Origin of the sequence: Streptomyces caelestis (assembly GCF_001279005.1) — a bacterium.
In the GTDB taxonomy this organism is placed as follows: domain Bacteria; phylum Actinomycetota; class Actinomycetes; order Streptomycetales; family Streptomycetaceae; genus Streptomyces; species Streptomyces heliomycini.
The window spans coordinates 173,015-213,468 of sequence record NZ_LGCN01000132.1 but is presented as its reverse complement, the minus strand read 5'-3'; the positions used below and the strand labels follow the sequence as shown (position 1 = coordinate 213,468).

Annotated in this window: 37 protein-coding genes, 1 tRNA gene and 4 pseudogenes (1 of these 42 cut by a window edge); 26 read left to right on the top strand and 16 right to left on the bottom strand. The window is 73.2% G+C overall.

Features of this window, described 5'->3' with window-relative positions; genetic code table 11:
- The first annotated feature begins 47 nt into the window (after window positions 1-47).
- The 7 genes from ADK41_RS13735 (at window position 48) to ADK41_RS13705 (ending at window position 7,082) form a co-directional block, all read left to right on the top strand.
- Window positions 48-788: an EboA domain-containing protein gene (locus ADK41_RS13735; protein WP_030819022.1), complete on the top strand. Its 741-nt coding sequence runs from the start codon at window positions 48-50 to the stop codon at window positions 786-788.
- Window positions 788-1,678 carry a TatD family hydrolase gene (locus tag ADK41_RS13730; RefSeq protein WP_030819021.1) on the top strand — a complete coding sequence of 297 codons (891 nt, stop codon included), beginning with the start codon at window positions 788-790 and terminating at the stop codon, window positions 1,676-1,678. The genes ADK41_RS13735 and ADK41_RS13730 overlap by 1 nt, the downstream gene beginning before the upstream one ends.
- A 3-nt stretch (window positions 1,679-1,681) precedes the next feature.
- The gene (gene eboE / locus ADK41_RS13725; RefSeq protein ID WP_030819019.1) at window positions 1,682-2,851 is read left to right on the top strand and encodes a metabolite traffic protein EboE; all 1,170 of its coding nucleotides are present in this window, start codon (window positions 1,682-1,684) and stop codon (window positions 2,849-2,851) included.
- Window positions 2,848-4,227, top strand: coding sequence for a nucleotide pyrophosphatase/phosphodiesterase family protein (locus ADK41_RS13720; RefSeq protein WP_030819017.1), 1,380 nt, complete (start codon window positions 2,848-2,850; stop codon window positions 4,225-4,227). The genes eboE and ADK41_RS13720 overlap by 4 nt, the downstream gene beginning before the upstream one ends.
- A gap of 115 nt (window positions 4,228-4,342) precedes the next feature.
- Window positions 4,343-5,557, top strand: a complete 1,215-nt coding sequence (locus tag ADK41_RS13715; protein ID WP_030819015.1) for a sugar phosphate isomerase/epimerase family protein — start codon at window positions 4,343-4,345, stop codon at window positions 5,555-5,557.
- A 388-nt stretch (window positions 5,558-5,945) separates the two neighbouring features.
- Window positions 5,946-6,030 (top strand) — tRNA-Leu (locus ADK41_RS13710).
- Between the two features lie 104 nt (window positions 6,031-6,134).
- On the top strand, window positions 6,135-7,082 hold the full coding sequence (locus ADK41_RS13705; RefSeq protein ID WP_078661750.1) for a serine/threonine-protein kinase: 948 nt from the start codon (window positions 6,135-6,137) through the stop codon (window positions 7,080-7,082).
- Window positions 7,083-7,123: 41 nt separating this feature from the next.
- Here the strand turns inward: ADK41_RS13705 and ADK41_RS13700 are convergent.
- The 7 genes and pseudogenes from ADK41_RS13700 to ADK41_RS13675 all read right to left on the bottom strand — a co-directional run.
- Window positions 7,124-7,473 (bottom strand): annotated as a pseudogene (locus tag ADK41_RS13700) (transposase); the annotation flags it as partial.
- Between the two features lie 264 nt (window positions 7,474-7,737).
- Window positions 7,738-8,634, bottom strand: coding sequence for an SDR family NAD(P)-dependent oxidoreductase (locus tag ADK41_RS13695; protein ID WP_030819009.1), 897 nt, complete (start codon window positions 8,632-8,634; stop codon window positions 7,738-7,740).
- A gap of 155 nt (window positions 8,635-8,789) precedes the next feature.
- The gene (locus tag ADK41_RS13690) at window positions 8,790-9,362 is read right to left on the bottom strand and encodes a TetR/AcrR family transcriptional regulator (RefSeq protein ID WP_037803278.1); all 573 of its coding nucleotides are present in this window, start codon (window positions 9,360-9,362) and stop codon (window positions 8,790-8,792) included.
- Between the two features lie 44 nt (window positions 9,363-9,406).
- A pseudogene (locus ADK41_RS44230) lies at window positions 9,407-9,834 on the bottom strand (helix-turn-helix domain-containing protein); the annotation flags it as partial.
- 492 nt (window positions 9,835-10,326) lie between these two features.
- Window positions 10,327-11,199: a class I SAM-dependent methyltransferase gene (locus tag ADK41_RS13685; RefSeq protein ID WP_030818998.1), complete on the bottom strand. Its 873-nt coding sequence runs from the start codon at window positions 11,197-11,199 to the stop codon at window positions 10,327-10,329.
- Between the two features lie 128 nt (window positions 11,200-11,327).
- Window positions 11,328-11,918 (bottom strand): helix-turn-helix domain-containing protein, encoded by a 591-nt coding sequence (locus ADK41_RS13680; protein ID WP_199821801.1) that lies wholly within the window; start codon window positions 11,916-11,918, stop codon window positions 11,328-11,330.
- 498 nt (window positions 11,919-12,416) lie between these two features.
- Entirely contained in the window at window positions 12,417-13,097 is a 681-nt protein-coding gene (locus ADK41_RS13675) for a TetR/AcrR family transcriptional regulator (RefSeq protein WP_030818994.1), read from the bottom strand.
- A 101-nt stretch (window positions 13,098-13,198) separates the two neighbouring features.
- Between ADK41_RS13675 and ADK41_RS13670 the strand changes: the two genes are divergently transcribed.
- On the top strand, window positions 13,199-14,164 hold the full coding sequence (locus ADK41_RS13670; RefSeq protein WP_030818992.1) for an NAD(P)-dependent alcohol dehydrogenase: 966 nt from the start codon (window positions 13,199-13,201) through the stop codon (window positions 14,162-14,164).
- A gap of 368 nt (window positions 14,165-14,532) precedes the next feature.
- Here ADK41_RS13670 and ADK41_RS13665 read toward each other — a convergent pair whose 3' ends face one another.
- Window positions 14,533-15,294, bottom strand: a complete 762-nt coding sequence (locus ADK41_RS13665) for a hypothetical protein (protein WP_030818990.1) — start codon at window positions 15,292-15,294, stop codon at window positions 14,533-14,535.
- 293 nt (window positions 15,295-15,587) lie between these two features.
- Between ADK41_RS13665 and ADK41_RS13660 the strand changes: the two genes are divergently transcribed.
- A complete protein-coding gene (locus ADK41_RS13660) occupies window positions 15,588-17,114 on the top strand; it encodes a hypothetical protein (protein WP_030818989.1) in 1,527 nt (508 codons plus the stop codon).
- Window positions 17,115-17,256: 142 nt separating this feature from the next.
- Here ADK41_RS13660 and ADK41_RS13655 read toward each other — a convergent pair whose 3' ends face one another.
- From ADK41_RS13655 to ADK41_RS13645, 3 genes are all read right to left on the bottom strand, one after another.
- Window positions 17,257-18,819: a hypothetical protein gene (locus ADK41_RS13655; protein ID WP_030818988.1), complete on the bottom strand. Its 1,563-nt coding sequence runs from the start codon at window positions 18,817-18,819 to the stop codon at window positions 17,257-17,259.
- Between the two features lie 254 nt (window positions 18,820-19,073).
- A complete protein-coding gene (locus ADK41_RS39220; RefSeq protein WP_158717616.1) occupies window positions 19,074-19,850 on the bottom strand; it encodes a hypothetical protein in 777 nt (258 codons plus the stop codon).
- A 273-nt stretch (window positions 19,851-20,123) separates the two neighbouring features.
- The gene (locus ADK41_RS13645; RefSeq protein ID WP_030818983.1) at window positions 20,124-20,492 is read right to left on the bottom strand and encodes a VOC family protein; all 369 of its coding nucleotides are present in this window, start codon (window positions 20,490-20,492) and stop codon (window positions 20,124-20,126) included.
- 63 nt (window positions 20,493-20,555) lie between these two features.
- On the opposite strand from ADK41_RS13645, the gene ADK41_RS13640 reads away from it, so the two are divergent.
- Entirely contained in the window at window positions 20,556-21,014 is a 459-nt protein-coding gene (locus ADK41_RS13640; protein ID WP_030818981.1) for a MarR family winged helix-turn-helix transcriptional regulator, read from the top strand.
- A gap of 720 nt (window positions 21,015-21,734) precedes the next feature.
- Here the strand turns inward: ADK41_RS13640 and ADK41_RS13635 are convergent.
- Complete coding sequence (locus ADK41_RS13635) at window positions 21,735-22,370, bottom strand: TetR/AcrR family transcriptional regulator (RefSeq protein ID WP_030818979.1); 636 nt, start codon at window positions 22,368-22,370, stop codon at window positions 21,735-21,737.
- 107 nt (window positions 22,371-22,477) lie between these two features.
- Between ADK41_RS13635 and ADK41_RS13630 the strand changes: the two genes are divergently transcribed.
- Together ADK41_RS13630 and ADK41_RS43110 are read left to right on the top strand one after the other, a co-directional pair.
- The gene (locus tag ADK41_RS13630) at window positions 22,478-23,416 is read left to right on the top strand and encodes an alpha/beta hydrolase (protein ID WP_030818975.1); all 939 of its coding nucleotides are present in this window, start codon (window positions 22,478-22,480) and stop codon (window positions 23,414-23,416) included.
- A 290-nt stretch (window positions 23,417-23,706) separates the two neighbouring features.
- Window positions 23,707-23,955, top strand: a pseudogene (locus ADK41_RS43110) (adenylyl cyclase); the annotation flags it as partial.
- A gap of 36 nt (window positions 23,956-23,991) precedes the next feature.
- Here ADK41_RS43110 and ADK41_RS43905 read toward each other — a convergent pair.
- Window positions 23,992-24,327: pseudogene (locus tag ADK41_RS43905) on the bottom strand (protein kinase domain-containing protein); the annotation flags it as partial.
- 854 nt (window positions 24,328-25,181) lie between these two features.
- On the opposite strand from ADK41_RS43905, the gene ADK41_RS13620 reads away from it, so the two are divergent.
- The 14 genes from ADK41_RS13620 to ADK41_RS13555 all read left to right on the top strand — a co-directional run bounded on the left by ADK41_RS13620 (window position 25,182) and on the right by ADK41_RS13555 (window position 36,841).
- A complete protein-coding gene (locus ADK41_RS13620; RefSeq protein WP_030818971.1) occupies window positions 25,182-25,613 on the top strand; it encodes a cupin domain-containing protein in 432 nt (143 codons plus the stop codon).
- A complete protein-coding gene (locus ADK41_RS13615) occupies window positions 25,610-26,641 on the top strand; it encodes a methyltransferase (protein ID WP_030818966.1) in 1,032 nt (343 codons plus the stop codon). The genes ADK41_RS13620 and ADK41_RS13615 overlap by 4 nt, the downstream gene beginning before the upstream one ends.
- Entirely contained in the window at window positions 26,638-27,681 is a 1,044-nt protein-coding gene (locus tag ADK41_RS13610; protein ID WP_030818964.1) for a class I SAM-dependent methyltransferase, read from the top strand. The genes ADK41_RS13615 and ADK41_RS13610 overlap by 4 nt, the downstream gene beginning before the upstream one ends.
- A 2-nt stretch (window positions 27,682-27,683) precedes the next feature.
- Window positions 27,684-28,970: a beta-ketoacyl-[acyl-carrier-protein] synthase family protein gene (locus tag ADK41_RS13605; RefSeq protein ID WP_030818962.1), complete on the top strand. Its 1,287-nt coding sequence runs from the start codon at window positions 27,684-27,686 to the stop codon at window positions 28,968-28,970.
- Window positions 28,967-30,205: a beta-ketoacyl-[acyl-carrier-protein] synthase family protein gene (locus ADK41_RS13600; RefSeq protein ID WP_030818960.1), complete on the top strand. Its 1,239-nt coding sequence runs from the start codon at window positions 28,967-28,969 to the stop codon at window positions 30,203-30,205. The genes ADK41_RS13605 and ADK41_RS13600 overlap by 4 nt, the downstream gene beginning before the upstream one ends.
- Window positions 30,202-30,627, top strand: a complete 426-nt coding sequence (gene acpS, locus ADK41_RS13595) for a holo-ACP synthase (protein ID WP_234318514.1) — start codon at window positions 30,202-30,204, stop codon at window positions 30,625-30,627. Before ADK41_RS13600 ends, acpS begins: the two co-directional genes overlap by 4 nt.
- A gap of 37 nt (window positions 30,628-30,664) precedes the next feature.
- Window positions 30,665-30,913, top strand: coding sequence for an acyl carrier protein (locus ADK41_RS13590; protein WP_030818955.1), 249 nt, complete (start codon window positions 30,665-30,667; stop codon window positions 30,911-30,913).
- A gap of 4 nt (window positions 30,914-30,917) precedes the next feature.
- Window positions 30,918-31,370, top strand: a complete 453-nt coding sequence (locus tag ADK41_RS13585) for an SRPBCC family protein (protein ID WP_030818954.1) — start codon at window positions 30,918-30,920, stop codon at window positions 31,368-31,370.
- Window positions 31,367-32,566 (top strand): methionine adenosyltransferase, encoded by a 1,200-nt coding sequence (gene metK, locus ADK41_RS13580; protein WP_030818953.1) that lies wholly within the window; start codon window positions 31,367-31,369, stop codon window positions 32,564-32,566. The genes ADK41_RS13585 and metK overlap by 4 nt, the downstream gene beginning before the upstream one ends.
- Before the next feature lie 34 nt (window positions 32,567-32,600).
- A complete protein-coding gene (locus ADK41_RS13575; protein WP_030818952.1) occupies window positions 32,601-33,584 on the top strand; it encodes a carbohydrate kinase family protein in 984 nt (327 codons plus the stop codon).
- Complete coding sequence (locus ADK41_RS13570; protein ID WP_051842771.1) at window positions 33,581-34,099, top strand: methyltransferase family protein; 519 nt, start codon at window positions 33,581-33,583, stop codon at window positions 34,097-34,099. The genes ADK41_RS13575 and ADK41_RS13570 overlap by 4 nt, the downstream gene beginning before the upstream one ends.
- Window positions 34,100-34,126: 27 nt before the next feature.
- A complete protein-coding gene (locus ADK41_RS13565) occupies window positions 34,127-34,966 on the top strand; it encodes a cyclase family protein (RefSeq protein ID WP_030818950.1) in 840 nt (279 codons plus the stop codon).
- Window positions 34,963-36,234 (top strand): acyltransferase domain-containing protein, encoded by a 1,272-nt coding sequence (locus tag ADK41_RS13560; RefSeq protein WP_051842769.1) that lies wholly within the window; start codon window positions 34,963-34,965, stop codon window positions 36,232-36,234. Before ADK41_RS13565 ends, ADK41_RS13560 begins: the two co-directional genes overlap by 4 nt.
- A 73-nt stretch (window positions 36,235-36,307) precedes the next feature.
- The gene (locus ADK41_RS13555; RefSeq protein WP_030818946.1) at window positions 36,308-36,841 is read left to right on the top strand and encodes a TetR/AcrR family transcriptional regulator; all 534 of its coding nucleotides are present in this window, start codon (window positions 36,308-36,310) and stop codon (window positions 36,839-36,841) included.
- Between the two features lie 217 nt (window positions 36,842-37,058).
- Here ADK41_RS13555 and ADK41_RS13550 read toward each other — a convergent pair whose 3' ends face one another.
- The 3 genes from ADK41_RS13550 to ADK41_RS13540 form a co-directional block, all read right to left on the bottom strand.
- Complete coding sequence (locus ADK41_RS13550; protein WP_030818944.1) at window positions 37,059-38,258, bottom strand: FAD-dependent oxidoreductase; 1,200 nt, start codon at window positions 38,256-38,258, stop codon at window positions 37,059-37,061.
- A 33-nt stretch (window positions 38,259-38,291) separates the two neighbouring features.
- Entirely contained in the window at window positions 38,292-39,836 is a 1,545-nt protein-coding gene (locus ADK41_RS13545; RefSeq protein ID WP_037803246.1) for an MFS transporter, read from the bottom strand.
- Window positions 39,837-39,925: 89 nt separating this feature from the next.
- Window positions 39,926-40,454: the 3' portion of a response regulator transcription factor gene (locus tag ADK41_RS13540; protein WP_234318513.1), read on the bottom strand. Its footprint extends 113 nt past the window's final position; the window shows 529 of its 642 coding nt (coding positions 114-642); its start codon lies beyond the right edge, outside the window — the gene reads right to left on this strand; the stop codon is at window positions 39,926-39,928.

The window sequence follows — 40,454 nt, the reverse complement described above, 5'->3', positions numbered from 1 at the left end:
CCACCGCACGGCGATCCCTCCGCCACCCCCGAAGGGAGCAGAACCCCATGACCCGCCCGCATGCCGCACCGGCCACCCCGGAGGCGGACACCACCGGCGGACCGGCGACCCCCGGTGACGGCGCCACCCCCGCCCTCACCCCGCCCGCCGCACTGCGCCGCCGCCTCGACGACCGGCTGGGCGGAGCCGCCCGCGCCTGGCTCGACCAGGCCCTGGACGAGGCCGCCGCCCACCCCGGCGCCCACGGGCCCGTCTCCGTGTGGGAGCTGCGCCTGGCCGAGGCCGGCCGCCGCTGCGGCCCCGCCCACGCCGACACCGCCCGCGTCCTCATCCTGCACGCGGCCCACGCCGACGCCGACGCACTGAGCCGGGTCTACTTCCAGGGCACCGCCGACGAACGCCGCGCCGTCCTGCACGCCCTGCCGCACCTCGTGCCCGACGACCCCGCCGCCCTCCCGCTCGTCGAGGACGCCCTGCGCGCCAACGACACCCGGCTCGTGGCCGCCGCCCTCGGCCCCTACGCCGCCCGGCACCTCGACGCCCACGCCTGGCGGCACGCGGTCCTGAAGTGCCTGTTCACCGGCGTCGGCCTCGACCACGTGGCGGACCTGGACCGGCGCGCCCGGGGCGACGGCGAACTCGCCCGCATGCTCGGCGACTACGCCGCGGAGCGCACCGCCGCCGGCCGCCCCGTCCCCGAGGACCTGCACCGCGTCCTGGCCCTGACCGGGTCCGCCCCCGCCACCTCGCCGCACGGCACGGACGACCCCCACGGCAAGGAGTCCTGATGCGCATCTTCGACCCCCACATCCACATGACGTCGCGCACCACCGACGACTACGAGGCCATGTACGCCGCGGGCGTCCGCGCCGTCGTCGAGCCCTCCTTCTGGCTCGGCCAGCCCCGCACCTCCCCGGCCTCCTTCCTCGACTACTTCGACGCCCTCCTCGGCTGGGAACCCTTCCGCGCCGCCCAGCACGGCATCGCCCACCACTGCACGCTCGCCCTCAACCCCAAGGAGGCCAACGACCCGCGCTGCACGCCCGTCCTCGACGCGCTGCCCCGGTATCTCGTCAAGGACAACGTGGTGGCCGTCGGCGAGATCGGCTACGACTCCATGACCCCCGCCGAGGACACCGCCCTCGCCGCCCAGCTCCAGCTCGCCGCCGACCACGGCCTGCCCGCGCTGGTGCACACCCCGCACCGCGACAAGCTCGCGGGACTGCGCCGCACCCTGGACGTCGTCAAGGAGTCCGCGCTGCCCGTCGACCGGGTCCTGGTCGACCACCTCAACGAGACCACCGTCAAGGAGGCCAAGGACAGCGGCGCCTGGCTCGGCTTCTCCGTCTACCCGGACACCAAGATGGACGAGGAACGGATGGTCGCGATCCTGCGCGCCCACGGCCCCGAGCGGGTCCTGGTGAACTCCGCCGCCGACTGGGGCAGGAGCGACCCCCTCAAGACCCGCAAGGTCGCCGACCTGATGCTCGCCGAGGGCTTCACCGAGGACGACGTCGACCGGGTGCTGTGGCGCAACCCCGTCGCCTTCTACGGGCTCAGCGGCCGCCTGGACCTCGACGTCGACGCCACCGGCGCCACCCACGAGGGCAACTCCATCCTGCGCGGCGCACCGAAGGACGGGCCCCGGCCGGCCGGCGCCCCCGCCACGGAGGCATGAGCCATGCGCTTCCGCCACCCCGACGGCTCCACCGTCCACCTCGCCTACTGCACCAACGTGCACCCCGCCGAAACCCTGGACGGCGTCCTCGCCCAGCTCCGCGACCACTGCGAGCCGGTCCGCCGCCGCCTCGGCCGGGACAGGCTCGGCATCGGCCTGTGGCTCGCCAAGGACGCCGCGCACGCCCTCGTCACCGACCCCGCCGCCCTGCGCGGACTGCGCTGCGAACTCGACCGGCGCGGCCTGGAGGTCGTCACCCTCAACGGCTTCCCCTACGAGGGCTTCGGCGCCGAAGAGGTCAAGTACCGCGTCTACACACCGGACTGGGCCGACCCCGAGCGCCTGGAACACACCACCTCCCTGGCCCGCCTCCTCGCCGGACTCCTCCCCGACGACGTCACCGACGGCAGCATCTCCACCCTGCCCCTGGCCTGGCGCACCGCCCACGACGAGCAGCGGGCACAGACGGCCCGCACCGCCCTGCGCACCCTCGCCGAACGCCTCGACGCCCTCCAGGAGCTGACCGGACGCTCCGTCCGCGTCGCCCTGGAACCGGAACCCGGCTGCGTCGTCGAGACCACCCGCGACGCCATCGCCCCGCTCACCGCGATCGCCCACGACCGCGTCGGAGTCTGCGTCGACACCTGCCACCTCGCCACCTCCTTCGAGGACCCGCACACCGCCCTGGACGACCTCGCCCGCGCCGGCGTGCCCGTGGTCAAGTCCCAGCTCTCCGCCGCCCTGCACGCCGAACAGCCCCACCTCCCCGAGGTCCGCGAGGCCCTGGCCGCCTTCGCCGAACCCCGCTTCCTGCACCAGACCCGCACTTCCACCCCCGCCGGCCTGCGCGGCACCGACGACCTCGACGAGGCCCTGGCCGGCGACGCCCTGCCCGACGCGGCCCCCTGGCGCTCCCACTTCCACGTCCCGCTGCACGCGGCCCCCGCCGCGCCCCTCACCTCCACGCTGCCCGTCCTGAAAACCGTCCTGACCCGGCTCGTCGGCGGCCCGCACCCCCTCACCCGCCACCTCGAGGTCGAGACCTACACCTGGCAGGCACTCCCGCCCGAGCTGCGCCCCCGCGGCCGCACCCAGCTCGCCGACGGCATCGCCGCCGAACTCGCCCTGGCCCGCGACCTCCTGACGGACCTCGGCCTGAAGGAGCTCCCATGACCGACCCCACCCCCCTCCTCGTCCTCGACGTCGTGGGCCTCACCCCCCGTCTCCTCGACCACATGCCCCACCTCAAGTCGCTCGGACAGTCCGGCTCCCGCGCCCCGCTCGGCACCGTCCTGCCCGCCGTCACCTGCGCCGCCCAGTCCACCTTCCTCACCGGCACCACGCCCTCGGAACACGGCATCGTCGGCAACGGCTGGTACTTCCGCGAGCTCGGCGACGTCCTGCTGTGGCGGCAGCACAACGGCCTCGTCGCCGGCGACAAGCTCTGGGACGCCGCCCGCCGCGCCCACCCCGGCTACACCGTCGCCAACATCTGCTGGTGGTACGCCATGGGCGCCGACACCGACATCACCGTCACCCCCCGCCCCGTCTACTACGCCGACGGCCGCAAGGAACCCGACTGCTACACCCGGCCGCCCGCCCTGCACGACGAACTGACCGAGAAGCTCGGCACGTTCCCCCTGTTCCACTTCTGGGGCCCCGGCGCCGACCTGGTCTCCAGCCGGTGGATCATCGACGCCACCCGCCACGTCATGCGCACCCGCCACCCCGACCTGACCCTGTGTTACCTCCCTCACCTCGACTACGACCTGCAGCGCTTCGGCCCCGACGACCCGCGCTCCCTGAAGGCGGCCGCCGACCTCGACGCCGCCGTGGCCCCGCTCCTCGACGACGCCCGCGCCGAAGGCCGTACCGTCGTCGCCCTGTCCGAGTACGGCATCACCCGCGTGAACCGGCCCGTGGACATCAACCGCGCCCTGCGCCGCGCCGGCCTCCTCGAGGTCCACACCCAGGACGGCATGGAGTACCTCGACCCGATGGCCTCCCGCGCCTTCGCGGTCGCCGACCACCAGCTCGCCCACGTCTACGTGCGCCGCCCCGAGGACCTCGACGCCACCCGCGCCGCCCTCGACGGACTGCCCGGCATCGAGCAGCTCCTCGACGACGAGGGCAAGAAGACCCACCACCTCGACCACCCGCGCGCCGGCGAACTGGTCGCCGTCGCCGAACCCGACGCCTGGTTCACGTACTACTACTGGCTCGACGACGACCGCGCGCCCGACTTCGCGCAGCTCGTCGAGATCCACCGCAAACCCGGCTACGACCCGGTCGAGCTCTTCATGGACCCCCTCGACCCCTACGTCAAGGTCAAGGCGGCCACCGCACTGGCGCGCAAGAAGCTCGGCATGCGCTACCGCATGGCGGTGGTGCCCCTGGACCCCTCAGCTATTCGCGGCAGCCACGGCCGCCTCCCTGCGAGCGACGACGACGGTCCGCTCCTCATCTGCTCCACCCCCCGCGCCCTCGGAGACCGCGTCGCGGCCACCGATGTCAAACAACTCCTGCTCGAGCTGGCCGGACTCGGCTGACGCACCATCCGGTGCGGCCCCCGACATCCGACTACCGAGAGTGAAACACACGGCACTGACAACGGCCGGCCCCGGCGGGGCCGGAGCCGGCCACGACCGAGAAGGCAGGCCACTCGTGACCCCGTACTCCGACCCCTCCCGCACTGAGGCCGCCACCGCCTCCGCCGCCGACGCCCCGGACGAGGGACTGCGCCGCACCCTCGGTGTGGACCGGCGCCGTTTCCTCGGCACCTGCACCGCCGTGGCGGCCGGAGCCGTCGCCGCCCCCGTCTTCGGCGCCGCCCCCGCCCTGGCCCACGACCGGGGCGGAGACCACGACCACGACCACGGACACGACCACGGACACGGGCAGGTGCTCGTCCCGCCGCACAAGCGCGGCATCATCCTCTACACCGTCCGTGACGCCACCGCCCGCGACCCCCTCGCGAGCGACCTGCCCTCCGGCTTCCGCGAGGTGTTCAAGCAACTGGCCCGCCACGGCTACCGCCAGGTGGAGTTCGCCGGCTACAACCAGCACGCCAACGCCCCCGGCGGCGCCGGTCTGGAATCCGTGGCGGGCGCCGGACTGCTGCGCCGCTGGCTCGACGACTACGGGCTGCGCGCCCAGGGCAACCACGGCTTCATCCCGCCGTCCTGGCCGCTCACCACGGCGGACAAGGACACCTTCAAGAAGCACCTGGAGATCGCCAACATCCTCGGCATGGACCACATGGGCACCGGCGGCGACCCCACCGGCAGCTCCTACCGCGCCGACTGGGACGTGGCCGCCGACAAGTGGAACGCCCTCGGAGCGATCGCCCGCCGCGAGGGCATCAAGCTCTACACCCACAACCACGACAGCGCCTACGGCTTCCTGCTCGACGGCGGCCCGCTGGACGACCAGGGCCGGCCGACCCGCAGCTCCGGCATCCGCAAGCTGGAGTACTTCCTCAAGGTCACGGACCCGAAGCTCGTCTGGCTGGAGATGGACGTCTTCTGGGCGCACGTCGCCCAGTACAAGTTCCACACGTACACCGCCCACGACGGCTCCACCCGCCGGAACGTCTTCGACCCGGCGGGCCTGGTCGCCCGCCACAACAAGCGCTACCCGCTGTTCCACGCCAAGGACGGCGTCGTCAGCACCACCAACGGCATGGGCTACGACATGGTGCCCTTCGGCACCGGCGTCATCGACTACACGACGTTCTTCTCCCGCGTCGGGCAGCGGAACTACCACAACCCGATGGTCGAGGACGACAACTCCCCGAGCGCCACCGACCCCGCCCAGTCGCTGCGCGAGGCCAAGATCAGCTACGACAACCTGGCGGCCCTGCGCAAGCGACGCCACTGACCGCCCACCCGGCCGGACGGCGGCGGTCCTTCCCGCACCACCCGCGGGAAGGACCGCCGCCGCACTGCCGCCTTTCCGGAACCGGTCACGGCGTCCCGCTCTCCCGCAGCGACCGCGACGCATCGTCCGCAGGCCCCGGCGCGTCCCGACGCGGCACGTTCACGGGCGGCGGCCTCCTGGTCCGCGCGGTGACCCGGGGACCGACGGGGAGCGACTCCCGAAGTGCCGGCCCGGGCCCCGACGCACGTGACCGCCCGGACACACACCGTGCACCCCGCCCACCACCGCCCGGAGACACGGAAAACGCAGGTGAAAGGCGCTGCGAAACCTTGGTATGGTTGTCCATGTCGCCGCCGGGGGAACACCCCGCGAAGGCGGCGGACACCTTGTCCGGGTGGCGGAATGGCAGACGCGCTAGCTTGAGGTGCTAGTGCCCTTTATCGGGCGTGGGGGTTCAAGTCCCCCCTCGGACACATGGCCCAGTCGATGGCCCCGACCGTTTCGGTCGGGGCCATCGGTCGTTCTCGTTTCACCGGGGCTGACACACACCGCTGGGACTCAACTGGGGGAAGCGCACGTGGAGCAGTTCGCTGCGGGCAAGGTACTGCGCGGCAGGTACCGGCTGGACCGGATCCTGGGCAGAGGGGCGATGGGCCACGTCTGGCAGGGGACGGACGTGTACCTGGAGCGTCCCGTCGCGGTCAAGACCGTCGCCGCGGAGCTGCTCGCCCTGCCGGACCGGCGCCGCACCGCCCTGGCGTGCTTCGAGAGGGAGGCCAAGGCCGCCGCCCGTCCGGACCACGCCAACCTCACCACCGTGTACGACGCGGCCGTCACCGAGGACGTCTGCTGCCTGGTGATGCAGCTCGTCGACGGCACGACCCTCGACAACGTCGTCGACGGCGCCGACGACGGGCGCCTGCCGGTGTCCGCCGCGGTCTCCGTGGCCGCGCAACTGTGCTCGGGCCTCTCCGCCGCGCACGCCGCCGGCCTCGTCCACCGCGACCTCAAGCCCCAGAACGTCATGGTCCGCACCAGCGGACTGCTGAAGATCCTCGACTTCGGTCTCGTGAAGGTCCTCTCCGACGCCGACCCGCAGCTCACCATGACCGGCGAGACGCTCGGCAACGTCGCCTACGCTTCAACCGAACTCCTCGCCGGGGACAGGCCGCTGGACGGCCGCAGCGACCTGTACGCGGTGGGCTGCCTGCTGCACCACATGCTCACCGGCCGGCCCCCCTTCGACTGCCCGAACCCCGCCGAGATGGCGACCCGGCACCTCACCGAGCCCCCGCCCCGCTTCACCGACCACGGTGTCGACGCCCCGGCCGCGCTCCAGGACCTGACGCACGCCCTGCTCGCCAAGCGCCCCGAGGACCGCCCCGGCGGGGCCGCGGACGTGTACGCGGCCCTCGCCCCGTACCTGCCGGCCCCCGACCCGGCGTTCGCCAACCGCAGGATGCCGCCGGAGGACCCCCGGCGGCCGTTCCTCGTGCCCCAGGCGCCGGTCATGCCGCGTCACTGAGCGGGTGTGTCGATTCAGCTGCCGATCTTGGTTGGTGAGGTTCAGTTGCCGGCCGGGGCGAGCCGACCGTCGAAGGCGATCCGGAACGCGTTCAGGGGTGCCTTCCAGCGCATGGTCCACCGCTTGCGGCCCTTGCCCGTCGGATCCGAACCCATCAACGCCATGTAGGCGCATGTGAGGGCGGCGGCCTCGTTGGGGAAGTGCCCGCGGGCGCGGACGGCCTTGCGGATGCGGGCGTTGACGCTCTCGATCACGTTCGTGGAGCAGATGACCTTGTGGATCTCGACGTCGAAGGAGAGGAAGGGCACGAACTCGGCCCAGGCGTCCGGCCACGGCTTCACGATCGCCGGATACTTCTTCCCCACGCCTCCTGGAACTCCAGGAACCGTTCCGAGCCCGGTCCACCGGCATCGCAACGAGCTGCTCGTCCGGCACCGCGCTCGACGGCGCCTGCACCTGCTCGTTCTCCACGGCGGTCTCCGTCATCGGACGCATCTCCTTGATCATCGGATCCGCCGTCGATGGGACACTTCCCTCACCTGATGCGGTGCTCGATGTTCACGAGAAGCGACAGCGCCCTCTTCGTTCCGGTCTGCGGTGGATCCGCCGCAGACCGGAGTCCTGGACGTCATCCGAGACGGGCGACGGTCGGACGTCACTTGTGTCGCACGCCGTGACCACCGTCCAGGGGCGCCAGCCGCCGGCTGAGCTCGAGGACCTTCTCGATGGTCCGGGGGTCGTCGGCGCCACGGAAAACGGTGGCCGGACGGGCCCCGGGCCCGATGAGTACGCCGGTCTGCCCGTCGAGTGAGGCGTCGGTGGCCGCGAAGACGGACGGCGACGCGGCCACCGACGCGGGGCCGGCGGTGGCGCGTGTGAAGGTCCGGCGTACCAACGGCCACAGCAGGCGCAGTGGCGGGGAGACGATCGTCGGTGAGGTCATGGTGCCGTCGGTCATGCTGGTGGCGGCGCCGCCGGGATCGGCCGCGAGGACGGTGACCCCGGTGCCGCGGAGGCGTTCAGCCAGGTGAAGGGTGTAGGCGAGGTTGGCGAGCTTGGCTCGGCCGTACCAGTGGAAGCCGTAGTAACCGCCCGGCGGTTCCACAGCGTCAAAGGTGCGCTTGGCGGCCTTGACGGCGGCGGAGGTGACGTTGACGATCCGGCTCGGCGCGGCCGCCTGGAGCCGGTCGAGCAGCAGCTCGGTCAGCAGATACGGCGAGAGGTGGTTGACGGCGAAGGACGACTCGATGCCGTCGACGGTCTGCCGGTGTCGGGGGAACATGGCGCCGACGTTGTTGACCAGCACCTTGAGCGGGCCTTCGGCTGTCAGGTGCGCGGCCAGCGCACGCACCTGGTCGAGCGACGCGAGGTCGGCGGCCACGAATCGCGGTGCGGCTCCGGCCGCGACCGCCGCGATCTCCTCAATGGCGCTCGTGCCGCGCTCGGCGTTGCGGCCGACCACCGTCACGGCGAACCCGTGCCGCGCGAGTCCCTTCGCGGTCTCCAGACCGATGCCCCCGGTACCCGCCGTCACCACTGCCCGCTCGCTCATGGCCCCACCCCTCACTGCCGCACACCAAGTGGATAGTCATCCGTTTCGATGGGCGCACACTAACACGATCGGATAGTTATCCGGTTAGTGCGGGGAAGGCGAACAGCCCGACGGACCGCCGGACCGACACGGGCAGGAGACGAGGTGCGCCGCCGTCAGCGCGGCGGGCGCAGCCCCTCCAGCAGAACGTCCAGGTAGAGATCCCGGCGTGCACCGCCCCCGGAGCGCACCGCGTGGTGCACACCGCACAGCAGGCGACGCACGTCCTCGGCCTCGACACCGTCTCTGATCGCGCCACTCAGACGGGCGCGGTCCAGCAGGCCGGTGACCGCCTGGTCGAGCTCGGCCCTCATGTCCGAGGTCTGCGCACTGGCGTCGGCCGCAGATTCCAGCACGGCCGCGAAGTCCGGGTCGTCGAGCATGCGGTCGAGCGCGAAGCGCAGCAGACGGTGCAGGCCCACGCGCGGGTCGTCGGCGGCGACCGCCGCCTGCGCCTCTGCGATCAGTTCCCGGAAGCGTTCCGCCGAGAGCGCCTCGACCAGCGCATGACGGTTGGGGAAGTGCCGGTAGACCGTCCCCACACCCACCCCGGCAAGCCGGGCGATGGCGTTCAACTGCAGTGACGTGTCACCAGCGGCCAGTTGCTCGCGGGCGATCCGCAGGATCCGGGCGCGATTGCGCACCGCATCCGCCCGCAGCTCCGTCCCCTGCCCCGCCCTCGGTGTCACGCCCTCCAGCATAAGCAGCCAACCGGCCGCAGTCGGAGCCGAGGCCAACCGAGACGCACAGCCACACACGGGAGACACCGGGCGACGGCGACGAGCACTCGCCTCCTGCCATGCCCGGCGGCTGCAGGAGTCCGGTGGGACCGGCGTCCGGTCAACGTCCTGATCCTGGCCAGGGTCCAGGTCCGGCCGGCCGTGCGCGGCCGGCCCCTCGGCCGGCTCCCGCTCCAGAACCGCGAACAGGGCCTCGTCCGGCTCGGGACGGGCGGCCGGTCCCCTGGAGTGCAGCGTCTGCCGGCCGCCTTCCCGCCAGGAACGGCGCCGGCGCCGCACCGAGCGCACACTGACCCGCAGCTCCCCTCGCCACCGCCGCATGGTCCTGTCCCTCGGCGAACATCCCGGCCGCCTCCATGCGGATGCGTTCGCGAAACACCCGCCGCTCGGCGCTCAGGCCGCCGCCTTGCGAATACCTCATACTTCCGGCACACCGCGACAACCGTCACTTGCCGGCCTCGCGACACCACGCCGACAGGACGACGCCGACGTGCGCGTCCGGCCAGGCCGGCTCCCCGCGCAGCCGCCCGCCGCCCGCCGTCCGCCTCGGCGGCGAGCCGGACGTGGAAGTCCCGGCCGGGGACGCGTCCGTGCTGGACGGCGTTGGCGCACAGCTCGGCGGTGATCAGGGCCAGGGTCTCGTTGACGTGGCCGTCGTAGGGGTGGCCCCGGGCGTCCGGACACTGCGCGACGAACAGTCGGGTGAGGCGGGCGCCGCGCGGGGTGGAGGTGAAGGACACGGCGAACTCGGCGGGAGCGGCGGGGCCGGAGCCGCTGCGGGGAGGAAGGACTGTGCATGCCGCCGGCGTGACGGCCGCGACCGGCGCGCCACCAGCGGTGACGCCTGTACGGAGGCGTGTTGTACGAGGGTGGGGAGGCGGGCCCGCCCCGGCGGGAGGAACCAGCCCCGTGCTCAGGTGCGGCGGGCGGCCCAGACGGTGCGCTCGGTGCGGACCGTCAGGTCGTCGCGGCGCAGGATGCTGTGTGGGCCGCCGGTGTCGAGGAGCCGGTCGAGCGCGGTGAGGTCCTCGGGGGAGAGCCTGTCCGCGACGGCGCCGCGGATGCGCCGCAGGATGCCGGTGGCGTAGCGGCCGATCGCTTCGCCGTGCGAGCCCTCGAGGTGCACGGCGACGGTGCGTTCGCCCTCGACGGTGAATCCGGCGGCGGTCAGCAGCGGGCCCCAGTCGGCGCCGCGGTGGGGCAGGCGCGCGGCTTGGCGGCGGTCGGCCGCGGCGTGGACGCGCTCTTCCAGACCGGGCCGGTCCTCGGGTGCGTTCTCGGGCAGGAAGCGGGGGTGGCCGGCCAGTTCGACGACGGCGAACAGGCCGCCGGGCGCGAGCGTGCCGTGCACGTGGCGCAGTGCGCGGTCGGGACGGGCCATGTGGTGCATCGAGGCCGACGCCCAGACCAGGTCCGGTGAGCCGAGGTCGGGCCAGGTGTCGTCGTCGAGGTCGGCCCGCACCGTGCGTACGCGTTCCTCGACGCCGCGGGTGCGAGCCTTGGTGCGCAGCCGGTGCAGGTGTTCGGCGGAGGCGTCGACGGCGGTGACGTGCGCGTCGGGGAAACGGTCGAGGAGGGCGAAGGCGCCCGCGCCCGTGCCGCAGCCCAGGTCCACGATGTGGTGCGGGGCGGTGCGCAGCGGCAGCCATGCGGTGAGGGAGGCGGTGTGCTCGGCGAGGACCTCGGCGTCCAGGTCGAGGATCTCCGCCTGCCCGTCCGTCGCGTACTCGGGGTGGTGACCGTGCGGAGCGCCGTGGCGGGGAGCGTGGGTGTGTGCGTGATTCATGCTCCTCACGCTAGGGCGGATATGCGCCTGCGGCATGAGGCGTCCCGGTTTACGCAAGGCAATGGCCGAGTGTACTGCCCGACGCGCAAGAGGCCACCGCCGGGGAAGGCCGTCGCGCGGCCTCACCGTCACCCGGGAGCGCCCTGGGCGTCGTCGCCGCTGTCGTTCCGGTGGCCGCGGCGGGCGTCGCGGTCGAAGATGCCCAGGATCTCGCAGGGCCCGCCGTCGGCGCCGATCGCGTGCGGCATCATCGTGGGGAACTCGGCGGCCTGATGGGTCTCGAGGCGGAAGCGGCGGTGGCCGAGCATGAGGATCGCCGTGCCGGACAGGACGACGAGCCATTCGCGCCCCGGGTGGGCGCGCATGCGCGCCGGGTTCTCGGGGGGCGGTTCGGTCATGCGCTGGCGTACCACGCTCATCCCGGGGTCGGCCTTGACGGGCCAGCGCATCCGGCCGTGGGCGCCGTCGATCACCGGGCTGGTGACGACGTCCTCGGTGGCGGTCTCCACGAGCTGATCGAGCGTGGTGTCCAGGGCGCGGGCGAGGGTGACCAGCTGATCCAGTGCGAGGCGGCGCCGGCCGTTCTCGATACGGCTCAGTGAGGACTGGCTGAGGTGGGCGCGGGAGGCCAGTTCCTCCAGGGACCAGCCCTGCGCCACCCGCAGGGCGCGGATGCGTTTGCGTACGAGGCTGTCCAGATCTTCGTCTTCTTGCGTCATGGGCAACACCGTATGCCTTCGGGGCATGCCCGGCTTGGTGTCGTGTGCGGACGGTCCGCGGTGTCCGGGACCGGTGCACGAGAAGGACAGGAGGCCGTGGTGGTGACGACTTCCCCGTACGCGAGCGGCGCACTGCCCGGCGGGACGGTGGTCGCCACCCGGACGGAGGCCCGTACCGAGGACCTGGACGGTCCGAGGCCGCCGGTGCGGGACCTGCCCGACGACACGGTCCGCGGCTTCGCCTCCGGCACGGCGGGCACCACCGGGGTGCCGGACGTGCGGGCGGCGGGCAACGCCACCGGCCCTGCCGCCCGGGCCGGCGCCCGCGTCGACAGCGTGCCGGCCACCGTGGATACGACGCGGCCCTCACCGCGGCCCAGGGCGGAACCCCCGTCCTCTGACATCCGGCGCGGCGCCGGCCGCCGGCCGCCGCCCGCCCTCGACGCGGGCGGCGGCCCGGGCCCCGCCCGCCCCCTTCACCCGGCGGCGGCCGGATGGTCAGGCTCTGGGGGCCCGCTGCCGCTGGGAGCCGTCGGCGGCGATCGGGAGACTGCGCAGTGTCAGCGCACTCGGCGGAGGCAGCGGCTCGTTGGCCGTGCCGGCGCGGAACGACTGGAGCAGATAGGCCACCAGGCGCCGGGACGCCGCGCCGTCACCCGGCAGGGCGGTCACCAGAGCACAGTGCGCCAACAGGACCACGGCGAGGTCGGAAGGGTGGAAGTCGGCCCGCAGCGCCCCCGACGCCTGGGCCCTGCGCACCAGGGTCGTGAAGTCCCGCTCGACCCGTTGCCGGGACCCCGCGTGTTCCGAGGTGCCTTCCGGGAACGCCGCGACGAACGCGGCCGAGAACCCGCGTTCCTCCCGTTGCAGGGCGCAGACCGTCTCGATCAGCTGCTGGAAGCCCCGCCACGGGTCGGGGGCGGCCAGAGCCTCGGTGAGCGCCCGCGCGAAGGTGTCCATCTGCTGCGCGAACGCGCCCCGCACCAGGGCGTCCCGGGTCGGGAAATGCCGGTACAGCGTCGCCACGCCGACTCCGGCCCGTCGGGCCACGGTCGCCATCGGGGCGTCGATCCCGTGCTCCGCGAAGACCGCGCGGGCGGCGGTGAGGACGCGCTCACGGTTGCGCCGGGCGTCGGCCCGCACCCCGCCCCGGGCTGCGATCCGAGAGGATTCCGCCATCACTGCCTCTCGCTTCCGGTCCAAACGGACGATCGCGTCCACTTGGGAGCCTACCGTCGGTGCCGGTTCCCTGTACGACGACCGGAGGCAGAGGCACAACGATGAACGACCGCATGATGAAAGCCGTGCTCTACGACCGCTACGGCGGCCCCGACGTGCTGTACCTGGGACGCGTGCCGCGCCCCGAGCCGTCCCCCGGCGAAGTCCTCGTGAGGGTGCGCGCGTTCAGCGTCAACGGCGGCGAACTGGCAGCCCGTGCCGGCCGTCTCCGCATCCTGACCGGCCGGAAGTTCCCCCAGCGCGTCGGCCTGGACTTCACCGGCGAGGTCGCCGCACTGGGCGCCGGGGTCACACGGTTCGCGGCCGGCGACCGCGTATGGGGGGTCCTGGGCCGCACCTCCGGATTCGGCAGCGCCGCCGAGTACGTGACCGTGCCCGCCGAGCGGATCGGCCCGGTCCCTGACGGCCTCGACCCGGTGGACGCCGCCGCGCTGCCGGTGGCCACCACGGCCGTCACCGCCCTGCGGGACAAAACCGGGCTGCGCCCCGGCGAACGACTCCTCGTCCGGGGCGCGGCGGGCGGCGTCGGCAACGCCGCCGTCCAGCTCGGACGGGCGTACGGCGCCGAGGTCACCGCCCTCGCCCGCGCCGCCAACCTCGACTTCGTGCGCGGGCTCGGCGCGCACCGGGCCGTCGACCACCGGACCGTGCGGCCGGCGGAACTGGGCCGCTTCGACGTGGTCCTGGACACCGTGGGCACCGACCTGCGGGCCTTTCGGCGCCTGCTGGATCCCGGCGGGCGCATGGTCACCATCGCCTTCGACCTGGAACGGCCCGTGGCCTCGCTCGGCTACCTCGCGGCCGGCGCGGTCCACGGGCGCGGGCGGGTGCGTTTCTTCAGCGGCAACCCCACGCGGGCGGACTTCGACGACCTCGCCCGCCATGTGGCCGAGGGCAGGCTGCGCCCCGCGGTGGACACGGTCTTCCCCCTGGAGGAGACCGCGGCGGCACACCGGGCGCTGGAGGCGGGCGGCGTCCAGGGCAAGTACGTGATCAGGGTCGCGTAGACCCCCTGTGGAGGTGCTGATCGCAGCCACTCGTCGGCGGCCGCCACGAGTACCGTCGAGCCGTGGCCCGCGCGGGTGGCGGCCTCCTCGCCGCCCGGCCGGGCCGCGCCGCCGCCGATGCCGCCCGGCGGGCCGACGCACGGGCGGGGCATCCGGCACAGGATGGGCAGCCGACGGATTGAGCGTGATTGCAGGCGAGTCGAGTCCCATGACGGACGTGCAGGTGTTCCCCGACCTCACGGCGCGCCGAGCACGTCCGGTCGGCCGGCAGGGCGTCGGGTTCGCCCGATCATGGCGGACCCGACGCCTGGGTCGTCGCAGCCGTCACCGCCGGCGCGGCGCCCACCGGCCCGCCGGCATCGCGGACATCACTTCACCACGACGTGGTCCCCGGACGACTTCGACGGTCCGGTGGTGGTGTTTCCGTTGTACAGCCAGCGCCACGTACCCGTCTTGGAGGCCTTCACGGTCGTCTTGAGGTTGCCCGAGCCGTTCGAGTACACCTCCTTCACCGTGGTGTAGGAGGTGGCGCCGGCGGGCTTGAACTGCAGCCTCACCAGGCGGCCTCCGTAGGAGCCGTACTTCCTGGTCTCCCAGTTGGCCCGGGTGACCTTGCCGGTCACGGTGATGGTCTTGCCCTTGGCCACGGGTTCGGGCGAGGCGTTGACGGTGAGGCGGGAGTTGCGCTTGACGTGGACCGTCAGACCCTTGTCGTCGACGTCCCCACCGCCGCCCTTGAAGTACACCTCGGCCCCGACCTTCCAGGCACCGGCCTCGCTGTTGCGCATGTCCCACACGCTCGGGTCGAAGTACATCGTCTCGTTGAAGTCGCAGACGCCCGACTTCACCTTGACGCAGTCGCTCGTCTCGATGGCGTGCCACAGCCGGTCGGCCCCCTTGCGGTACAGGAACACCGCCGGCCACTTCCACTTGTGCGTGGTCGTCATCCGGAAGGAGGCGGGCGCCGCGACCTCCCCCGACGCCCCGATCACAATCGGCTTGCCGCCGTTCACCTGGACACGGGAGAACGAGACCCCACCCTCGGCCGCCCCGGCCGGCACCGCGGCCACGGCCGTGAACGCCGCCGCGGCACCACCGGCCACGACGACTCTCCAGACTTGCTTCCCCACCTGATCCCCAATCTGCGCGGAAAGGCGCCGGAGACTCATCTCTCCAGCGCTTTGAAGACAGCCGGCATCCACACGGGGTTGCACGCCCGCTGATCACGATGGGGCATCGGACGGTCCCCGTCGGGTGCGCAGCTCGCGAACCACATCGTGGACCAGGGCGGCACGGTCGCGGGCCGCGGTGCGCCCCGTCCCGTTCCCTGTCCGGATGGCACTCGCCCCGAGATCGGCCGACCGGCGTGGACGTGATGGCCGTGAAGGCGGTGCCTGCCTCGTGCGGTGCTACTTTCCGCGGCATGACCGATCACGCGCTGCGGCTGCTGCGGCAGGACCGCCGTCTGGCCGAACTGGCCGCCTTTCTCTTCGACTTCGACCTCGACCGCGCCGCCCACGGCCATGTCGAGGAGGTCCGCCTCGCCTCGGGCGGACCGCTGGGGACGGTGGCCGGGGACGACACCGGCGGCACGTACTTCGTGTGCGCGGACGGCTCGGTGCTCTACGCCGACTCGGAGGGCGCCGCAGGGATCATCGGCTCCAGCGTCGACGAGGCCCTGGAGCTCGTGATCGGCCTGCCCGGCTGGCGCGACTGCACACGTCTGTCGCCGGACGACGGCGAGGAGAAGATCCTGGCGTGCGTCGCGAAGACCGAGGACGGGATCCGCGAGCATTACGGAATCGACGAGGAGCGGGCCGGGCTCCATGCGGCGCTGGGCTTCCCGGAACGCTCCCCGGTCGAGCTGGTGGGCAGACTGCGTGCCGCGCTGCTGCGCACCGAGCCGGACTTCGTCCTGCTGAACGCGGAGGAGGGGTGCGCCTACGACCGGTTGGGCCCGGCCGGGCCCCCGCTGTGGGAGCCCGTGCTCGCGGCGGGCCGCGCCGATCTCGCCCGCCTGCGCGAGGGCGGCCGCACGGCATGGCGTGAAGTCGCCGAGGACCCGGTCCGGCGCCGGATCACCCTGCGGGCCGCGCAGTTCGACCGCGCCGAGGGCGACCTGGAGCTGCTGCGGCACCTGCTGCGGTACGAGACACGGTCCTCGATGACGGACGAACTGCGGCTCGCGGCCGTGCTGGTGGGGCTGCACGGGGACACCGGAGACCTGCCGCTGCTGCTCGAAGTCCGGGAGACGGACTTCGACACGGCGTGCGGCCTGGGCGGTATGCCGGAACCGGGTTCGAGCGCCGACGAGTTGCGCCAGTGGGCGCGGGAGCTCGACGAGTCGATGTTCGGGACGGACCCGGCGGACGAGCCGGTCTCCACCTGGACCGATCTGGCGCGGGACCAGGGGATGACGGACCTCGCGCGGGTGACGCTGATCCGCGAACTCGACGGCATCGTCATGGACCGGAGCGGACTTTGCCGCCCCGGGGCGCCCGGCACCCTGGCCACGGCTCCGCTGAGCGGGCTCGCCCAAGACTTCGAGGAACTCGGCGACCTGCCCCAGGCGCTGCGCGCCCAGCGCCTGTACGCCGCCCTCCAGGAGACGGCGTGGGACCGGGCCTCGGCCCGGCACACCCTCGCCCGCCTGGAGCGGGAGGCGGGCCGGCTGCCGCAGGCGGTGGACAGCCTGGCCGCCGTGCGCGACGCCCTGGCCACCCCGGGCGACGACTCACTGCGCTACTGGCAGCGGGTCAACCTCGGCCGCTTCATCGCCGAGGAGCACTACCGGCTCACCCTCGCCCTGGCCGACGCGGGCCGCCCCGAGGAGGCCCGTGCCCTCCTCACCGCCGCCGACGCCCTACTCGGCGAACTCTCGGACAACGCCGCCAAGGGCGTCCGCGAGCTCGCCGAGCGGACCGCCGCACGCGTGCGGGAGACCGGCTGAGGACGGGCACGGCGGGCGGCCGGCCCGCCGGGACGCGGTGACCGCCGAAGCGGCCTCCTCGCCCGCTGCTCCGAGCGACGCTCCACCGTCGGCGCCGTCGCCCCGCCCACGGGTGCGGTCGCGGACGAGGGCGGGCGGGAGCTCAATCCGGCAGGGGGCAGGTGAGGGGGAGGACGCGTTCGGTCAGCCGGCCGGTGAGGTGGGTGTCGGTGAGGGCGGCGTCGGTGAGCCAGTCCGCCGCGGTCAGCCGGTCGATCAGGTCCCGCAGTTCGCCGGAGCCGACCGGGACCCGGGTGGTGAGGGCGTTCAGGGCGACGCCCCGGCCGCCGGGTCCGAGGCGCCCCACCTCGTCCGTCCACGTGGCCAGCGTCACGGCGAGCAGCCGGGCGCCGGCGGGCGCCTTGGCCTTGCGGAGCTTCTTGTCCGAGACGACTCTCTGGGCCCAGCCGGAGAGCTTGGGCCGTGTCTTCTTGCCGAACGTGAACGGGCCCGTCCCGTCCTCGTCGGGCACCAGGGAGGGGACGGTGACCGGGGTGGGGTTCTCCGGCCGGGAGGCGAGCAGGTCGCCGACGGTGCCGGGGAGGGACAGCCAGCCGCAGCCGGTCAGCCGCTCGACCAGGTCCTCCGGGTCGGTCAGGCCCAGCGCGTTGACGTCCTGGCCGACGAGGTTGCCGGTGCCGGTATGCGCGGTGCGCAGGGTCAGCATCAGCACCAGCAGCCGTGCCTCCGCCCCGGGCAGCGGCGTGTGGTCGGCCACATGCGCGAGGACGGAGCGCGCGTACTCCCACTGCGCCGGCACGGTCAGCAGGCGCGCCACGCCCGGTCCGTCGCCGTCCGGGACGCAGCCGGTGCGGTGCTGGTGCTGGCGTCGGATGACGGCGGCGGCCTGCTCGGCACGCCGGGCCTCCAGCCGCAGGGTGACGTCGCAGCTGACGTCGGACCAGGTGAGGAAGGCGCGGGCCTTGCGTTCCTGGAGGTCGGCCAGCAGCGCAAGGTCGGGCTCGGGGCGCTTCTGGTAGGCGCGGAAGAGGTCGCCGAGCTCGGTGAGTTCGTCCCGCAGGGACACGGGTCGCAGGTCGCGCGGAATGACACGCCGGCCGACCCTCGCCTCCGGCGGGCGGCGGCGCCGCGCGGGTACGGGGCGGGGTGCGGGTACGGGGAGGGGCGCCGGGCCTCCCGTTCGGGCGGTGACCTGCTGGTCGGAGAAGTGCGGCCTGCCCACGCCGGTGCCCGCCGCCGCGGGGGCCGGACGGCCGGCGGCCGGGGGTGCGGACGGAGGGGGGCCGGCCGCGGTCCGGGCCCCGGGAGTGGCGGCGGCACACCGTGAACAACACTCCAGGGCCTGCCACCAGCGTCCTGCCCGGTCGGTGATCACGGTCAGGACGACCGGTCCGCCGCACCGCCAGGGTTGTTCGGTACGCGCACGCCCGCCGGTGTCGGGGAGGTGGGCGCGGCAGCCGTCGGCCCGGCAGGCGCAGTAGGCATCGGCCCTGGGGGCGGGGGCGGCGCGCAGGTGCGCCTTCAGGTGGGCGACCGCGGCCGTACGGCCTGCCGCCGCGGAGGGCAGACGCCGCTCGGCGCAGGCGGGCCGGCCGCACGAGACGCGCACCTCCGCGCTGCCTCGGCCGACGGGGTCCAGACGTACGATCCACCGGCGTCCCGGCACCCGTTCGTCCAGCTCGCTCCCTGCGGCGGCCTGTGTCATCCCGTTCTTCCTCCGTCTCCCGTGACCTGCGTGTCGCCGCCGTTTCCCGTGGTGCCGGGAGGTGTTCGGGCGGCGGGTCCACGGTATGCGGCACAGAGGTGAAGGGGGATGAAATCGCACAGGGTGAGGGCTTTCGGGTGACAACATCGCCCGTTTCGGTGAACCCGGGCTCGACGCCCGTCACGACGACGGAGACGGGTCCGAACCGGCCTTCTCGCGAGCGTGCTTGAGCGGCTGGGGAACCGAGCCGTCGGTCAGCCGCCCTGGTAGATCGTGGTGCACAGCAGCGTGGCGCCGTCGTCCACCAGGGCGGCCCAGTAGCGCGTCGGGTCGCCTGCCACCCGACGGCAGTTGTTCGCGTCGGCGCCCGCCGGGGCGCGGTAGACCCCTGTGATGTGCATGATCTGGTTGTACGGGACGGGCACCGGCTCGCGTCGGCAGGCCACGGCCGACATCAGGGCGAGGGAGATCGAGTCGCCGGACTGCCGGCCGAGGATGCAGTAGTCGGCGTGGTAGACGCGGGTGAGGCAGAGCTTCGTGGTGTCGCCGCTGGTGGCGGACCGGTGGCTCCAGTACGACTTCCCGTAGCCGGTGGGGCAGTCCGTGTTGACGGCGGTCACCTGGACCTGCGCCTGCTCGCCAGCGCAGGACACGGGGTCCGGCGGAGCACCGACGCTCCAGTCGATGCTGGTGGTGCCCCCGCGGCCCGTGTCGTGGACCGCCAGGCAGTCGCCGACCGAGAGGGCTTCGAACGCCTCTCCGGTGGGATCCGGGGCGGGCGTCGACGCCTCGGGGCCGGACTCGCCGGCGCTCCCCTCACCGGTGCCGGAGCCATCGGGGACGCGGTCGGTCGGCGACGACGTGTGCGGGGCCGGGCTGGAACCGGAGGAGGGCGAGTCGGCCAGCCAGTCCCTCAACTCGCCCGCGTCGTTCAGGCCCAGCCAGCCCAGGATCGACAGCACGGATGCGATTCCGCCGATCAGCGCCAGCACCTTGGCCGTGGAATGATCATTGGATGCGCCTGCCACCATGCCCTCCCCCGCTGAGGCTCAGGCGATATTAGCCGTTTTGGCGCCGCCGGGGGTCCGACTTCCTTGCCCCGCCCCCCGTTGGCCCCCGCCCGGGTCCGGGACCCGTGGGTCGTCGCCCGCCGGGCCACCACGTCCTGCGGGCCGGCCCGGCGGCGATGAGGCGTTCCCGGACGGTGAGCTCCCGTTCCGCGCCGCCGGCTGCCGGCCGGGGCGCCGCACATCACCCTCGCCGTACCGGCCCGCGCGTTCCTCGCGGCCGCGTCCGCCGGCCGGTCAGGCGCGGTCGTGGAGCGTGACCTGGTAGCCGTCGGGGTCGGCGAAGGTGAAGGTCCGGCCGAAGGGGCCGTCGACCGGTGCGGAGACGATGGTGTGGCCGTCGGCGGCGAGCGCGTCGTGGATGGCCTGGACGTCGGTGGCGTGGAGCCAGATCGCGGCGCCGACGCCGGGCTGGGCGACGGATGCGAGGTCGGTTCCGGGAACGACGTCGCGGACCGCGAACGCGATCGGCTTCGTCTCGAAGACGACGGCGTGCGGAGGTCCGGCCGGCGAGCGGACGAGGCCCAGGTACTGCTCGTAGAACGCCTGCGAAGCGTCGAGGTCGCGCACTTGGAGCGAGATGAAGTCGGGGCCGGTGGCGGGCATGGTGATGCTCCTTCCTTTCGTGTCAGTTTTCTGACACGCATCAAGCTATGTCAGAATGCTGACATGAGTCAAAAAGGTGTCGGCGTCGATCTGGAGACGTCACTGGGCTACCTGCTCAAAGAAGCGTCGAGCGCCCTCCGCGCGGCCATGGAGGAAGTGCTGCGGCCGCTCGGGATGAGCGTGACGCACTACTCCTGCCTCGAGCTGCTGGCGCAACGCCCGGGCTTGTCGAACTCCGAGCTCGCGCGGGGCGCGTTCGTGACACGGCAGACGATGAGCGTGCTGCTCCAGGCCCTGGAACGGGACGGCTACGTGACCAGGCCCGCGGAGGCGCCCGTCGGGAAGGCGCTTCCCGCGCGGCTCACGCCTCGCGGCCGACGGAGCCTCGAGAAGGCGAGCGCGGCCGTCCGGTCCGTCGAGGCCAGAATGCTGGCCGACCTGACCGGGGCCGAGCAGTCGGACGCGTTCCGCATCCTGCAGAGGATGATCCGTTCCCTGCGCGATGACGACGGGGGCGCGTAGCCCGTTCCGCGGCGCACGTCTCGTCGCGCCCGGACGGGGGCTGAGTACGGCAAGCGCATGTACGCGGGCACGGTGAATGCCGACGTGCCCTGTCCGACCCGGCGTCCACGCGCAGGACGGTGGTGTTCCGGAACCCGGACGGCAGGAGCACCCGTGCCGGTTCGATGGGGAGCGGCACCGGTTCCGGCAGCTCCGTGCGTCCGAGCGGTGCGGTGGGGGGCGACGAGCAGGACGCCGTGATGTCGTCCGACGGGTGTGCCGTGTGATGCACGTACACCGCTCCGGGGGGGGCGAGCACGGGATCGGCTCCCGGTCCGCCGAGGGGGACCACCACCTGTCGGACGAGGGCCCGGCGGCCGGGCGCGACCTGCCCCCGGCCGTCTCCGGGAAGCCTCCGCGCGCCGTCCGGGCCGACATGGTCCGTTCCGCTCTCGACGGCCGTCGCCGCACCGCGAGCGTGCCGAAGGTGGCCGGGCACGTCTTCGGCACGCTGGACACGTCGGGGCCGCTCACGCGGAGAGGGCTCGCCCCGCCACGCCGCTCAGCGGGTGCGCCGGCATCGCCGGCTGGGTCGGTGACGACCGGGTCCTGGACCGCTCAGGTCACCATTGCCTCGACCCCGCCGAACGCCTGTGGTCGAACGACAAGTTCAGTGCGTGTTTCTGAGCTCTGTATCAGCAGGTCGAAGGATGTCAGTGGTGAGCTGAGGCCCCCGAGCCGCTAGCGGACGAGGTGGCTCTCGATGTGGTCGATCACCGCTGACACGGCCTGCCGGTAGGCGGTGCTCGACCGGCGAACCTGGGACAGCAGCATGCCGCCCTGGATGGCGGCCAGCAGAGCGGTGGCGAGCGCGGCGGTATCGGCGCGCTCGCTCAGCTCGCCGCGTGCCTGCATGCGTGCGAGTCCCGACCTGATGGGGCCTTCCCACCGGTCGAAGGCGGAAATGAGGCTGGTCCGCGCCGACTGATCGCTGTCGGCGAGTTCGCTGGCGAGCGAGCCGATCTCGCAGCCGCCTTCGCATCCTCTTGCGTCCTGCCGGTTCCCTGCCCTGTCGCACCACTCGCGCAGGGCCTCGATGCTGTCCAGGTTGTCCAGCAGCGGACGTTGCTGGGCGAGCTGGGTGTCCGTCTGGTGGTCGATGACCGCCAGGACCAGGCCCTGCTTGTCGCCGAAGTAGTGGTAGATCTGCGACGCGCTGACCCCGGCGGCCGCCTGGATGTCCGGGATGCTCGTGCCTCCCGCGCCGCGGTGGAACATCAGTTCCGCAGCGGTCTCGATGATGCGTTCGCGGGTCTTGCGGCCGCCCTCGGTGAGCCGCTGCTCCTTCGGCCCTTCGGCCTTCACTGGTGCGCTCATGCGTCCACGCTACCCAAGTTGGAATTGACATTCCAATCATGCCCTGTCGATGATCCTGGAAAGGTCATTCCATATCGGGTGGCCGCCTCTTCAGACAGGTGAGTGCCATGTCCCTCGACCCCCAGATCGAGACCCTGCTCAAGCACGTGGCCGCACAAGGCGGGCCGGCGCCCGAAACCCTGACGGTGGCGGAGAACCGCGCGTTCGGGCGCGCCTTCGGCGCCCTGGCCGGCGCTCCCGTACCGGTCGCCGACGTCCGGGACACCGCGGCCGCTGCCGACGGCCGCGACATACCCGTCCGTATCTACCGGCCCCTCACCGAGCCGGGCGCCGGGCCGCTGCCCGTGACGCTCTTCTTCCACGGCGGCGGGTGGGTCTTCGGCGACCTGGACACCCAGGACAACATGGCCCGCATCGTGGCCGACCGCTCCGGCACGATCGTGGTCTCCGTCGACTACCGGCTGGCACCCGAGCACCGCTTCCCGGCCGCGGTCGACGACGCCTACGCCGCGCTGACCTGGGTCGCGGACAACGCCGCCGGCTTCGGGGGCGACGGAGAGCGCATCGCCGTGTTCGGCGAGAGCGCCGGCGGCAACCTCGCCGCGGTTCTCGCACAGGACTCCCTGCGCCGCGGGGGACCGCGCATCACGCTCCAGGTGCTCGCCTACCCGGCGGTCGACCGGTTCGACGACAGCCCCTCGATGTACGAGAACATGACGGGCCCGGTCCTCTCCCGTTCCTACCTCGAGTGGTTCTGGGGCGCCTACCTCAGCACCCCGGACCAGGGCGCCGACCCGCGGGTCTCGCCGGCGCGCTGTGACGAACTGGCCGGACTCGCTCCCGCCCTCATCGCCACCGCCGAGAACGACCCCCTGCGCGACCAGGGCGACCACTACGCCCGCAAGCTGGCCGACGCCGGTGTGCCGGTCCAGCACCTCCCGGTCGGCGGAGCCGTTCACGGCTTCCTCTCGTTCACCGGCTCGGTGCAACTCTCGCGGGACGTACTGAATCAGCTCTCGGACGCCGTGGCCGCAGTCTTCAGCTGACTTGGCCTGCACGGCCTCGCCAGTCGCGGCTTTTCTTGCGCACGCAAGCAGGACAGCGACCGCCACTGTGCCGACCCTCGCCGGGAAGCGGCCGGTCCGGGGCTGCTCGGACCGGCCGCTTCGTCTGCAGCAACTCGTGGCCACCCCGTACGGGGCGCAGAGCGCCGGTGAGTGGCCCGAGCTGCGCGGCCGACGGCCCCTGCGGGGGCGGTGGACCGGACTGCGGTGCGGTTGAAACCGGAACCATTCCCGCGGGTGCGGGGAGCAGCGGCTCGGCGGCGATCCCTCAGACGATCGACGGCACCAAGGAGATCGAGACCGAAGTCACCGACCTCCACGCCATGGCCGACATCCTCCGCCGGGTCGGCCTCACCGAGGTCCGCCACCAGGAGAACTACCGCGAGGAATGGCGCCTGGGAGAGGTCGCCTTCGACTTCGACACCTGGCCCGCCCTCCCCACGCTCCTGGAGATCGAGGGCCCCGACGAGGCGTCCGTCCGGCAGGCCGCCGGTCTTCTGGGACTCGACTACTCCCAGGCCGCCGAGCGCCGCGGTCAGGACGGACGGCAGCGGCCCGTGCGTCCTGACGTACTTCGCCAGGTCCGGGCCGTCCACGTACTCGGTGGCCGGCCACGGCTGCTCCGCCTCCGCGTCGGCTCCCAGGAACGCCGCGATGCGCGGACCCCAGATGGTCTTGAGCACCTCGATCTCCTGCGCGAACCGCTGCCGGGACTCGGAGTCCACGACCGGCGGTTTGATCACCTTCGCCGCGGCCGGCTCACCGCCGAGGGACTCGCCCAGGAAGACCTGGCCCATGCCGCCCTGGCCGATCCGGCCGAGGAACTCGAAGTCACCCACCGAGGGCGGGTCCTCGGGATTCAGGGGCGTGATCTGCCCGTGTGTCCTCGACATTCGGTCCTGGCGAGCGCCCGATCAGCCGCGATGCGCGCCCGGGGACACGGTAGTGGATGGGGGAGGAGACAGGGACAGGGGTTGCGGAACGGAGATATCCCCCTCTATGAGGGTGAGGAACGCGCGGAAGGCCCGGGCCGGCGGTGGTGCGCCGGCTGTGGTGCCGCGTCCCGGAGCGGGAGCAGTCGCCCCCGGGCCGGCCCGCCCGCCGGCGGTCGCGCCGTCTCCTCCGCCGGCGGGGCCGCCCGCCGGGCCCGAGCCCGAAGCGCGGGTACGGGCCGGAACGCCTCCCCGCACCGCCGCCCCGGACTGAGGCGGAGCGCCGAGCTGCCGGTCGAGGCGCCGGCCCGGTCGGCCCGAGCGATCACGAGCGCGTCGCCGGGGGGGCGGAAACCAGGCCTCGGACACACCCTCTCGCGCGGGCCGCGGTCCGCATCGGCTTTTCCGGCGGCGTCGTCCGCGCGGGCCCTCCCCGGCCTCGCCCCGGTCCTCGTTGCCGGCCCCACCGGCGGGCTCCGTCCGAGGACCGGGTCGAAGAGGCGGATCAGGGGGGCGCGTGTCCGCCGAGGGCAGGGGGCCACTCGCCCGTCCGCCCGCGCCGGGCCCCGCGGTCAGGACCGTCGGCGTGATCCCGTCCCGGCCCCGTGGGCGTTCGTCCCACGCGCCGGCCGGACATTCGCCCGGCGCGCGCAGTGGCCCTTGCCCGTCGAGACGGCCCGAGGCGCTCACCTAGATTCGGCACCGGCGGTCGGCGAGATCGAAAGCCGGTGCGGCAGGAACCGGCCGGCGGAACCTGTCGCATTCCGCTCGCATTCCGGAATCGGGAATTCCCCGGTGATAAAGAAGGGTGTCGGATGAAACGCGTGCACCGGACACAGGTGAAGGCCGAAATCGTACGGGAGCCGGGTGCCAAGGAGACGACCCACCGCAAGCTCATTGACACACCGGACGGCGCCGACCGGTTCGTCCTCACCGAGTTCGAGGTGGCGCCGAACGGTTCCACCCCGCCCCACTTCCACGAGTGGGAGCACGAGATCTACGTGATCGAGGGCTCCATGGGCCTCGTCATGCCCGACCAGGGCCGCACCGAGCAGGTCGGCCCCGGCGACGCCATCTTCATCCCGCGCAACGAGCCGCACGGCTTCGTGACCGGACCCGACCAGACCTGCCGGTTCCTGGTCGTCGCCCCCACCGAGCGGCCCCCGGTGCGCAACGTGTTCCTCTCCGAGGACCCCTACGAGTACACCCAGCTGCCCGAGTACACCAGCCTCCTGGAGGGCAAGTGACCACCACGACGCCTGCCCGGGAGGACTCCTCCCGGGTCCACTCCATCCTGACCGCCTACCTCCAGTCGAAGGCGGTGTTCACCGCCCTCGACCTGGGAGTCTTCGAAGCCCTGGACAAGGCGCCGCGCACCGTGGAGGACCTGGCCGGCGAGCTCGGCCTCAGTCCGCGCCCCACCCGGGCGCTCCTCGTCGCGCTCAGGGGCCTGGACCTCGTGCGAGCCGAGGACGGGACGTACCGCAACAGCGAGGAGGCCGACCGCTACCTGGTCGCCGGGCGACCCGACTACATGGGCGGCTTCGCCGAGCACCAGGACTCCCACTTCGGCCACTTCGCCCGGCTCGACGAGGCCGTGCGCGCCAACGCCTCGCTCAACCAGCGGGTGCTGAAGAAGGGGTACCGCGACCAGGGCGCCGCGGCCGGCGAGGGCCGCGAGGGCACCGGCCGGCTCATCCAGGCCATGCGGGTCAGCTCCCGCCTCCAGGCGGACCGGCTGGCCGCCGTCGCGCCCCTGGACGGCGTGCGCCACATCATCGACCTGGGCTGCGGCTCCGGCGACTACTCCATCGCGCTCGCCAAGCACCACCCCGGGCTGCGCGTCACCTCCCTCGACTACCCCGCCGTCACCGACCTGGCCCGCGCCAACGTGGAGGAGGCCGGGCTCAAGGACCGGATCGAGGTCGTGCCCGCCGACATCATGGAGGACGCCTGGCCCGAGAGCGACGCCGTCCTGCTCTCCCACGTCCTCGACGGTTACGGACCCGAGCGCGCCGCGCACCTGGTGAAGCGGATCCACGCCCATCTCCCCGACGGCGGGCGGCTGCTGGTGCACTCCCACATGCCGTCGCTCGCCTCCGGGCTCTTCCCCTCCATGTTCGGGCTGATCCTGCTGGTCAACACCGAGGAGGGCGAGGTCCGGGACGTCGACGAGATCCGCTCCTGGGTGGATGCCGCCGGATTCCGGGACGTGGAGACCGGGAACGTGTCGGCGCTGTCCGGGCTGCTCGTCGCGACGAAGGGCTCCGGGTGACGGACACGCCCACGCCGCCGGCCTCCGTCGCCACGGCCCTCGCCCGCTACACCGAACTGCCCGACCCCGCACCGCTGCTGGCCCTCAACTTCGGCTTCGCCCGGGCGAGGGCACTGGGCACGGCCCTGGACCTGGGCGTGTTCACCGCCCTGGCCGGGGCGCCGCGCACCACGGCGCGGCTCGCCGGCGACCTGGGCTGCGACGCGCGGATACTGGGCGAACTGCTCGAGGTCCTGGAGGACTTCGGGCTGGTGTCGGGTGACGGCGCGGCGGGCTGGTCGCCGACCGGGACGGCGCGCGCGTACCTGGTGGAAGGAGCCCCGGCCTACCTCGGGGACCACTTCGACGAGGTGCTCGCGCAGTGGGACCGCTGGAGCGCGCTCACGCCCCTCGCGCGCTCCGGCGACCGCGGCGGCGACCTCGGGGACCCGGCCGGGCGCGGGCGCCACCGGGGCATGTTCGCCGGCGCCTTCCCGCTCGCCGTGCGGATCGCGTCCGGCGTGGTCGCGGCCCTGGGGCCGGTCGACGCCGGCCGGGTCCTGGACCTCACCTGCGGCAGCGGGGAGTGGGGCATCGCGCTGGCCGGCGCCGACCCCCGGGCGAGGGTGACCGCACACGACGATCCGGCCCTCCTCGCCGTGGCCCGCGAGCGCGCCGCGGAGTTCGGGGTCGCCGGAAGGTTCCGCTTCGTGGCGGCCGACTTCGGCAGCACGCCGTTCGCCGAGGGCGAGTTCGACACCGTCGTCATGGCGCACGCGGGCCGGTTCGCCGGCCGGCGGACCGCCGCCCGGCTGATCCGGGAGTGCGCCCGCGTACTGAGGCCCGGCGGCACGCTGCTGCTCGCCGACATCATGCGGACGCCGCCCGGACAGCCCCCGCTCGGCCGCCCCATGCTCGCGCTCAGCCTCCTGGTGAACACCGAGAACGGCGGCCTGCCCGAGGCCGACGAATACCGCGCCCTCATGGCCGAGGCCGGGATCACGGCGAAGGAATGCGTCACTCGCGGGCTGGTGACGGCCCTGACGGGAGAAAGGCAGTAACCATGCGAGAAGTGGTCGTCACCGGGCTCGGAGTCGTCAGCCCGGCGGGAATAGGAAAGGACGCCTTCTGGGACACGGTCTCGGCGGGCAGGAGCGTCACCAAACCGCTTTCCGACATCACCAGTTCCGCCCTGTTCAAGGAGTTCGCCTTCCTCTCCGACGCGGTGGCGGAAGTACCCGGATTCGAGGAGCAGATACCCTCCCTGCCGCCCGAGGTGCAACGGCTGGACAGGTACGTGCAGTTCGCCGTCGCGGCCGCCGCCCAGGCCATGCGGGACGCCGGCCTCGAAGCCGGCGGTCACGCGGCCGACCGCACCGGCATCTCGCTGTCCACGGCGATCTGCGGCACACCCAAGATGGAGGAGGAGTTCCTCGCCGTCACGGACCAGGGCCGCAAGCCCGTCGACCCGGCGAAGGCGGGCCGCGACCTGTACCTCGCCTCCATGTCGAACACCCCCGGCACGGTCCTGTCCGCCCTGTTCGGGGCGCAGGGCCCGTGCGTCACCCTGTCCACCGGCTGCATCGGCGGCATCGACGCCGTCGGCCACGCCTTCGAGACCATCGCCCACGGGGACGCGGACGTGATGATCGCCGGAGCCACCGAGGCGCCCATCACCCCGGTCACCGTGGCCTCCTTCGAGATCATCAACTGTCTCTCCCGTGCCCACAAGGACCGGCCCGAGGCCGCCTCACGCCCCTACGACGACGGGCGCGACGGGTTCGTGCTGGGCGAGGGCTGCGGCATCCTGGTGCTGGAGGAACGGGAGCACGCACGAGCCCGCGGGGCGACGCCGTACCTGCGGGTCGACGGCTTCTCCCACACCTCCAACGCCATCCACATGACCGACCTGCTGTCCGACGGCGCCGATCTGACCCGTGCCATGACCCAGGCCGTCCAGCGCGCCGGACTGACCCCCGACGACATCGACCACGTCAGCTCGCACGGCAGCTCGACCCGGCAGAACGACACCTGCGAGACCAGCGCGCTCAAACTCGCCCTGGGCCCGCGCGCCCGGGCGATCCCGGTGAACTCCGCCAAGTCCATGCTGGGCCACGCCCTGGCCGCGGCCAGCGCCATGGAGCTCGTGCTGTGCGCCCTGGCCTGCACCCACCGCTTCGTGCACCCCACCGCCAACTACGAGAACCCCGACCCGACGTGCGACCTCGACTACGTGCCGGGCACCGGACGCCCCTGGGACGGCGAGGTCATCCTCAAGGACGCCAGCGGCTTCGCCGGCCTGCACGCGGCCCTGGTCGCCGGCGCGGTCCGGGAAGGAGGCCGGCGATGAGCGTCGTCGTCACCGGAATCGGCGCGGTCACCCCGGCCGGCACGGGCCTCGGCCCCCTGTGGGAGGGAGCCCGGGAAGGGGCCGCGCACGTCACCGCCATCGACCGCTTCGACGCCTCGGCCTACGCCTGCCCGGCCGCGGGACAGAGCGGCTTCGACGCCGACGCCGAGCTGCCGTCCCGGTTCGTCAAGCGCACCGACCGCTTCACGCACCTGGCCGTCCACGCCGTGCGCCAGGCCCTCGACGAGGCCGGCGTCGCCATCGGCACGGACGTCACCCCCGAGCGCACCGGCGTCATGGTCGGCAACATCCTCGGCGGCTGGGAGTTCGCCGAACGCGAGCTGCGCAACCTGTGGACCGACGGTCCGCGCGCGGTCAGCCCCTACCAGGCGACCGCCTGGTTCCCCGCCGCCCCGCAGGGCAACATCTGCATCGACCAGGGCGTCAAGGGCCCGGCCCGCACCTTCGTGGCCGACCGCGCGAGCGGCGCGTACGCCCTGATCGGCGGGGCCGAGGCGCTGCTGCGCGACCGCGTCGACGTCGTCATCGCGGGCGGCGTCGAGGCGCCGCTGTCACCGTACGGCTGGCTGTGCCTGGAGACCAGCGGGCTCGGCGCCAAGGCCCGCGGCACGCTCGCCCCCGACGAGCTGTACCGGCCCTTCGACGCCGGGCACGGCGGCAGCGTCTTCGGTGAGGGCGCGGTGTTCCTGATCCTGGAACGGCGCGAGCACGCCGAACGCCGGGGCGCGACGATCCTCGGCGAACTGGCCGGCTGGGGCGTGAGCACCGACGGCTACATGCCGTACTACACCGTCGAACCGACCGGCCAGGTCCTCGGCCGCGCCATGCGCACCGCGGCCGACCGGGCCGGCGTCTCGGGCGGGGACCTGGGAGCGGTGTTCGCCCACGGTTCCGCGATCCCCTTCGAGGACGTCACCGAGGGCTACGCGCTGCACGAGGCCTTCGGACCGGCCGCGGCCCGGGTGCCGGTCACCGTGCCCAAGTCAGGGTTCGGTCATCTGCTCGGCGCCGCCGCGCCCGCCGACGTGGCGCTGGCCCTGCGGGGCATGCGGGAGGAGACGGTCCCGGCCACCGTCAACCTCGACCGCCCGGCGCCGGGCATCGACCTGGACCTGGTGCGCGGCGAGGCCCGGCCCGCTCCCGGGTGGGAGCACACGCTGGTGGTCTCACGGGGGTTGGGAGGTGTCAACGCGTGCCTGGTGCTGAGGCGTTGACCGGACCCGATGTCCCGGACGTGCCGGGTGTCCCGGACGTACCGGGTGTGCGGGCGGTGGGCATCGACGTGGTCGGCATCGGCCGGCTGCGCGCCATGCTGGAGCGGCGCGGGCAGCCGATGCTCGACCGGCTGCTCACCCCGGCCGAACAGGCGTTGTGCCAGGGGGCGTCGGCGCACCACCGCGCCGCCTGCCTGGCCGGCCGGGTGGCGGCCAAGGAGGCCGTGCGCAAGACCCTCGGCGGACACGGCGCGGGCTGCGCGTGGCGGGACGTGGAGATCGGCCGGGAACCGTCCGGGGCGCCGGCACCCCGGCTGACCGGGCGGGCGGCGCGGGCGTTCGAGAACGCCGGGCTCAGCCGCCTGCACCTGAGCATCACGCACGAGGCGGGCGTCGCCGTGGCCATCGCCGTGGCCGTGTGAGACGCGACGAGAACGAGTGAAGGAGTCAGTGAGCCGGATGAACGTTAGGGAAGAAGTGGTCGACGTCCTGCGGGGCATCGGGTTCGACGCCGAGGACCTCGAGGACGGCCGGGACCTCGGCCGCGACCTCGACATCGACTCGACCGAACTGGTGGAGATCCTCGTCGCCCTGGAACAGCACTTCGGAATCGACATCGACGCCGAGGCCGAGGGCGGGTTCACCACCTTCGGCGATCTCGTGGCCTGCGTGACGCGCCTGCTCCCGGCCGCCGCGGGAAGGGGATGAGACCGTGCCGCGCATCGAGAACAGCATCGTCATCGAGGCCGACGCCGGGCACGTGTTCGACGTCACCAACGACATCGCCCGCTGGTCGGAGATCTTCGACGAGTACAGCAACGCCAAGGTCGTCTCCCAGGAGCGCGAGGGCCGCTGGAGCGAGATCGTCTTCGAGCTCACCAACGCCGAGGGCGCGAGCTGGCGTTCCTGGCGCATCCTGGACCACCGCGAACTCGTCGCGGTCGCCGAGCGGCGGGACCCGCTGTACCCGTTCCGGTACATGCACCTGAGGTGGACCTACCAGCAGGTCCCGGAGGGCACGCTGATGACCTGGGTCCAGGACTTCGAACTCGACGAGAAGTTCGAGGTGCCGCTGGAGACCGTCCTGGAGCGGATGAACGTCCACACCCGCCACAACCAGGCCGGCATCAAGCGGAAGATCGAGTCCGGGGCCGTACGGCCGTGACCCGGCGCCTGTTCACGTCGGAGTCGGTCACCGAGGGACACCCCGACAAGATCGCAGACCAGATCAGCGACGCGGTCCTGGACGCCCTGCTCGCCCGGGACCGCGACGCCCGGGTGGCCGTGGAGACCCTCGTGACCACCGGTCAGGTGCACATCGCCGGCGAGGTGTCCAGCCGCGCCGTGATCGACGTCGCCGCCGTGGCCCGGGAACGGATCCTCGCCATCGGCTACGACTCCTCCGCCAAGGGGTTCGACGGCGCGAGCTGCGGGGTGAGCGTCTCCCTCGGCCGGCAGTCGCCCGACATCGACCGGGGCGTGTCGGACGCCTACGAGTCGCGGATCGAGGGACACGCGGACGCATTGGACCGGCTCGGCGCCGGCGACCAGGGGCTGATGTTCGGCTTCGCCTGCGACGAGACGCCGGAACTGATGCCGCTGCCCATCACCCTCGCCCACCGGCTGTCCAGGCGCCTGTCCGACGTGCGCAAGGACGGCACGGTCCCCTACCTGCGCCCGGACGGCAAGACCCAGGTCACCGTCGAGTACGACGGCGACCGCCCGGTCCGGCTGGACACGGTCGTCATCTCCAGCCAGCACGCCCGCGACATCGACCTGGACACGCTCCTCGCCCCCGACCTGCGCACCCACGTCCTCGCTCCCGAACTCCACGCGCTGGCCGGCGTCCTGGACGTCTCCGGGGTGCGGCTGCTGGTCAATCCGACCGGCCGCTTCGAGGTCGGCGGCCCGATGGGCGACGCGGGCGTCACCGGCCGGAAGATCATCGTCGACACCTACGGCGGCACGGCCCGGCACGGCGGCGGCGCCTTCTCCGGCAAGGACCCGTCCAAGGTGGACCGCTCGGCGGCGTACGCGATGCGCTGGGTCGCCAAGAACGTGGTGGCGGCCGGCCTGGCCTCGCGCTGCGAGGTGCAGGTCGCCTACGCCATCGGCGCCGCCCGCCCCGTCGGCCTGTTCACGGAGTGCTTCGGCACCGAGACCGTGCCGGTCGCCACCGTCCAGCGCGCCGTCACCGAGGTGTTCGACCTGCGGCCGGGGGCCCTGGTACGCGATCTGGACCTGCTGCGCCCGATCTACTCCCGGACCGCCGCCTACGGGCACTTCGGCCGCACCGGCCCGGAATTCACCTGGGAGGTCACCGACCGGGCCGACAAACTCCGGCAGGCCGCCGGGGTCTGACCCGCACCGCCGCAACCCCTCAGGAGGCTCCAGGGTGCGCATCGCCGTCACCGGGTCCATCGCGGTGGACCACCTCATGTTCTTCCCGGGCCGCTTCACCGAACAACTGGTGCCCGACCGGCTGCACAGCGTCTCCCTGTCGTTCCTGTGCGACCGGCTGGAGATCCGGCGCGGCGGGGTCGCCGCCAACATCGCCCTGGGCCTCGGCCGCCTGGGCCTGACGCCCCTGCTCGTGGGCGCGGTCGGGCCCGACTTCACCGACTACCAGGTGTGGCTGAAGCAGCACGGCGTCGACACCGACTCCGTGCTCGTCGTGCCCGGCGGGCACACGGCACGGTTCGTCTGCACGACCGACGCCGACCACAACCAGATCGGCGCCTTCCACCCCGGGGCCATGGCGGCGGCCTGCACCATCTCGCTGCACGAGGTGGCCGAGCGGGCCGGGCCGCTCGACCTCGTGGTCGTCTCGCCGAACGACCCGGCGGCGATGCTCCGGCACACCGAGGAGTGCCGCACCGCCGCACTGCCGTTCATCGCCGACCCCTCGCAGCAGATCGCCCGCCTGAACCGCGCGGACGCGCAGTTCCTGCTGACGGACGCCCGCTGGCTGTTCACCAACGAGTACGAGTCGGCGCTGCTCCAGGAGAGCACCGGCTGGACCGCCCGGAGCATCCTGGAACGGGTCGGGACCTGGGTGACCACGCTCGGCGCCGCCGGGGTGCTCGTCGAGCGCTCCGGCCACGAGCCGGTCGTGGTGCCCGCCGTCCCCGACGTCACGGCCGTCGAACCGACCGGCGCGGGCGACGCGCTGCGCGCCGGGATGCTCGCCGCCGTCGCCCGGGGCGTCCCGGTCGAGGCGGCGGCCCGGCTGGGCTGCGTCCTCGCCTCCTTCGCCCTGGAGTCGGTCGGCACCCAGGAGTACACGGTGAGCGCCCGCTCGCTGGCGGCCCGGCTGCGCGGCACCTACGGGGAACGTGCGGCGACCGCCCTCGCCCCCGTGCTCGGGAGCCTGCCGTGAACCGCCCACGGACCCTGCGCGCGGAACCCCTGCTGATCCCCCTCGTGGTGGCCGGCGCGGTCCCCGCGGCGCTCGGCCTGTGGCTGCCGGGCCCCCCGCCGCCGGGCGCGGACGGGCTCCGTGCGACCGCCGGGCTCGTCCTGGCCCTGCTCGGCGCCTGGATGACCGCGGACGCCGTGGACCGCGTCTACCTGCGCCAGCCCACCCCCCTGGGCGACCGCCCGCCCGAGCGACTGGTCCGGTCGGGCTGGTACGGGGTGATCCGGAACCCCATGGCCGCCGGGATGACCCTGCTCCTGGCCGGTGAGGCCCTGCTGTGGTCCGCGACGGCCGTCCTGGTCTGGGCCGCGTTCGTCCTGACCGTGTCCTGCGTGACCACCGTCCGGATCGAGGAGCCGGGACTGCGGGCGGCCTTCGGGGAGCAGTACGCCGCCTACCGGCGCGCGGTGCCCGGGTGGATCCCCGGCACCGCGAGGACCACCGGCCGCCGGGCCGCGCACCGGCGCACGCACTGAGTGACACGCACTGAGTGAGGAGTAGTCGTGTACGTCGACCTGAGCATCCCCGTCAGCCGCCGCGCCCCCGGGGTCGAGTTCGAGCAGTGGCTCCACCGGGACGGCATCCGCCACCTCTCCCGCCGCATACGGGCGTTGCCCGGCGACAGCCGCAGGGACCGGCTGGTCAACCACTGGCGGTGGCTGACCGGCCGCCGCCGGCTGCGCCCCCACGACCTGCCGGACGGCTGCTTCCTGTCCAACGAGTTCTACCGCATGTCCGTGCACCAGGGCACGCACGTGGACGCGCCCTTCCACTACGGGCCCGAGTGCGAGGGGCGCCCCGCCAGGAAGGTCATGGACCTGCCCCTGGAGTGGTTCCGCGGACCCGGGGTCGTGCTGGACGTCCGGGCCTGCGGGGACAAGGTGACCGCGGCCGACGCCAAGGAGGCGCTGGCGGACTCCGGCGCACGCGTCGGGCCCGGAACCGTGGTGCTCTTCCGCACCGATTCCGATCTGCGTCTGGGCACGCCCGAGTACCACACGCGGTCCACGGCGATCACCCCCGGGGCCGTCGACCACCTGCTGGACCTCGGTGTGAAGGTCCTCGGCACGGACTGCTGGAGCTTCGACGGGCCTCCCCGGGACATGGTCGAGCGCTACTACTCCTCGGGGGACCGCGATGTCCTGTGGCCCGCCCACATGCACGGCAGGCGCAGGGAGTTCGTGCAGATCGAAGGGCTCGCCCGGCTCCGGGAGATCCCCGAGGGACCCTTCACCTTCACGGCCTTCCCCGTGGCCCTGGCCGACGCGGGCGCGGCCTGGTGCCGGGCGGTGGCCGAGACGGACCGCGCGGGTGAGGAGCCGGGGACGGAGCGGCGGCCATGAACGCGGACCACGGCACCCGCCTGCTCCTCCTGTCCGCTCCCGGCGCCGAGGAGCTGGCCGGCCTCGCACGTGACACCGCGGCCCGGCTGACGCGGCCCGGCGGCCCTTCGCTGCCGGAGGTGTGCGCACGCGCCGCCGACGGCCCGCACGCCGCCCACCGGCTGAGCGTCACCGGACGCACCGCCGAGGAGGTCGCCGCCCGCCTCGACGCCCACCTGGCCGGGGAGACGGTCCGCGAGGTGCGCACCGGGGTCGCCGGGAGGGACGCGCGCGTCGCGTTCCTCTTCAGCGGCCAGGGCGCGCAGTTCGCGGGCATGGGGCAGGGGCTGTACCGCACCGAGCGGGTGTACCGGGAGACGTTCGACCGCTGCGCGGAGGCGGCCCGGCCGTTCGTCTCGACGCCGTTGCAGCGGCTTCTCCACCCCGACGCGGAGCCCCACGTCGTGCACCGGACGGCACACGGCGCGCTCGGCACCTTCTGCGTGAGCACGGCCCTCGCCGAGCTGTGGCGCAGCAGGGGCGTCGAGCCCGCGGCGGTGCTCGGCTTCAGCTCCGGCGAGTACGCGGCCGCCGCCTGCGCGGGCGCGCTCCGGATGGAGGACGCGGTACGGCTGCTCGGCACGGAGATCACCCTGGCGGAGCGGGTCACGGACGGCGCGATGGCGGTCGTCGCCCTGGACGAGCACACCGCACTCGACGTGCTCGGGGACTTCGAGCCGACGGTGGGGATCGCGGCGGTCATCTCACCGGGGGAGGTGTCGCTGTCGGGGCGGGCCGCCACCCTGGACCGGATCACGGAGCGGCTGGGCGCCTCGGGAACCCGGGTCAGCAGGCTCCCGGTGCCGGCGGGCCTGCACTCGCCGCTCCAGGAACCGGCGCTCGGCGAACTGACCGCCGCCGCGAAGGGGGTGCGCCCCGGTGCTCCCCGCGTGCCCTTCGTCTCCACCGTCACCGGGCGGCCCGTGGAGGCCGGACAGCTCACCCCGGCGTACTGGGGGCGGCACATGCGCGGTCCGGTGCGCTTCCTGGACGCGATCCGCGCGGTGGACGCGATGGGGGTGCGCGCCTTCCTGGAACTCGGGCCGGGACGGGCGCTGGTGGGGCTCGGCGCCCGCTGTCTGCCGGGCGGCGGACGTTCCTGGCCGGCGTCGCTGGGCCGCAGTACCGACGGCACGGGGACGATGCTGGACGCCCTCGGCCGGCTGTACACGGCCGGGACGCCGGTGAGCCGGTCCGCGGTCGGCGCGGGGGTCCGTCCGGCCCCTTGACGCAGTTATAATCCGCGGAATGGTTCAGGGAGAAAAAACGCGGTCGGCTCCGGGAAGGCCGCGCAGTGCGGAAGTGTCCAGGGAGATCGTCCTCGCGGCACTCGCGTTGTTGCGGGAGAGAGGGCCGACGGGAGTCACCGTGGAGGCCGTGGCCCAGCGTTCCGGGGTCGCGAAGACCACGATCTACCGGCGTTACAGGAACCGTTACGAGCTGCTGCGTTCCTCCCTGGCCTTCGTGGAGGACATTCCCGAGCCGCCGGTGGGAATCCCGGTCCGGGAAAGACTACTGAATTTGCTTGAGCAATTCAGGCGCGGTCTCGAGGACGTGGTGGGGCTGCGGGCCCTCGCCGCGGTATTGCACGGCGACGAGGACCCGGAATTCACCCGCGCCTTCCGCGAGACCATTCTGCGTCCCCGCCTGGACGTCATGCTCGGAACGCTGCGCGCGGGGGAGGCGGAGGGGGAACTGCGGGCCGGCGTGGACCACGAGACGGTGGTGAGCATGCTGGCGGGCTCCTACATAGCCCGCTCCGTCACCCAGGGCACCCCGCCGTCCGACTGGGCCGACCGGGTCCTGGACGTCGTCTGGCCGTCGATCCGCGCCTGAGGCGGTCCCGTGGACCGGCCCCGCGGCCGGCCCACGGGACCGCACGGCGTGTCCGGCCCCCCACGCCCGGCGAGGCCGTCGTCGCGGACGCTCGTGCCCGGCCCGTGCCCCGGTCCGTCCGGCCGCACCGCCGGCACCGCCGAGGCGGCCGCTCGCGCCCCTGCCCGTCGACTCCCTCCCCGGCGGCGCCCCTGGCCGTCCGACACCCCGCACCGCGTCAGTCCACGTGCTCCGGGCGCAGGCCGACGCCGATGAACTGGGCCGTCCAGCGGGTCAGGAAGGGGAAGCGGCGGACGACGCGGGCGGCCAGGGGGCGTTCCACCGTGGTCCTGCGGTCCTTGGGGTACAGGTCGGCCAGCATGTGCACCTGGGCCGTCTGCACCGCCCGCACCGGCAGGGAACGGCGGCGCTGGACCGCGGCCAGCTCGCGCCGGTCGGGGGTGCGGCCGGCACGCAGCACCGGACCGAGCATCCGCGCGGCGGCCACGGCGTCCTGCACGGCCAGGTTGATGCCCACCCCGCCCGCCGGCGACATCGCGTGGGCGGCGTCGCCGATGCACAGCAGCCCCGGCCGGTGCCAGGTGCGCAGCCTGTCGACGCGCACGCTCAGCAGCTTCACGTGGTCCCAGTCGGTGATCTCCCGGCCCAGCCGCGCGGCGAACGGCCCGTGCACGGAGGCCACGTCGGCGTGCAGCCGGTCCAGGCCCTCCGCGCGGACCGTCTCGTAGGCGCCCTGCGGGATGACGTAGGCGATCTGCCAGTACTCACCGCGGTCGATGGTGACCAGGACGAAGCCGGGACCCGTGTGCAGGAAGCTCATGGTCTCGCCCGGCTCTCGGCTCAGCCGGAACCAGAGCACGTCCATGGGCGCCGCGGACGCCGAGACGGGCAGCCCGACGGACCGGCGCATGGCGGAGTGCCGGCCGTCGGCGGCGAGCACGAGGTCCGCCCGGACCTCCAGGGGCCCGTCCGGCGTCACGGCCCGCACCCCGCGGACCCGGTCTCCCTCCCGGACCACCCCGGTGGCCTCGGCCTTCTGGAGCAGCCGGAACGTGTCCAGTTCCCGGCCCTTGCGCGCGAGGAAGTCGAGGACGTCCCACTGCGGCATGAACGCGATGTACGGGTGGGTGCCGCGGATCCTCGCGAAGTCGGCGAAGACGGTGGGGCCCGCGGGCGTCTGCACGGTGATGGTGCTGACCTTGCTGTGCGGGATCCGCAGGAACTCGTCGATCATCCCCAGTTCCTCGATGATCCGCAGGGTCGACGGGTGCACCGTGTCCCCGCGGAAGTCCCGCAGAAAATCACCGTGTTTCTCGAGGACGGTCACGTCCACGCCCTGCCGGGCGAGCAGCAGGCCCGCCATCATGCCCGCGGGGCCACCGCCGACGACGACGCACCGGCTGGTCAGGGTCTGCACAGTCTGCTCCTGTGGTTGACGGTGGCGCGGGGATCAGTGCCCCGCGGCGATCGGAAGGGGCTCGCCGTCGGGCCCGGTGGTGACGAGGTCGCGGCCGCGGATCAGGGGGAGGACGACGACCGCCCCCACGAAGGCCACCACCGCGGAGACGGTCAGGATCGAGTTGAGGCCGTCGACGAACGCGCCCTGCGCCGCCCCGGCGAACACCCCGCGCTGCTCCCCGGGCAGCTGCGCGAGCACGGGACCGACCTGCCCGGAGGCCACCGCGTGGCCGAGTTCGCCGGCCCGGGCCTCCAGCGGGGTGCCCACCAGTGCGTCGTGGACGCCGTCCCGCACCCGGTCGGCGAAGACGGAGCCGAGCGTGGCCACCCCCACGGCGATCCCCAGGGAGCGGCAGGTGTTGCTCAGCCCGGAGGCGACGCCGACCCGGGCCGGCTCGACCGCGCCCATCGCGGCGGCGACCACGTTGGGGTTGACCAGGCCGACACCGAGACCGGTGACCAGCTGACCGGCGAGCAGGCCCGTCCAGTCGTCCGAGACGGAGATGCCGCCCATGAGCAGCAGTCCCGTACCGATGCAGGCCAGGCCCGCGGAGACCAGCCAGCGGGCCGGCAACAGGGTCCCCAGGCGGGCCGCCGCCGCGGACGCCACGAAGATGGAGAGGGTCAGCGGCAGCAGCCGCAGCCCCGCGGCCAGTGGTTCGTGGCCCAGCACCGTCTGCAGGTACAGGGTGATGTACAGGAGCAGGGCGAACGCCGTCGTGCTCATGGCCAGTACGCCCAGCGCGGCGCCCGTGGTGGTGATCTTCTCGAACAGCTCACCCGGCAGCATGGGGTCGCGCCGGACCCGTTCGATGACGACGAAGACGACGAGGGAGACGCCCGAGACGATGAACGCACTGACCACCGGGGTGCTGCCCCACCCCTCCTCGTTGGCCCGCAGCAGGGCGAAGGAGAGCGTGCCCAGGGCGGTGCCGAGGGTGAGGAAGCCGGGCCAGTCGATGGCGCCCGGCCGCTCCGCGCGGGACTCGTCGACGCGCAGGACGGTGGCGACGAGGGCCAGGATCCCGACCGGAAGATTGACCAGAAAGATCCACCGCCAGCCCACGCCCTCCACGAGGATCCCGCCGGCGAGCGGTCCCACGGCCAGGGCGGCGCCGCTGACCGCGCCCCAGACGGCGAGCGCCACGTGGCGGTCCTTGTTGTCCGGGTAGGCGGCGGCCAGCAGCGCCAGGGACGTGGCCAGCAGGGCGGCGCCGCCGATCCCTTGCAGCACCCGCGCCAGATTGAGCATCAGGGGGTTCTGGGCGACCCCGCACAGCAGGGACGCGAGGGTGAAGACGGCCATCCCCCAGGAGAAGACGGCTCGTCTGCCGAACCGGTCGGCGAGCGACCCCGCCGTGAGCAGGGCGGCCGACAGTGCGACGGCGTAGGCGGCCACCACCCACTGCAGATCGGTGAGGGACGCGTCGAGCGCCTCCTCGATGTCGGGTAGTGCGATGTTCACGATCGTGACGTCGAGGAGCAGCATGAAGCTGCCCACCGACACCACGCACAAGGTCCACCATCGCTTGAGCACGACGCCGCCCCTCCCAGTCCGGAGTCAATACGATACGCTACAGGTAGCGTATCGTATTGACTCCGAGGTGGGCGCGGACGGAGAGGGGGTCAGGTCTTGACGACCGACTGCGGGTGGAAGTCCGGGCAGCGCAGGGCGTACAGGGCGGTCTGGAGGCGGTTGCGGGTGCCCAGTTTGGCGTAGATGCGGCTGAGGTAGTTGCGTACGGTCTTGGGGGTGATGCCCAGTCGGGCGGCGATGTGGTGGGTCTCCTGGTCGTCCGCGACCAGGAAGAGGATCTCCCGTTCGCGCCGGGTGAGCAGGTCGAGGGGTGAGGCGTCGCGGCTCAGTCCGCCGGAGACGAGTTCGAGGACCTGCCCGGCGGCCGCGGCGGACAGGGCGACGCCTTCGCGGTGCACGGTGAGCAGGGTGTCGCGCAGTTCCTGGGCGTCGATGTCGCGCGAGAGGTAGGCGTTGGCGCCGGCCACGAAGGCTTCGCGCATGTGGATCGGCTGCCGGCTGGACGCCAGGACGATGATGCGGACGTGCCGTGAGCTCCGGCGGATCGCCCTCGCGGTGTCCATGCCTCCGTTTCCGCCCGCTCCCGGGCCCATCACGACGAGGTGCGGATGATGTCGC

What these genes read in the sequence shown, in the direction of transcription:
- ADK41_RS13735 (WP_030819022.1), top strand. Translation starts at nt 48, where the DNA reads ATGACCCGCCCGCATGCCGCACCGGCCACCCCGGAGGCGGACACCACC.
- ADK41_RS13730 (WP_030819021.1), top strand. Translation starts at nt 788, where the DNA reads ATGCGCATCTTCGACCCCCACATCCACATGACGTCGCGCACCACCGAC.
- eboE (WP_030819019.1), top strand. Translation starts at nt 1,682, where the DNA reads ATGCGCTTCCGCCACCCCGACGGCTCCACCGTCCACCTCGCCTACTGC.
- ADK41_RS13720 (WP_030819017.1), top strand. Translation starts at nt 2,848, where the DNA reads ATGACCGACCCCACCCCCCTCCTCGTCCTCGACGTCGTGGGCCTCACC.
- ADK41_RS13695 (WP_030819009.1), bottom strand. Translation starts at nt 8,634, where the DNA reads ATGAGCGAGCGGGCAGTGGTGACGGCGGGTACCGGGGGCATCGGTCTG.
- ADK41_RS13685 (WP_030818998.1), bottom strand. Translation starts at nt 11,199, where the DNA reads ATGAATCACGCACACACCCACGCTCCCCGCCACGGCGCTCCGCACGGT.
- ADK41_RS13680 (WP_199821801.1), bottom strand. Translation starts at nt 11,918, where the DNA reads ATGACGCAAGAAGACGAAGATCTGGACAGCCTCGTACGCAAACGCATC.
- ADK41_RS13675 (WP_030818994.1), bottom strand. Translation starts at nt 13,097, where the DNA reads ATGGCGGAATCCTCTCGGATCGCAGCCCGGGGCGGGGTGCGGGCCGAC.
- ADK41_RS13670 (WP_030818992.1), top strand. Translation starts at nt 13,199, where the DNA reads ATGAACGACCGCATGATGAAAGCCGTGCTCTACGACCGCTACGGCGGC.
- ADK41_RS13660 (WP_030818989.1), top strand. Translation starts at nt 15,588, where the DNA reads ATGACCGATCACGCGCTGCGGCTGCTGCGGCAGGACCGCCGTCTGGCC.
- ADK41_RS13655 (WP_030818988.1), bottom strand. Translation starts at nt 18,819, where the DNA reads ATGACACAGGCCGCCGCAGGGAGCGAGCTGGACGAACGGGTGCCGGGA.
- ADK41_RS39220 (WP_158717616.1), bottom strand. Translation starts at nt 19,850, where the DNA reads ATGGTGGCAGGCGCATCCAATGATCATTCCACGGCCAAGGTGCTGGCG.
- ADK41_RS13645 (WP_030818983.1), bottom strand. Translation starts at nt 20,492, where the DNA reads ATGCCCGCCACCGGCCCCGACTTCATCTCGCTCCAAGTGCGCGACCTC.
- ADK41_RS13640 (WP_030818981.1), top strand. Translation starts at nt 20,556, where the DNA reads ATGAGTCAAAAAGGTGTCGGCGTCGATCTGGAGACGTCACTGGGCTAC.
- ADK41_RS13635 (WP_030818979.1), bottom strand. Translation starts at nt 22,370, where the DNA reads ATGAGCGCACCAGTGAAGGCCGAAGGGCCGAAGGAGCAGCGGCTCACC.
- ADK41_RS13630 (WP_030818975.1), top strand. Translation starts at nt 22,478, where the DNA reads ATGTCCCTCGACCCCCAGATCGAGACCCTGCTCAAGCACGTGGCCGCA.
- ADK41_RS13620 (WP_030818971.1), top strand. Translation starts at nt 25,182, where the DNA reads ATGAAACGCGTGCACCGGACACAGGTGAAGGCCGAAATCGTACGGGAG.
- ADK41_RS13605 (WP_030818962.1), top strand. Translation starts at nt 27,684, where the DNA reads ATGCGAGAAGTGGTCGTCACCGGGCTCGGAGTCGTCAGCCCGGCGGGA.
- ADK41_RS13600 (WP_030818960.1), top strand. Translation starts at nt 28,967, where the DNA reads ATGAGCGTCGTCGTCACCGGAATCGGCGCGGTCACCCCGGCCGGCACG.
- ADK41_RS13590 (WP_030818955.1), top strand. Translation starts at nt 30,665, where the DNA reads ATGAACGTTAGGGAAGAAGTGGTCGACGTCCTGCGGGGCATCGGGTTC.
- ADK41_RS13560 (WP_051842769.1), top strand. Translation starts at nt 34,963, where the DNA reads ATGAACGCGGACCACGGCACCCGCCTGCTCCTCCTGTCCGCTCCCGGC.